Source organism: Herbaspirillum chlorophenolicum (assembly GCF_001189955.1).
GTDB lineage: Bacteria > Pseudomonadota > Gammaproteobacteria > Burkholderiales > Burkholderiaceae_D > Herbaspirillum > Herbaspirillum chlorophenolicum.
In genome coordinates, this window is the sequence record NZ_LFLT01000026.1 from 1 (window position 1) to 57,671 (window position 57,671).

45 protein-coding genes and 1 tRNA gene are annotated in these 57,671 nt (G+C 60.4%); 21 read left to right on the plus strand and 25 right to left on the minus strand.

All coding sequences use genetic code 11. The features are described 5' to 3' along the window. From AKL28_RS24860 to AKL28_RS23965, 3 genes are all read left to right on the plus strand, one after another. Nucleotides 1-652 (plus strand): hypothetical protein (locus AKL28_RS24860; protein ID WP_169801855.1); only part of this gene is annotated, 652 nt, incomplete at its 5' end. A 110-nt stretch (nucleotides 653-762) separates the two neighbouring features. Continuing rightward, nucleotides 763-2,364, plus strand: a complete 1,602-nt coding sequence (locus AKL28_RS15660) for an AAA family ATPase (protein WP_050469102.1) — start codon at nucleotides 763-765, stop codon at nucleotides 2,362-2,364. A 181-nt stretch (nucleotides 2,365-2,545) separates the two neighbouring features. Next, the gene (locus tag AKL28_RS23965; RefSeq protein WP_082221517.1) at nucleotides 2,546-2,752 is read left to right on the plus strand and encodes a tyrosine-type recombinase/integrase; all 207 of its coding nucleotides are present in this window, start codon (nucleotides 2,546-2,548) and stop codon (nucleotides 2,750-2,752) included. A 40-nt stretch (nucleotides 2,753-2,792) separates the two neighbouring features. Here the strand turns inward: AKL28_RS23965 and AKL28_RS15665 are convergent, their stop codons facing one another. From AKL28_RS15665 to rpoD, 3 genes are all read right to left on the minus strand, one after another. Then, nucleotides 2,793-3,365 (minus strand): hypothetical protein, encoded by a 573-nt coding sequence (locus AKL28_RS15665; RefSeq protein WP_050469103.1) that lies wholly within the window; start codon nucleotides 3,363-3,365, stop codon nucleotides 2,793-2,795. A 138-nt stretch (nucleotides 3,366-3,503) separates the two neighbouring features. After that, a tRNA-Ile gene (locus AKL28_RS15670) sits at nucleotides 3,504-3,582 on the minus strand. Between the two features lie 56 nt (nucleotides 3,583-3,638). After that, complete coding sequence (gene rpoD / locus AKL28_RS15675) at nucleotides 3,639-5,867, minus strand: RNA polymerase sigma factor RpoD (protein WP_231602458.1); 2,229 nt, start codon at nucleotides 5,865-5,867, stop codon at nucleotides 3,639-3,641. 112 nt (nucleotides 5,868-5,979) lie between these two features. On the opposite strand from rpoD, the gene AKL28_RS25080 reads away from it, so the two are divergent. Further along, nucleotides 5,980-6,210: a hypothetical protein gene (locus tag AKL28_RS25080; protein ID WP_231602459.1), complete on the plus strand. Its 231-nt coding sequence runs from the start codon at nucleotides 5,980-5,982 to the stop codon at nucleotides 6,208-6,210. A gap of 441 nt (nucleotides 6,211-6,651) precedes the next feature. Here the strand turns inward: AKL28_RS25080 and dnaG are convergent, their stop codons facing one another. The 8 genes from dnaG to AKL28_RS15715 all read right to left on the minus strand — a co-directional run bounded on the left by dnaG (nucleotide 6,652) and on the right by AKL28_RS15715 (nucleotide 19,875). Beyond that, nucleotides 6,652-8,445 carry a DNA primase gene (dnaG, locus tag AKL28_RS15680; RefSeq protein WP_050469105.1) on the minus strand — a complete coding sequence of 598 codons (1,794 nt, stop codon included), beginning with the start codon at nucleotides 8,443-8,445 and terminating at the stop codon, nucleotides 6,652-6,654. Nucleotides 8,446-8,482: 37 nt separating this feature from the next. After that, a complete protein-coding gene (locus AKL28_RS15685; protein ID WP_050469106.1) occupies nucleotides 8,483-8,929 on the minus strand; it encodes a GatB/YqeY domain-containing protein in 447 nt (148 codons plus the stop codon). Nucleotides 8,930-9,237: 308 nt separating this feature from the next. Continuing rightward, complete coding sequence (gene rpsU / locus AKL28_RS15690; RefSeq protein ID WP_006462949.1) at nucleotides 9,238-9,450, minus strand: 30S ribosomal protein S21; 213 nt, start codon at nucleotides 9,448-9,450, stop codon at nucleotides 9,238-9,240. Nucleotides 9,451-9,647: 197 nt separating this feature from the next. Then, nucleotides 9,648-10,847, minus strand: coding sequence for a BaiN/RdsA family NAD(P)/FAD-dependent oxidoreductase (locus AKL28_RS15695; protein ID WP_050469107.1), 1,200 nt, complete (start codon nucleotides 10,845-10,847; stop codon nucleotides 9,648-9,650). 140 nt (nucleotides 10,848-10,987) lie between these two features. Beyond that, the gene (locus tag AKL28_RS15700) at nucleotides 10,988-12,214 is read right to left on the minus strand and encodes a YbdK family carboxylate-amine ligase (RefSeq protein ID WP_050469108.1); all 1,227 of its coding nucleotides are present in this window, start codon (nucleotides 12,212-12,214) and stop codon (nucleotides 10,988-10,990) included. Then, the gene (locus AKL28_RS15705; RefSeq protein ID WP_050469109.1) at nucleotides 12,211-13,419 is read right to left on the minus strand and encodes a cation:proton antiporter; all 1,209 of its coding nucleotides are present in this window, start codon (nucleotides 13,417-13,419) and stop codon (nucleotides 12,211-12,213) included. The genes AKL28_RS15700 and AKL28_RS15705 overlap by 4 nt, the downstream gene beginning before the upstream one ends. A gap of 271 nt (nucleotides 13,420-13,690) precedes the next feature. Continuing rightward, the gene (locus AKL28_RS15710; protein ID WP_231602460.1) at nucleotides 13,691-17,122 is read right to left on the minus strand and encodes a UvrD-helicase domain-containing protein; all 3,432 of its coding nucleotides are present in this window, start codon (nucleotides 17,120-17,122) and stop codon (nucleotides 13,691-13,693) included. Next, entirely contained in the window at nucleotides 17,119-19,875 is a 2,757-nt protein-coding gene (locus AKL28_RS15715; protein ID WP_050469111.1) for a PD-(D/E)XK nuclease family protein, read from the minus strand. The genes AKL28_RS15710 and AKL28_RS15715 overlap by 4 nt, the downstream gene beginning before the upstream one ends. 429 nt (nucleotides 19,876-20,304) lie before the next feature. Between AKL28_RS15715 and trxA the strand changes: the two genes are divergently transcribed. Both trxA and rho read left to right on the plus strand, forming a co-directional pair. Then, the gene (gene trxA, locus AKL28_RS15720) at nucleotides 20,305-20,631 is read left to right on the plus strand and encodes a thioredoxin TrxA (RefSeq protein ID WP_050469112.1); all 327 of its coding nucleotides are present in this window, start codon (nucleotides 20,305-20,307) and stop codon (nucleotides 20,629-20,631) included. A gap of 129 nt (nucleotides 20,632-20,760) precedes the next feature. Further along, nucleotides 20,761-22,023 (plus strand): transcription termination factor Rho, encoded by a 1,263-nt coding sequence (gene rho / locus AKL28_RS15725; protein WP_008325783.1) that lies wholly within the window; start codon nucleotides 20,761-20,763, stop codon nucleotides 22,021-22,023. Between the two features lie 86 nt (nucleotides 22,024-22,109). Here rho and AKL28_RS15730 read toward each other — a convergent pair whose 3' ends face one another. Both AKL28_RS15730 and AKL28_RS15735 read right to left on the minus strand, forming a co-directional pair. Beyond that, on the minus strand, nucleotides 22,110-22,472 hold the full coding sequence (locus AKL28_RS15730; RefSeq protein ID WP_050469113.1) for a cupredoxin domain-containing protein: 363 nt from the start codon (nucleotides 22,470-22,472) through the stop codon (nucleotides 22,110-22,112). After that, nucleotides 22,469-23,371 (minus strand): metallophosphoesterase family protein, encoded by a 903-nt coding sequence (locus AKL28_RS15735; RefSeq protein ID WP_050469114.1) that lies wholly within the window; start codon nucleotides 23,369-23,371, stop codon nucleotides 22,469-22,471. Before AKL28_RS15735 ends, AKL28_RS15730 begins: the two co-directional genes overlap by 4 nt. Before the next feature lie 145 nt (nucleotides 23,372-23,516). Here AKL28_RS15735 and AKL28_RS15740 point away from each other — a divergent pair, with 145 nt between their 5' ends. The 5 genes from AKL28_RS15740 (at nucleotide 23,517) to AKL28_RS15760 (ending at nucleotide 29,011) form a co-directional block, all read left to right on the plus strand. Next, nucleotides 23,517-24,065 (plus strand): sigma-70 family RNA polymerase sigma factor, encoded by a 549-nt coding sequence (locus AKL28_RS15740; RefSeq protein WP_050469115.1) that lies wholly within the window; start codon nucleotides 23,517-23,519, stop codon nucleotides 24,063-24,065. Further along, nucleotides 24,065-24,829 (plus strand): anti-sigma factor family protein, encoded by a 765-nt coding sequence (locus AKL28_RS15745; RefSeq protein ID WP_050469116.1) that lies wholly within the window; start codon nucleotides 24,065-24,067, stop codon nucleotides 24,827-24,829. Before AKL28_RS15740 ends, AKL28_RS15745 begins: the two co-directional genes overlap by 1 nt. 309 nt (nucleotides 24,830-25,138) lie before the next feature. Further along, entirely contained in the window at nucleotides 25,139-25,411 is a 273-nt protein-coding gene (locus AKL28_RS15750; RefSeq protein WP_050469117.1) for a type B 50S ribosomal protein L31, read from the plus strand. A gap of 443 nt (nucleotides 25,412-25,854) precedes the next feature. Next, nucleotides 25,855-27,579, plus strand: a complete 1,725-nt coding sequence (locus AKL28_RS15755; protein ID WP_050469118.1) for an ArnT family glycosyltransferase — start codon at nucleotides 25,855-25,857, stop codon at nucleotides 27,577-27,579. Between the two features lie 31 nt (nucleotides 27,580-27,610). Further along, complete coding sequence (locus AKL28_RS15760) at nucleotides 27,611-29,011, plus strand: MATE family efflux transporter (protein ID WP_050469119.1); 1,401 nt, start codon at nucleotides 27,611-27,613, stop codon at nucleotides 29,009-29,011. 15 nt (nucleotides 29,012-29,026) lie between these two features. On the opposite strand, the gene AKL28_RS15765 is transcribed toward AKL28_RS15760, so the two are convergent. Then, the gene (locus AKL28_RS15765; protein WP_050469120.1) at nucleotides 29,027-31,144 is read right to left on the minus strand and encodes a putative bifunctional diguanylate cyclase/phosphodiesterase; all 2,118 of its coding nucleotides are present in this window, start codon (nucleotides 31,142-31,144) and stop codon (nucleotides 29,027-29,029) included. 972 nt (nucleotides 31,145-32,116) lie between these two features. Between AKL28_RS15765 and AKL28_RS15770 the strand changes: the two genes are divergently transcribed. Continuing rightward, nucleotides 32,117-32,572 carry a hypothetical protein gene (locus AKL28_RS15770; RefSeq protein WP_050469121.1) on the plus strand — a complete coding sequence of 152 codons (456 nt, stop codon included), beginning with the start codon at nucleotides 32,117-32,119 and terminating at the stop codon, nucleotides 32,570-32,572. Nucleotides 32,573-32,762: 190 nt separating this feature from the next. Here the strand turns inward: AKL28_RS15770 and ybiB are convergent, their stop codons facing one another. Continuing rightward, nucleotides 32,763-33,767: a DNA-binding protein YbiB gene (gene ybiB, locus AKL28_RS15775; RefSeq protein WP_082221519.1), complete on the minus strand. Its 1,005-nt coding sequence runs from the start codon at nucleotides 33,765-33,767 to the stop codon at nucleotides 32,763-32,765. A 135-nt stretch (nucleotides 33,768-33,902) separates the two neighbouring features. Here ybiB and tsaD point away from each other — a divergent pair, with 135 nt between their 5' ends. Beyond that, complete coding sequence (gene tsaD / locus AKL28_RS15780; protein WP_050469122.1) at nucleotides 33,903-34,940, plus strand: tRNA (adenosine(37)-N6)-threonylcarbamoyltransferase complex transferase subunit TsaD; 1,038 nt, start codon at nucleotides 33,903-33,905, stop codon at nucleotides 34,938-34,940. A 74-nt stretch (nucleotides 34,941-35,014) separates the two neighbouring features. Here the strand turns inward: tsaD and plsY are convergent, their stop codons facing one another. From plsY to AKL28_RS15800, 4 genes are all read right to left on the minus strand, one after another. Further along, nucleotides 35,015-35,632, minus strand: a complete 618-nt coding sequence (gene plsY, locus AKL28_RS15785) for a glycerol-3-phosphate 1-O-acyltransferase PlsY (RefSeq protein ID WP_050469123.1) — start codon at nucleotides 35,630-35,632, stop codon at nucleotides 35,015-35,017. Between the two features lie 56 nt (nucleotides 35,633-35,688). Next, the gene (locus AKL28_RS15790; protein ID WP_050469124.1) at nucleotides 35,689-36,183 is read right to left on the minus strand and encodes an aminoacyl-tRNA deacylase; all 495 of its coding nucleotides are present in this window, start codon (nucleotides 36,181-36,183) and stop codon (nucleotides 35,689-35,691) included. 162 nt (nucleotides 36,184-36,345) lie between these two features. Next, complete coding sequence (gene xerD / locus AKL28_RS15795; RefSeq protein ID WP_050469125.1) at nucleotides 36,346-37,269, minus strand: site-specific tyrosine recombinase XerD; 924 nt, start codon at nucleotides 37,267-37,269, stop codon at nucleotides 36,346-36,348. Nucleotides 37,270-37,282: 13 nt separating this feature from the next. Beyond that, nucleotides 37,283-37,792 carry a methylated-DNA--[protein]-cysteine S-methyltransferase gene (locus AKL28_RS15800; protein WP_050469126.1) on the minus strand — a complete coding sequence of 170 codons (510 nt, stop codon included), beginning with the start codon at nucleotides 37,790-37,792 and terminating at the stop codon, nucleotides 37,283-37,285. Between the two features lie 143 nt (nucleotides 37,793-37,935). On the opposite strand from AKL28_RS15800, the gene AKL28_RS15805 reads away from it, so the two are divergent. Further along, nucleotides 37,936-38,586: a VOC family protein gene (locus tag AKL28_RS15805; RefSeq protein WP_050469127.1), complete on the plus strand. Its 651-nt coding sequence runs from the start codon at nucleotides 37,936-37,938 to the stop codon at nucleotides 38,584-38,586. Between the two features lie 423 nt (nucleotides 38,587-39,009). On the opposite strand, the gene AKL28_RS15810 is transcribed toward AKL28_RS15805, so the two are convergent. The 3 genes from AKL28_RS15810 to AKL28_RS15820 all read right to left on the minus strand — a co-directional run bounded on the left by AKL28_RS15810 (nucleotide 39,010) and on the right by AKL28_RS15820 (nucleotide 41,982). Beyond that, on the minus strand, nucleotides 39,010-40,290 hold the full coding sequence (locus AKL28_RS15810) for a TRAP transporter large permease (RefSeq protein WP_050469128.1): 1,281 nt from the start codon (nucleotides 40,288-40,290) through the stop codon (nucleotides 39,010-39,012). Further along, a complete protein-coding gene (locus AKL28_RS15815) occupies nucleotides 40,287-40,847 on the minus strand; it encodes a TRAP transporter small permease (protein WP_050469143.1) in 561 nt (186 codons plus the stop codon). The genes AKL28_RS15810 and AKL28_RS15815 overlap by 4 nt, the downstream gene beginning before the upstream one ends. Nucleotides 40,848-40,974: 127 nt before the next feature. Further along, nucleotides 40,975-41,982, minus strand: a complete 1,008-nt coding sequence (locus AKL28_RS15820) for a TRAP transporter substrate-binding protein (protein WP_050469129.1) — start codon at nucleotides 41,980-41,982, stop codon at nucleotides 40,975-40,977. Nucleotides 41,983-42,180: 198 nt separating this feature from the next. Between AKL28_RS15820 and AKL28_RS15825 the strand changes: the two genes are divergently transcribed. The 3 genes from AKL28_RS15825 (at nucleotide 42,181) to AKL28_RS15835 (ending at nucleotide 45,911) form a co-directional block, all read left to right on the plus strand. Further along, on the plus strand, nucleotides 42,181-44,202 hold the full coding sequence (locus AKL28_RS15825; protein ID WP_050469144.1) for a PAS domain S-box protein: 2,022 nt from the start codon (nucleotides 42,181-42,183) through the stop codon (nucleotides 44,200-44,202). 54 nt (nucleotides 44,203-44,256) lie between these two features. Next, nucleotides 44,257-44,847 (plus strand): response regulator transcription factor, encoded by a 591-nt coding sequence (locus AKL28_RS15830; protein WP_050469130.1) that lies wholly within the window; start codon nucleotides 44,257-44,259, stop codon nucleotides 44,845-44,847. A 173-nt stretch (nucleotides 44,848-45,020) separates the two neighbouring features. Further along, entirely contained in the window at nucleotides 45,021-45,911 is an 891-nt protein-coding gene (locus AKL28_RS15835; protein ID WP_050469131.1) for an AEC family transporter, read from the plus strand. 24 nt (nucleotides 45,912-45,935) lie between these two features. Here the strand turns inward: AKL28_RS15835 and AKL28_RS15840 are convergent, their stop codons facing one another. Continuing rightward, the gene (locus AKL28_RS15840; protein WP_050469145.1) at nucleotides 45,936-48,332 is read right to left on the minus strand and encodes a penicillin acylase family protein; all 2,397 of its coding nucleotides are present in this window, start codon (nucleotides 48,330-48,332) and stop codon (nucleotides 45,936-45,938) included. Between the two features lie 107 nt (nucleotides 48,333-48,439). Then, the gene (queG, locus tag AKL28_RS15845) at nucleotides 48,440-49,531 is read right to left on the minus strand and encodes a tRNA epoxyqueuosine(34) reductase QueG (RefSeq protein ID WP_050469132.1); all 1,092 of its coding nucleotides are present in this window, start codon (nucleotides 49,529-49,531) and stop codon (nucleotides 48,440-48,442) included. A 196-nt stretch (nucleotides 49,532-49,727) separates the two neighbouring features. Between queG and tsaE the strand changes: the two genes are divergently transcribed. After that, complete coding sequence (tsaE, locus tag AKL28_RS15850; RefSeq protein WP_050469146.1) at nucleotides 49,728-50,204, plus strand: tRNA (adenosine(37)-N6)-threonylcarbamoyltransferase complex ATPase subunit type 1 TsaE; 477 nt, start codon at nucleotides 49,728-49,730, stop codon at nucleotides 50,202-50,204. Beyond that, nucleotides 50,168-51,520 (plus strand): N-acetylmuramoyl-L-alanine amidase, encoded by a 1,353-nt coding sequence (locus tag AKL28_RS15855; protein ID WP_050469133.1) that lies wholly within the window; start codon nucleotides 50,168-50,170, stop codon nucleotides 51,518-51,520. Before tsaE ends, AKL28_RS15855 begins: the two co-directional genes overlap by 37 nt. A 73-nt stretch (nucleotides 51,521-51,593) precedes the next feature. On the opposite strand, the gene AKL28_RS15860 is transcribed toward AKL28_RS15855, so the two are convergent. After that, complete coding sequence (locus AKL28_RS15860; protein ID WP_050469134.1) at nucleotides 51,594-52,256, minus strand: VTT domain-containing protein; 663 nt, start codon at nucleotides 52,254-52,256, stop codon at nucleotides 51,594-51,596. A gap of 375 nt (nucleotides 52,257-52,631) precedes the next feature. Between AKL28_RS15860 and AKL28_RS15865 the strand changes: the two genes are divergently transcribed. Then, a complete protein-coding gene (locus AKL28_RS15865; RefSeq protein ID WP_082221521.1) occupies nucleotides 52,632-54,377 on the plus strand; it encodes a methyl-accepting chemotaxis protein in 1,746 nt (581 codons plus the stop codon). Nucleotides 54,378-54,519: 142 nt separating this feature from the next. After that, complete coding sequence (locus AKL28_RS15870; protein WP_050469135.1) at nucleotides 54,520-57,504, plus strand: sensor domain-containing protein; 2,985 nt, start codon at nucleotides 54,520-54,522, stop codon at nucleotides 57,502-57,504. Nucleotides 57,505-57,671: the final 167 nt, after the last annotated feature.

Here is a 57,671-nt window from a genome sequence, read left to right on the forward strand (position 1 = left end):
GGCTTATGAGGAAAAAAAGAACGACGAGATCACCGCCTTGACCTCGTTCAACGTCACGTTCAGACGAGCAATTTTGGGTTTGGTTTGCATATCTTCCATTCCACTACTGATCGATATTTATCTAGTTGCCTGGAAGGCTGTCGATCTGGTGAAAGTCATTAAAGACACCCCTAATTTGCTGCTCGCCATCATGCCGTTGTATTTCCCGATCTTGTGGCTGGCGTACTCTTCCAACAAGAAGGCGAATTTGTCTAAACGCCTAATCGAGGAATACACCCATAAGTCGGTACTGGGGAAGACCTTCTCTGGGCTGTCAAATCAAATCGAAACGCTCCAGCACCAAGGAGATGTAAAGGAAGAGCTCCGAACCAAGTTGCTGTTCAATGTTCTCCAGGTCAGCGCGGAAAATCCAGGAAAATTAATCACGAACTACAGCAAATCTGACCACCCACTGATGGATGCTCTTGAGAACAGCGTGAAATTGGCCGACTCCGTGAGTGCTCTAGCAAAGATCCCGGGATTTTCTGCCCTAGCGAGCAAATTAGCAACGAAGGCAGATGATATCCTGCAGGAAAATACCAGGAAAGTTCAGGAAGGCCTTAGTGCACAAGAGGTGCTGGAGAGTACGCCAAAAGAAGCAACCAAGGCTTAACAACATCTGCATCCGGCCAGAAATGGGCTTCTTCCCGTTGAAAGCAATCATTCGAAAATTTCCCAATACCGCCTGTCCCAGGGCCAGAACTTGGAAGTCGGAACAACGCTATGAAAATAAAAAAACTACAGCTCACGAATGGCTACAAAAGATTCCATAACCTCACTATCGATTTAGGAAATAAACCGGCGAGAATCGTTGCTCTGGTAGGTCCAAACGGGTGCGGAAAGAGCAGCGTTTTAGACGGGATTTTGTATCACTTTAGTCGTTACCATAGCATTGGAAACACAGGACATCGCGGTTACGAATACCACTCGATGAAGAAGGATCCAAATTTTACGCAAGACCACATTCACATCGATTTCGAACACGGAACATTTAGTGAAGGATACGAAAAACTAAGAGCTATCGGAAGAGAAAAAACAATGTTCTCTTTCCGAAGTCCTTACCGTTACAACAGCCAGTTGAACGTGGTACAGATAAGAGCTATTGAGGAAGTACGAGAGAACAATTACGGCGCGCGCTCGGCGGCTGATATCGATTCAAAAATGGAGGAAAACTATCGAAGACTAAATGCCAAATACAATCGGTATTTGCACGACAAAGATTGCCGACCAAGTGAGGCTAAAGAAAAAATCATTGGTGATCTCAACTCTTCTATAAAGAAATGCCTGTCTATCGAAATATCAAGTTTGGGTGATGTTGAGTCGTCTCGTGGAACGATCTATTTTAAGAAGCCTGATCAGTCGGATGAATTTGATTTCAACGTTTTGTCTTCGGGAGAGAAGGAGGTTGTCGATATTTTGATGGATCTTTACCTCAGACAAGAGGAATATCAAAATACCGTATTTCTTTTAGATGAACCAGAGTTGCACATCAACACAGGGATTCAGAGAAATTTATTGCTAGAAATTGATCGCCTAGTTGGGGAGACGTGCCAAATTTGGCTAACTACTCACAGCATAGGTTTTCTCCGCTCGCTGCAGGAAGACTTGGGAGAGAAGTGCCAGATCGTAAGGTTTAGCTCTGATGCTAACTACGCATCAGAGGAACATGTGCTTTATCCAATGAAGAAATCTAGGCTAAATTGGAAAGACCTTTTTGAGGTCGCATTAGATGATTTAGCCCATTTGATATGTCCGAAGAAGATTATTTTCTGTGAAGGACGAGATCAACCTGGTGCGGGAGGGCGAGAACGAGGTTTTGATGCTCTGGTGTTTAACAATATTTTTTCTAGTGAGTATCAAGAGGTGATTTTTGTTTCAAGCGGAGGAAATACCGAGCTTGATCAACGTAGTGATATTGCATTTTCCATTCTCAGCAAGGTATTTAGTTCGCTGGAAATCTTTGTCTTAAAGGATAGAGACATGGCGTCAGGTCTTGGAACGACTGAGCGTGATCGGCAGATCTATCTTGATAATAATCCGAAAAATCACAGAGTTCTAAAGCGTTGGGAAATTGAGAACTATCTTTATGACCAAGAGGTTCTGAAGCGGTATTGTGAGAAAAATGGCCTTCAGTTTAATCAAACGCTGTATGACTCGTTAGTTACTGATATTGAAAATCAAAATCTCAAAGATCTGACTGGAAAAATTAAGAGCATCTGCGGGATAACTGGAAGTATCAGTTCCGAGGCTTTTAAACTTAATCTCTCTAAATGCATCTCTTCCGACATGCTCGTCTACAGTGAGCTTGAAAAATGTATCTTCTAAGTTTGAAGAGCTTTGTCATATTCTTCAATAGAGGGTAAGCGGTGTCGAATTGCATCCCCAAATGCCCCACTTTCTCAGGAAATTTGCATCCTGAGTTACCCATAGTTAGATCACATCTTACTCGTGACGGCGAGCGGGAGAACGAAGTAACAGATGTGTCTCTACTTGGAATTATTCGGCGCTGGTACATCCAGCGACAGCGCCTCGTGAAGACTTTCGGTTTCATGATTTGCGCCATAGCGCGGCGAGCACAATGGTTAATGATGGGGTGGATTTGTATATCGTCCATGTAGTACTCGGGCATAAAACGGCGTCAAGTACAAAGCTCCACGCGCATCTTGCGACGAGTTCGCAGCGGACATCAATCGATCGCATCGGTAGAAAGTAGTTCTTTACGTAGATGCCCGGTGCCGCCGCCGGGCTACCCCTTATGCTGCGTCAAACAACAGCAGCGCCGCCAGCTTTACCCCCCAATACAGAACCAGTCCTAGCCCGCCAAAAATCAATACCCAGAGTATCGCCATAAGCCACTTCGGCGGCTGGGCTATCGGTATGGCATTGATGATCTTGGCGTAGCCGTCATCCGACTTGGTATACGAGTTTATTTGAGTCCATACAAGCGGCGGAAAATAGAGATATGAAATCGTAATTTGCTCCTTCCGCACGATTTGAGGAAAAACAATCTCGGTCAACCCGGCCGGATTCTGCTCTACTTTGTACGCGACAGAGGCAGGAATAACGTTGACACTCTGCGGCCAAATATTGTGCCCCATTCGGACATTGAAGGCAGTTTTTTGCCCTGAATTTGCAACCACCACGCTGTGCGTATGGATTGCCATCGGGGGATTAGCTTGTATATTGAATGCGGAGGTGTGGCCAATGTAAGAAACGAGACGCGCTCGCCCTTCTGCAAAATGTTTGAAAACGGCGATTAAGATACCCGTGAGTATGGGCGCTACAATTTTTGCAACGAACTCGATTTGCGTGGAATCAACAACCATCTCGCCTCCCCCATTTTTGATTTATCAGTTTCTGAAAACTGTAGCTTAACCGAGATGAAGTCGGGAAGTTTTGGCAAAGTATTCCCCAGCAAAAGAAAAAGCGGCTTAGCGCAATAAGGCGCTAAGCCGCTTCTGTACTGGTGGCCCCCCCGTGAGTCGAACACGGCACCAACGGATTATGAGTCCGCTGCTCTAACCAAGCATGAGCTAGAGGGCCAAAAAGATAGCCGGCGATTTTAGCATCCTCGCCGGCTTTCCCTGACACCCTTCAGATCAATTCCCTTCGAGGAAGGACTTGAGCTTGTCGGAGCGCGACGGGTGGCGCAGCTTGCGCAGCGCCTTGGCTTCTATCTGGCGGATACGTTCGCGCGTCACGTCGAACTGCTTGCCGACTTCTTCCAGCGTATGGTCGGTCGACATCTCGATGCCGAAGCGCATGCGCAAGACCTTGGCTTCGCGTGGGGTCAGCGAGTCGAGGATGTCCTTGACCACGCCGCGCATCGAAGCGTGCAACGCCGCGTCGGCCGGGGCCAGCGTGTTGTTGTCTTCGATGAAGTCGCCCAGATGCGAATCGTCGTCGTCGCCGATCGGCGTTTCCATCGAGATCGGCTCCTTGGCGATCTTCATGATCTTGCGGATCTTGTCTTCCGGCATTTCCATCTTGATGGCCAGTGTGGCCGGGTCCGGCTCGGCACCGGTTTCCTGCAAGATCTGGCGCGAGATGCGGTTCATCTTGTTGATGGTTTCGATCATGTGCACCGGAATACGGATGGTGCGCGCCTGGTCGGCGATGGAACGGGTGATCGCCTGGCGGATCCACCATGTCGCATACGTCGAGAACTTGTAGCCGCGGCGGTATTCGAACTTGTCCACTGCCTTCATCAGGCCGATGTTGCCTTCCTGGATCAGGTCGAGGAACTGCAAACCGCGGTTGGTGTACTTCTTGGCGATCGAAATCACCAGACGCAGGTTGGCCTCGGTCATTTCACGCTTGGCCATGCGCGCCTTCTTCTCGCCGGCGCCCATCTTCCGGTTGATGCCGCGCAGGTCCGGCAGCGGCAGCACGACACGCGCCTGCAAGTCGATCAGCTTTTGCTGCAGCTCCTTGATGGCGGGCACGTTACGGCCCAGCACGATGCTGTAGTCATGGTTGCCGGCGACTTCGCCGTCGACCCAGTCCAGGTTCACTTCATTACCCGGGAACACCTTGATGAAGTGGGTGCGCGGCATGTTGCACTTGTTGACCGCCACATCCAGGATCTGGCGTTCGACCTGGCGCACTTCTTCCACCTGCGCGCGCAGGGTGTCGCACAGCTTCTCAACGACCTTGGCGGTGAAGCGGATGCCCAGCAGTTCGTTGGAAATGATTTCCTGCGCCTTGACGTAGGGCTTGGAGTTGTAGCCTTCCTTCTCGAAGGCCTTGCGCATGTTCTCGAACTGTTGGGCGATGACGCCGAACTTGCCCAGCGCGTCGCGCTTGAGCTGTTCCAGTTGCTCGGCCGAGAAGCCTGCGGCGCCGGCGGCAGAGCCACCGCTCTCGCCTTCGTCTTCTTCTTCGTCCTCTTCCTCGTCTTCTTCGTCGGAATCTTCTTCATCGGAAGAGGCGGCTTCGACTTGCTGCACGGATTCGTTCAGGTCGACCAGGCCATCGACGATTTCGTCGACCTTGATCTCATCCTTGGAGATGCGGTCAGCCGCGACCAGGATTTCGGCAATCGTGGTCGGGCAGGCGGAAATCGCCTGGATCATGTCCTTGAGGCCGTCTTCGATACGCTTGGCGATTTCAATTTCGCCTTCGCGGGTCAGCAGCTCTACCGAACCCATTTCACGCATGTACATGCGGACCGGATCGGTGGTGCGGCCGAAGTCGGAATCCACTGTCGACAGCGCGGCTTCAGCCGCGGCTTCGGCGTCGTCGTCGCTGGCCACGTTGGCCACGTTGTCCGACAGCAGCAGGGTTTCGGCGTCAGGGGCGTGCTCGTAGATCGAGATGCCCATGTCGGCGAAGGTGCCGATGATGCCTTCAATCGCTTCCGGATCGACGATGTTCTCAGGCAGGTGATCGTTGATTTCGGAATACGTCAGGAAGCCGCGCTCCTTACCCAGCTTGATCAGGGTCTTGAGCTTCTGGCGGCGGCGTTCGAGTTCTTCTTCGCTGGCCTCGGTATCGGACGAGAAGGCGTCCTTCAGCAAAGCCTTTTCCTTGGCCTTGCGGTCCTTGGCCTTGGCCTTGTCGACGGCCTTCAGTTCGGCGCGCTCGACGGCGTTGAGCGCGGCGATTTCGTCGCTCTCGGGCTGGAATTCCTTCGGTTTGCGGCCACGGCGGCCCGGTACCTTGACGCTCGGCAAGATGTAGCCGGATGTGTCGATGGCTGCCAGTGCAGCGGCATCAGTGGTTTGGCTTACGCTCGAGGACGCACTTGCTGCATTAGCGTCTTTGGCTTCGACCTGTGCTGCCTTGGTCGTCTTAACGGTCTTGGTTTCGGGTTTCTTGGTGGTCACGGAAGTCTTCGATTTCACGGAAACCGCTTTTTCGGCGGCTTGAGGTAACTTTTTGGCTGGCGCCGCAGTCGCTTTGGGCGCTGCTGCACGTACCGGCTTGACGGGAGCTGCCTTGGCTACCGTTTTTTTCGGCGTTGCTGCTGTCGCAGTCTTGGCCGTCGATTTCACTGCTTTGGTCACGGTCGCAGTCGCCTTGACTGCCGGCTTTGCAGCCGCCGCCCTCGGGGGTTTCGCAATAGCGGTGGATTTTACCGCCGCTGCTGCTTTCGTGCTCTTTACGGACGCTGCTGGAGTTTTTGCGGGTTTCTTCATTGCATTTGCCATAGAATCAACTGCCAATTGAGATTTACTCATTGCGCCAATCAAGTCATGCTAATGATGCAACTTCGGTACCGGCTTGAACAACCCGGTAGACTCCGGCTGCACGCGCAACGTTCCTTTTTTCCTCTTTGCCCTGCGCTTCCGGAAAACAGGCAGTTTCGTCATTCCGGGAGTCGCATTTACCGCTCCTGCAGCGCACCACCGGATGATTTCGGAGAGTGCAGTACAGGACCGCCAGGGTAAGAAGCAAGAGCCATCCGGCGGAACTAAAGCCCTATAGTATAGCAGATATGGGGCCCTTTTCCTCCTGATCAAGCCGCGAAAACCACCCATCGGACGGGCAAAAGACGATAATTTTCGCTGTTTTACCCTTCTTTGATGCTTTCTTGCATGGCCTTGAGACAATCGGCCATTTTTCCCTGCGCAGCTCTTGCCTACCTGGGCCGCGCAAGCGATGCCATGCCTAGCTCGCCACGGCCGGGCCGGCCTGGCGCTTGAGCACTTCCTTGTGCTGCATCAGCTCGCGGTAGCGATTACGCTCCTCTTCGGTACGCAGGTTCGAGCCCACCAGTACCTGCATTTCCTCTTCGATTGCGCGAATCTTGCTCATTCGTATGGCGCCGGCCATTTCCGCACGGACGACGTCGAACTCGGACTCCGACTCGGATGCGATCTCGGCGATCATCGAATCGAACTCAGGTCCGCCTTCGCGCAAATGCTCCACCAGGCTGGCGAAGCTGGCTTGCTCTCCCATACTCTGCGCCACACCGACCAGATGCTCCAGCATCTGCGCACGGTCGGGAGCGATGTTGCCGACCGCCTGCAAGGCTTCGGCATCGAGATCGGCCGCCAGTTGCGGATGCGCCACCAGCAGGCGCATGATCTGGCGCTCCAAACCGACGGGCGCGGTGCGCTTGCCTCGCGGCGGCGTCACCCTGACGCGCGCCACCGGCTTTTCCAGTTCGAACAAGGCTTCGATTTCGGCCGGGGTCGACTGCGTGACTTGCGCCACGCTGCGCACGATCTGCAAACGCAATGCCGAGGCAGGCAATGCCTGCAGCATCGGCTTGGCGGCAAACTGGGCATGCGCGCGTCCTTCGGGCGTACGCATGTCGTTTTCACCGATGATCTCGCGCAACAGGAACTGCGACAACGGCAGCGCTTCCCGAATCTGCTCCTCAAAGGCGGCAGCGCCCATTTCGCGGACATAGCTGTCCGGGTCGTGCTCGGTCGGCAAGAACAGGAACTTGATGGTCTTGTTATCCGATGCGTGCGGCAGGCAGGCTTCCAGTGCGCGGCGTGCGGCGCGGCGGCCGGCGGAATCGCCGTCGAAGCTGAAGATCACCTGGTCGGTCTGGCGCAACAGCTTTTGCACATGGATCGGCGTGCAAGCCGTTCCCAGCGTGGCTACCGCTTGCGGGAAGCCCAATTGCGCCAGCGCCACCACATCCATATAACCTTCGGTCACCAGCGCATAGCCGGCCTCGCGGATCGCCTGCCGCGCCTCGAACAGGCCGTACAGCTCGCTGCCCTTCTGGAACAGCGGCGTTTCCGGCGAGTTCAGGTACTTCGGCTCGCCGCCATCCATCACACGCCCGCCAAAGCCGATGACCTGGCCCTTGGTATTGCGGATGGGGAACATGACGCGGCCGCGGAAGCGGTCGTAGCGCTTGCGGTGGCCGCCGCCCTCTTCGCTCTTGTCGATCACCAGCCCGGACTCGACCAGGGCTTCGTTCTCATACTCGGTAAAAATCTGGCGCAGGCTATCCCATTCATCGGGCGAATAACCCAGCCCGAAACGGGCCGCGATTTCGCCGGTGAGGCCGCGCCTCTTCAAATAATCGATCGCCGGCTGTGCGGTACGCAATTGCTGGCGGTAAAAATCGTTGGCGCGCGCCATGACGTCGGATAACGCCATGCTCCTGGCCTGGTTTTCAGCGCGTTGCGCGGGTGGAATGCGGTCTTCGTTTTCCGGCAGCACCATCCCCACGTTCTGGGCCAGATCCTTGACCGCCTCGACGAAACCCATGCCTGAATATTCGATCAGGAAACTGATCGCAGTGCCATGCGCACCACAACCGAAGCAGTGGTAGAACTGCTTGGTCGGGCTGACGGTAAAGCTAGGGGATTTCTCGTTGTGGAAGGGGCACAGGCCCATGAAATTGGCGCCGCCCTTCTTCAACTGCACATACCGGCCCACCACGTCGACGATGTCGACGCGGGTCAAGAGATCCTGGATGAACGACTGTGGAATCACTTGATGAAGGCTGCGTACGAGAAATCAGAAACGGCCATCAGGACGACAGCGCAGCCTTGACCAGCGCAGACACCGCGGTCATGTCGGCACGGCCGGCCAGCTTGGGCTTGAGTACGCCCATCACCTTGCCCATGTCCTGCGGACCGGCGGCGCCAGTGGCAGCCACAGCGGCTTGCACTTCGGCCTTGATCTCGTCTTCGGACAAGCCGGCCGGCATGTAGGCGGCCAGCACAACCAGTTCGGCCTTTTCGATATCGGCCAGGTCCTGGCGGCCGCCGGCTTCGAATTGGGAGATCGAGTCCTTGCGCTGCTTGATCATCTTTTCGATGATGGCCAGCACGTGTGCATCGGTCAGTTCGACGCGCTCATCGACTTCCTTTTGCTTCATCGCGGCCGTCAGCAGGCGGATGGTGCCAAGCTTGCCCGTATCCTTGGCGCGCATGGCGGCCTTCATGTCTTCCGTGATCTGCTCTTTCAAACCCATTAGGTGCTCCGAAGATGAGGTAGATGGTTTGTTGTGCTTGCCATGACGGCGGCCTGGCGGCTGGCGGAGGCAAGGGCGCAACAGGAATGCCAATGTTGCTGATCTTTAAGATCGTAGAACATAGATGGGCTTATCGCCAGAATAAAACACCGGGCCTGGTATCTATATGCGGTCGCAATGGGAAAAACAAACCCGCTGCGCCCTCGGGACGTCCCAAACACAATCTGGCGAAAAATGCGAAAACCCGCTGCGGACCAACACCGGAGCGGGTTTGCACATCAGCCGCGCGAGCACGCGGCGAGAAATTCTTAGTACAGCTTCTTCGGCAGTTGCTGGCTGCGGATGCGCTTGTAGTGGCGCTTCACAGCAGCGGCCAGCTTGCGCTTGCGCTCTGCAGTCGGCTTTTCGTAAAACTCGCGCGCGCGCAGCTCGGTCAGCAGACCGGTCTTTTCAATGGTGCGCTTGAAGCGGCGCATCGCGACTTCGAACGGCTCGTTTTCTTTAACACGAATAGTGGTCATGTAAATTCAAACCAAAAAGGTTAGGTTGGATTAGCAAAGAAAGCGATTCTAGCAGACCGCGGCTCCGATTGGAAGGCCGGACGTGGCATTTTTTCCACCTGAAACGTAAAAATCGGATAAAAATCAATTACTTATTCCAGGCAAGCTGAGGCTGCGCATGAACTGTCCCCCACTTGTTGCCCAATAAAAATGCCGAATCAGACGGCAGATCCCGCCGCCACGCCCGAGGCCCAGGCCCACTGGAAGTTGTAGCCGCCCAACCAGCCGGTAACATCGGTGGCCTCACCAATGAAATGCAGCCCAGGCACCTTGGCCGCCATCATGCTCTGCTGCGACAGTTCGCGGGTATCGATGCCGCCCAGCGTCACTTCGGCCTTGCGATAGCCCTCCGAACCACTGGGCAGGATCACCCAGCGGTTGAGCGAATCGCCAAGCTGGCGCAGCGCCTTGTCCGGCATATCCGCGATACGGGCGCCGGTATCGAAACCATTGACCTTGAGCCATCCCTCGGCCAGCCGGCCGGGCAGCCACTGCGCCAGGATATTGCCAAGGCTCTTCTTGATCGTCCCTTTGCCCGCAATCAGCGCCTCGGCCACGTCGACCCCGGGCAGCAGGTTCAGCGTCAGCGGCGTGCTGAGCTGCCAGAAGCTGGAAATCTGCAGGATCGCCGGGCCGGACAGTCCCCGATGCGTGAACAGCAAATCCTCAAGGAAGTAGCCGCGCTCTTTCTTGGCGCCGGTCTCTACCTCCACCTGCAAGGCGATCCCGGCCAGGTCGACAAAAGGCTCCCAGCCGCGGCCATCGAAAGTCAGCGGCACCAGGCCCGGGCGCGTCTCCACCACCTTGAGGCCGAACTGCTTGGCGATACGGTAGGCGAAATCGGTAGCGCCGATCTTGGGAATGGACAGCCCGCCCGTGGCAATCACCACGCTGGAGGCGAGAATCTCGCCGGCGCTGGTGTCGATGCGAAACAGGTCCCCGCTCTTGCCCACCTGCGCCACACTGCATGGCATGCGCCAGGCGACATTGCCGGCATCGCATTCGGCCTTGAGCATGGCGATGATGTCTTCGGCAGAGTCGTCGCAAAACAGTTGCCCCTTGTGCTTCTCGTGGAAGCCGATGCGATGGCGCTTGACCAGCCCGATGAAATCCTGCGGCGTATAACGCGACAAGGCGCTGCGGCAAAAATGCGGGTTCTGGGAAAGATAATGCTGCGGACCGGCGCCGGCATTGGTGAAGTTGCAGCGGCCGCCGCCCGAGATGCGGATCTTCTCCGCCAGGCGCGTCGCATGGTCGATCAGCACCACGCTGCGCCCGCGCTGCCCCGCTACGGCGGCGCACATCATGCCTGCCGCACCGGCGCCGATCACGGCGACATCAAACTGTTGGGAACTCATCTCATCTCCGGCACACATCTCGGATGCTGCCCGAGCTTGATTCAAAACCGTGATTGTCCGCGATCCGGACATACAAAGACAAGGGGCGGACATCTTTCGATACCCGCCCCCTGCAATTGCCGCAACCGGCGCAAACCGGTTTATTGGAAATAAGGCGGCGGCGCCTCGCCCATCCACAGTTCGGACGACAACCGCATCATGTCGTTGAGCGAGCCGCGCTGCGTGAACACCTGGCGCAGCCAGCCGGCGTCGGACAGGCGGTCATGCGCCATGCGGCGCAGGCGCTGCAGCGTCTGCCGCTCGGCATCATTCTGCACATAGGGTTCGAGCAGTTGCAATTGCTGCAGCAGGTGTTCGAAGATAGGCAGCTTGCGCGACTCCGACGGCGTCGCGCCATGCAATGCCAGCATCCCGTTCAGGCCGAAGCGGCTGGCTTCGAAACGGTTGTACTGGTACAGCAGGTAGAAATCGTCGGTCACCGTGAACGGCCGCTCGGTCAGCACCCAGCGCGCCAGCAGCTGCGCATACGCGCCCAGGTGGGCGGCATGCTCGATGGTCAATGGCGTATCGCAGACCCGGATTTCCACGGTGCCGTATTCGGGCTTGGGACGGATGTCCCAGTAGAAATCCTTCATGCTGGCGATGATGCCCATCCGCATGAGCTCGTCGTAATACGTCTCGAACTCGGCCCACTTGGTATGCACCGGCGCCGTCCCCGACAACGGGAAGGCACGCACCACGTTGCTGCGCGAGGAATCGAAGCGGGTATCGGCGCCCTGGTAGAACGGCGAGGCGGCCGACAGTGCGATGAAGTGCGGCACATAGCGCGAGAAAGCGTGCGTCAGGTAAAGCGCGTCATCGCCGGTAGGCACGCCAATGTGGATATGCTGGCCGAACACGGTAAAGGTCTTGGCCAGGTAGCCGTACTTTTCGTGCAGATGATGGAAGCGCTCGCTGGGCGTAATGCGCTGCTCGTTCCAGTGCTGGAACGGGTGCGCGCCGCCGCCGGAGACGTCAATGTTGAGATAGCGCGCGCCATTGTTGAGCGCGGCGCGCAAGCCTTTCAACTCCTCGACCAGCTCATCGACGCGGGTGTGGATGTTCGAATTGAGCTCGATCATCCCCTGCGTCATTTCCAGCTTGATCTGCTTTTGCAGTTCGCGCGGCGCAATCCAGTTCAGCAGGTCGACCGCATCGCTGGCCAGGTTGTAGTTGCGGCGGTTGACCAGTTGCAGTTCCAGTTCGATGCCCATCGTGAATGGCGTCGACGAACTGAACGGCAGGATACCCGCGCTGCCTTGCGGATGCTCGGTTTGTGCGCCGGCATCGAAGCCGGGCTCGTTTCGGGTCAGTGTCTCGGTATTCATTCGCGTCCACTTTCACCAGATTTGATCAGCGCAAACTGCGTCGCGACCGGCCCCAGGAATTCCAGCGCAATCAATGAACCTGCCAGCAGCGGCAGCACATTGGCCGTGGTATGCGGGTACAGCGACGACACGGTTTGCATCAGCCCTACCCCGACTTCCGTCATGGGCAAGGTCCCTAAAGTCAGCAACCCGGCCTGGCGCCAGTTCATGCGCGCAAAACGCGCGAACAGGAAGATGCCGCACCCCATCGCCAGGAAACGCGCGGCAATCAGGATCAGCACGGAGAAGCCGAGTATCGACAGGTCCGACAGGCGCATCGATGCGCCCACGGTGACGAACAGCATCACCACGAACAGTTCGTTGGCAACGCCGAATTCAAGTTCCATCAGGTCGAACTGGCGATCCAGGTTCTTCGACAGGATGGCGAAGATCAGCATGGTCAGCATCACCGGCAGATGCAGCGCATGCGCCACGCCGATGGCCAGCGCAATCACCGAGATCACCAGCACGAACTGCGAGCTGCCTTCCCGGCCAAGCAGGCGCGCCAGCGGCATCATCAGCCAGTAAGTCAAATAGGCCAGCAGCGCCGAACCGAACAACGAATACAGCGTGTGCTGGATCAGCGTGGAGACCGGCGTGCCGGCCTCATGCGCAATCACCGGCAACAAGGCGTAAGCCGCCAGCACCGCCACGAAATTGTTCAACGCAGTCATCGCCGCCAGGCGGCGCGTGACCTGGCCTTCGGCCTTGAGGTCGCGCAGCACCACCAGCACCACGGCCGGCGCGGTGGCGATCGCCATCACGCCGCCCAACAGCGCCATCACCGGATCGGAACCGAACCAGATGAGCGCGACGCTGACAAAAACGAAGCACAGCACCGCGGAAGTCCCGACGGTAATCAGCAGCCATTTCTCGCGGCGCAGCCAGCCGATATCGACATACCGTCCCAGCTGGTAGAGCACCAGCGCCACGGCAATATCGGCGAACACGTTGGTGACCTTGAGTACTTCACCCGACAACAGGTTGAGACCACCGGCGCCGAGAACGAAGCCGACCAGCAGATAACCGGTAATGCGCGGCACCCACGGTGACTTGGAAACTACGTAGCCCGCGATCAGCCCAAACAACAGCAAGCCGCCGAATACCAGCAAGGCATTCCATTGCAGCGTCTGTGCGAGGGTGAAAGACGGAAGAGCCCACTCCATATCTCCTCCTGACAATGATTCGGATTGTTGAAACCGCATGATGCACAACGTACATCATGCAGATCGCATGAGCGTCGGCAAGCTGTCCGGCATGTCGAAGGATGCTTGCGTGATGGTGACAGTGCCGGTTATATGAGCCGACCAATGATGCTGCTCGTCGCGATGATCTTTTTTATATTACAACGGAATAATTGATTTTCTTCGTTTGATATTTTTCGTCGGGAATTTATCCGCAACGTATTCGAGTCCGGAGACAATCATTTGAGGTATCTCATTGTTCCCAAAAACGGCCATCGGCAGTAATCAGAGCAGACCTGATTCGTTTGTCAGAAAACACCGACATCAGCGCGCCGCGATAGCGCGCCAGTTGCGCCGCATAATCGGCGCGTTCGCTGTCCAGCAGGCGCCGCTTGTAATCGAGAATCCACACTTCGTCGTCAAACATGACCACGCGGTCGCAGCGCAGCACACCGGCGGGTGTGACGATTTCCATCTCATTACGCGCCGCGCGGTGCAGCGCAGGATTGAAGAAGCGCTCCAGCTCCGGCTGCGCGAACACATGCCGCGCCTGCGCATGCACCACCTGCGCCAGCTCCGCCGAAATGCCCAGCCAGCGCACCAGCACAGGCGCGGACGGTACCTGCGGCGGCCAGTGCGCCGAATACGTCAGGCGTTCCAGCAATGCATGCAGTGCGACACCTTCGTCGATGGCGGCATTGCCGACCAAAGTGCCATCTTCACCGATGGCCGGCGGCGCACTCCCCTCTTCATCAGCCGACATGCCGAACAGCGAAGGCGGCATCGGACGCGGATCGAACAACGCGATCTCAACATCCAATGCGACATCGATCGCCTCAGCGCCCGCCACCGCCTCGGTGGCGATATCGCGCACCGGCGCTTCGGCGGCGAACAAGCGCTGGTACCAGCTGCCTTCCTGCAGCCCCCCTTCACTTGCGCCACGGGTGCCGGCCACGCCGGAAACCAGCAGCAATTGCTTGGCGCGCGTGATGGCGACGTACAGCAGGTTCCAGTCTTCCTGCAGGCGGAAAGATTCCTCGGCGGCGAACAGATGCTCGCGCGCGCGGCCACGCTCGCTGCGGCGGCCGAATGCGGAAAAATGCGTGGGTGCGTCCCGGTCTTGCGGCCAGTCGCACAGGATGCCGACGTTGTCATCCACCGAGTCGCTGTGGTTGGCATCCAGCAGCGCCACCACCGGCGCCTCCAGCCCTTTGGCGCTGTGCACGGTGAGGATACGTACGGCATCGGCGGCAGCATCGACACTGGCCTCATCGGGCGCATCGCCGCCGGAACTGCGTTGCAGCACGCGCAAGGCGTCGATGAATTTGGGCAGGCTGGGATAACGCCCGGCATCCATGTTCAGCGACAGTTCAACGAAGGCCGCGATATTGCCTAAGGTCTGGCTGCGCGTGAGCGGCGAGGCGTTCTGCGCATAACGCGCCACCAGTTGCCCCTGGTGCAGGATCCGGTCCAGCAGGTCATGCACCGGCAAATGGGGCGCGGCTTGCAGCCAGCGCTCCAGCAGGTTGACCGCGCGCACGATCTCCGACGAAGCGCTGCCGTCGCGCTGCATGGCCTGCATGCGCTGCCACCAGTGGCCGCCATCGGCGTCGCCGCCCGATTTTCCACGAATCGCGATCTGGATCAGGTCGTGGTCGGACGCGCCGATGATCGGGCTCTTGAGCACATGCGCCAGCGCGCGCGTGTCGTTGGGCGTGATCAGGAAAGTCAGCAACGCAATCAGGTCGGCAATCTCCAGCGATTCCAGCAGGCCGCCGCGCCGGTCGGACACGAATGGGATGCCGGCCGAGCGCAACGCGCTTTCATAGGCCGCCAGGTGGGTGCGCTTGCGCACCAGCAGCATGATGTCGCCCCAGCGCATCGACCGCTCCGACTTGCCATCAGTCACCGGCACTTCGCGGCAAGCCTTGAGCAAGGCCTGGGCCAGCGCCTCGCCTTCCAGGCGGCGGCGCGCGTCTTCTTCCTCTTCGCGCGGCGTGATCAGCGGATTGCGCCAGGCGATGACGTGCTCTTGCTCTTCCTGCGGCGCCTGTTCTTGCGTTTCAACCGGTTTCGCCAAAGGCAGGCGCCATACTTCACCACCATCGATGCCCAATGTGGTCTGCTGCGCGAACAGCGGATTGCCGCCTCGCATGAAAGACTGGTTCAGCACCGCCACCACCGCACTGGCATTGCGCCGCGTCTGGTTGGCGCGCAGAATGGCGGCGCCTTGCTCACGCAGCAGTTCGCGCGCCGCCACAAATACACGCGGCTCGGCACGGCGGAAACGGTAAATCGATTGCTTGGGGTCGCCCACCACGAACACGCTGGGCTGCTCCACATCGCCGCCATACGCGCGCAGCCAGGAACGCACGATGCTCCACTGCAGCGGGTTGGTGTCCTGGAATTCGTCCAGCAGGATGTGCTTGTAGCGCGCATCCAGGCGCGTCTGCAGGTAGGCGGCGCTGGCCTCGTCGTTGAGCAGGCGGTAGGCTTGCCATTCGAGGTCGGCAAAGTCGAACACGCGCTGCTCGGATTTCACTTCCTGATAAAAATCGAGGTAGGCGCGCCCGGCAGTGAAGAGCGCCCGGTTCAGTTGCAAGACTGTCTTTTCCTTGCTGCGTTGCTGCAGCGCCCTGATTTCCTCGCCGACTGCATTGAACTCTTTTTCGAAAGCCTCCAGCGCCCCCTCTTCCTCGGCGCCGTAATGCTTGACCAACGCGGCAAGGAAGGCTTTCACCTTGCCGTTCTTGCGAGGCTTGTCCTTGTCGTCATAGAACTGGCTGGACAAAGCCTCAAAGTTTTCCAGTGCAGCGCCTGCTGTCATCGCAGTCTCGATCGCGACCGCGCGCGTCTTGTTGGCCGCCGATCCCTGCCCCAGCAAAACCGCCAGTTGGCCGATACGGCCGCGCAAGCTGCCGTCGTCCCACAAGGTCAGCCGCGCGTCGAGGCGTGCGTCGCTGCCGCACAGTTGCTCCAGCCACAGGAGTGGTGTCGGCTCGGTGGCATCATCGGCATCCTGCTGGGTCGACGCCCACCATTCCGCGCGCTTGTCGAGAAAGGCATCCAGCAAGTTGCGCGCATTGAAGTCGCCGGCCAGTTCGTACAGCTCCAGCAAGGCTGCCTTGATTGCGCCCTCCTTGGGCGAGCGCAGGCTTTGCATGAAGCGGCGATAAGCCTCGTCCAGCAGCTCGCCGTTCTTCTCGGTCAGCGTGTAGCCATGCGGCACACCGGCCGCCAGCGGCGCGATCTGCAGCAGGCGGGCGAACCAGCTGTGGAAGGTGTCGATGGACAGGCTCTGCTCGCTCGACAAGATACGTTCATAAAGGCCGCGCGCCGCCGGCATCAGGCGTTCAAGATCGGCTTTGGCCACGCCGCGTTCACACAGCAGGGCGGCGGCTTCCTTGTCATCGGCCAGCGCCAGTTGGTGCAACAGCTCCATCAGGCGCTCGCGCATTTCCTGCGCGGCCTTGCGCGTGAAGGTGATGGCCAGCAGTTCGGAAGCCTGGGCGCCGGCCAGCAACAGGCGCAGCATGCGCGCCACCAGCAGCCAGGTCTTGCCACTGCCGGCGCAGGCCTCGACTACCACCGAGTGCCGCGGGTCGCAAGCCGCACGCGTGAAAGTGCCAGCATCGACGGCGACACCGTCGACTTCATAGGCGGCCGGTTTTTCCTGAGCGCTCACAGCCACGCCCCCTTGCGGCACAAGCCACGCATGTCGCAATACTGGCAGACGGATTCGATGCCGTTGGCGGGCAAGGCGGCGCCGTGCGCCACCGCTTGCATGGTGGCAGCGATCTGTTGCTTGAGCATCTGCTGCCTTTGCGGGAAATCCGGGGCGGCGGCATCGCCGGTCTTCTTGTCCGCGCCCAGCTCCAGGGCGACGTAATGCGCGGCGTCGATGCGCCGGTCATCCAGCAGGCCGTAAAAGGCCAACTGGTGATCATCTTCGTCCTTGACCTTTTGCCGCAGGCTGGCCAGCGGCCGCGTCTTGTAATCCAGCAGCGCGCGCTCGCCCTGCCCGTTCTCGTCGACGCGGTCGAGGCGCCCGTAGAGTTCGATGGAACCATCTTCCCAGGCCAGCGTGTGCGATAAGGCTTCCTCGCCCATAACGAAATGCCAGCCCTGCGCTTCGCGCTCACCGGCCCACAACAGGTAAGCCGGGATCACCTTCTGCCAGCGCGCGTAATACGCCAGCGCGGCCGGATGCTGGTTCAGCGCGCGGTTGAAGATCTCGGCCGAGATCGCTTCCAGCAAAGGCGCGCGCGCCGATGATGGTGTCTGCTCGTCGCGCACCGTCTCGTGGTAGCGCGTCAGTATCTCGTGCAGCCAGCTGCCGTAGTCGCGCTTCTCGGGCATGTCGGAGAGTTCGTCCATCACCGCCACGCGCAGCATGCGCGATGCGAAGAACTGGTAGGGACAAGCCAGGAAACTGCCATACGAACTCGAAGACAATTTCAGCGGCAGCAATTCCGGAGCAACCGGCGCGGGCATGGCGGACGCTTGCACCGGCAAGGTCTTTTGCGGCGGCGGCAACTGGATCTCTGCCAGCGCGGGCAAGCCTTCCTGCGCAAGCTTCAATGCCAGACGCTGTATCCAGGGACTGACCGGATTCGGCTCGCCATCCTGCTGCGTCTGCCAGCACAGCACCACCTCATCGTTCACGCACAGCAATTCGGCCAGGTCGCGCAATTGCTGGCGCTGGCGGGAGGCGCGCGTGGCCAGTCCCAATTCGCGCCGCACCGCATTGGAAAAGAACAGGGTCTCCTGCGGCGGCGACGGCAGGTGGGCGGCATCGGCGCCGATTACCAGCACCGCGTCGAAACGGCGCAGGCGCGCGCCGTTCAACGGCAGCATGACGACGCGGCGGTCGGCGATGGGCGGCATGTAGGAGGTCGCATCCAGCCGCAGGTTGAGCAAGGCACGCCATTCGGCGAAGGAGAACTCGTCCTGCAGCGGCGAACCGTATTGTTCCGCGGCGATCTCGTCGAGCAGCAGCAGGCATTGCTCGCCGGCCACATCCTGGCGCAGCGCGGCGGCCATGCCGAGCGCATCGATCATCGCACGCTCGGCCCGGCACCACGCGGCCAATGTCTTGCGTCCGGTGAATTGCGAAGCCTGGCGCGCCAGCGTTGCCACGCATTCCTGGTCTGCACCATCGGCGGTATCGGCCAATGCGCCCTGCACCGCTTGCCATTCACCGGCGATGTTGTAGCGCCGCAGGCGGGCCTCGATACGCATGACGCAGTCGGCCTTGGCCTCGTCATCGGGAAAGACGAAGGGGGATTTCAGCAAGTCCAGCAATGCGCTGGTTTCACCGCGCGCGGCGACCACGTCGTTCCAGGCTGCCAGCACGGCGGCGGCGCGGGTGGTGGAAAGTTTCCAGCCGGTCTCGTCGGCCACGGCCACTTGCGCGCGCTCAAGCAAGGCGCGCAGGCGACGTGCGGTAACGCGGTCTTGCGCCACCACCGCAATCTCCTGCTTGCCTTGCGCCAGCCAGCGCAGCACGATCTGCGCGCTTTGCACGGCGGCGTCTTCCAGATCGCCGGCGGGGCACAGCGTGGGCAGCACAGGCGGCGGCAGGTCGCCGGCATCGGAGGGCGGGTATGCGCCCTCCTCGTCCTCAGCCAGTTCGGACCAGGCGTCCATATATAAAGGATGGCGCTGCGCGATGGCCGGCCGGCTCCAGTCCAGCGTCACCACGCGCACCGTTTCGCGTTCGGCATAGGCGTTCAGGAAAGCGGCGTCCAGTGGTTCAGGTGCAGTCGGGCTGATCCAGACCAGCGGCATGGAGGCGCGCCCGGCCAGCGCCAGCATCGCCGAAAAGCGTTGGGCAATGCGGTCGCTGGCATCGAGTTGCCCCTTCCAGACCTGCCACACCAGTTGCGCCTCGTCGGACAGCATGCCGTGCGCCGATGGGGCCAGCGGCTCCAGCAACTGCGCCAGCGCCTGCCGCCAACGGTTGTCGGCGACATCGGTGGCGCCGGCATTGGCGCGGATCTCGGGCAAGAGCGCCAGCGTCAATTCATCGGAGAGCGACAACAGCGTATGCGCCAGCGGCAGCAGGTCGGCGTTGCGCCGCGCGGAAAACATTTTCTTCAGCCAGCCATGCTCGCGCAGCTGCGCATAGAGCTGCATGAGGCGTTCGCTTTCCGGAGGCACGGCCTGCTCATCGGGCGGCAGCATCGCCAGCCAGCCGGACATGGTATTGATGCGCGGCGCCAGATAAGACCGCCCGAGTTCGCGCGTCAATGCGCTTTTGAAATTCTGCGCATGCGAGAACGCCGGGACCAGCAATTGGCAGGAGGAAAAATCGAGTGCGCCCCCGCCTTGCGACTGCAAGGCGTCGCCCAGCGGCTGGCCGGCCATGAGCAACAGGCGCACGGCCTGCTGCCAGAAATCGGCGGAAGGCGGGATCGGTATCGTTGCTAAAGGCATGCGTGGTCGGTAAAGGGGCGCGGGCGATTGTATTTTTCTCTCGGCCCGACAGTTTTTATCAATCACAGGGCGTCAACACGCGCCAAATCTGCTGCGCATTGTATGCCAGCGGCGGGGGCGTTTCAGGCCTTTTTCGGCCAATCTGCCCGCAAATCCGCTGCGGGCGGGGAGCCGGGCCAGCCCGACCCGCTGATGGCGGCTGACAACAACGCCGATGGCGCTGTCCACACTTTTGCAAAAAATCGGTTATGATTGTTTCCGTACCCCGCCGAATACCCCTGCCGCGCTTCAAAAACAACTTGAATTGGCGCGCAACGACTCCACGTAGACTCTGCAATTCCGGAAGCGTTGATGGCTGACGCCAGGCAAAATGGTATTTATCCACGGCGCTATTTGACTACTTATACTCCCTCATACCGAGGACATGCCATGAGCGAAAACATCAAACATATCTCTGACGCCTCTTTCGAAGCCGATGTGCTGAAGTCCGACAAACCCGTCCTGGTCGATTTCTGGGCCGAATGGTGCGGCCCCTGCAAGGCGATCGCCCCGATTCTGGAAGAAGTCGCCAAGGAATACGACGGCAAGCTGCAGATCGCCAAGCTGGATGTCGATTCCAACCAGGCCATTCCCGCCAAGTTCGGCATCCGCGGCATTCCGACGCTGATCCTGTTCAAGAACGGCGCAGCCGCTGCCCAGAAGGTCGGCGCACTGGCCAAGGGCCAGCTGACTTCCTTCATCGACAGCAACATCTGATCATGTTCCAGACGGTGGCGCGCCCGCGCCACCGTTCGCTTGATGCAGGTTCCCGCACCAAGCACATTCTTTGACTCACACCACGCAACTCCCTCCCCCACCTTTATTTTTCCCGTCCCGGGACATCATATGCACTTATCAGAACTAAAAGCGATGCACGTCTCTGCGTTGCTGGAAATGGCAATCAGCCTGGACATCGAGAATGCTGCGCGCCTGCGCAAACAGGAACTGATGTTCGCGATCCTGAAGAAACGCGCGAAATCAGGAGAACAGATTTTCGGCGATGGCGCCCTTGAAGTGTTGCCTGACGGCTTCGGCTTCCTGCGCTCGCCCGACGCCAGCTACATGGCGTCCACCGACGACATTTACATTTCGCCCTCGCAGATCCGCCGCTTCAACCTGCACACCGGCGATTCCATCGAAGGCGAAGTCCGCACCCCCAAGGATGGCGAGCGCTATTTCGCGCTGGTCAAGGTCGACAAGGTCAACGGCGAACCGCCGGAAGCCTCCAAACACCGCATCCTGTTTGAAAACCTCACGCCGCTGCACCCCAACAAGCTGCTGCAGCTCGAGCGCGACATGCGCGGCGAGGAAAACATCACTGGCCGCATCATCGACCTGATCGCCCCGGTCGGCCGCGGCCAGCGCGGCCTACTGGTGGCCTCGCCCAAGTCCGGCAAATCGGTGATGCTGCAGCACATCGCGCACGCCATCACCACCAACCACCCCGACACCGTGATGATCGTCCTGCTGATCGACGAACGTCCGGAAGAAGTGACCGAAATGCAGCGCTCGGTGCGCGGCGAAGTCGTGGCATCGACTTTCGACGAACCGGCCACGCGCCACGTGCAGGTCGCTGAAATGGTGCTGGAAAAAGCCAAGCGCCTGGTCGAAATGAAGAAGGATGTGGTGATCCTGCTGGACTCCATCACCCGCCTGGCGCGCGCCTACAACACCGTGATCCCGGCCTCCGGCAAGGTGCTGACCGGCGGCGTGGACGCCAACGCCCTGCAACGCCCGAAGCGCTTCTTCGGTGCTGCCCGTAACGTCGAAGAAGGCGGCTCGCTGACCATCATCGCCACTGCGCTGATCGAAACCGGTTCGCGCATGGACGACGTGATCTACGAAGAATTCAAGGGCACCGGCAACATGGAAGTGCACCTGGAGCGCCGCCTGGCCGAGAAGCGCGTCTACCCGGCCATCAACCTGTCCAAGTCCGGCACCCGCCGTGAAGAGCTGTTGATCAAGCCGGACCAGTTGCAAAAGATCTGGGTGCTGCGCAAGCTGATGTACGACATGGACGAGATCGAGGCGATGGAATTCATCCTGGACAAGATGAAATCCACCAAGAACAACGCCGAGTTCTTCGATATGATGCGCCGGGGCAACTAAGTCCTTTCCCCATCCGGTCGCTGCCGCCCTGGCAGCGACCGCGTCCCACAGAATCCTCCCCCTTCGGCAGGAAAACGTTTTTTGCGTCAGGTAACGACGATGGTGCCGGACATGTTTTCATGGCCCGAACCGCAAAAGATGTCGCAATAGAATGTAAATTCCCCAGCCTTGTCCGGGACGACCCGCACCCGTGATACCGCGCCCGGCACAATGTCGGTACGTACCCCGAAGTCCGGCGCATTGAACCCCATCGTCAGGTCGAGACTGGTGAACTCCAATACCGCCGGCACGCCTTTCTGCAGCTTGATGATATTGGGCGTGAAGTCGAACTTCTTTGCCGTCACCTTGATGACGCGTTCCTTAGCCCGCCCGAACGCGACGGCCAGGGTGCCAAGCCCGGCCGCGGCCCCTCCGAGCAGCAATACGCGCCGTGTTTTATCGATGCTCATGATTTCACCGCTCCGATGGCAAGTTCGGTCATCGCATATTCCGCATTGCGCGGCTCGGATCTGACCGTCCGCACGCCCAGCCCCTGGTAGGGATGCGCGTCATCCCAGGGCAAAGGCGTGCGCTTGGGCTGCGAACCCGGCGCCGGCAAGGAGAAAATCAGCGACTTGGCGGAGTGGTGCGCGATATGCCCGGTCATGTGGTGGTTTTCCTGGTGGATATGGCCGTAGAAGACGGTGACGTTGGCGTGCGGCATCAGCAGTTCAACCGCCTTGGCGCCGTCGCGCGTGGCCCAATCCCATTGCGGATACAAGTCGAACAACGGACGATGCGCAAATACGACGATCCTGGCATCAGGCGGCAACCGCTGCAGATCGGCGGCCAGCCAGGCGAGCTGCTCGTCGCCAATCTTCGCAGCCGGATCGGAGACATTGTCCAGCACGATGAAATGGACGCCCTTGTGCTCGAAGGTGTAATGCGTCTTGCCGAAAAATTCCTGGTAGGCAGCGCCGTTATCCAGCGCAGCATCGTGCTCTCCGGGCATGAAGTACACTGTCTTCACCCTGAGCGCGGATACGATGTCCTTGAATTCGGCCAGCCGCTGCCGGCGTTCTTTCGGGTCGTCCGTGGTGTGCGTCAGGTCGCCCGTGAATACGATGAAATCCGGCAACTGCTCCAGGCTGTTTACCGTCGCCACGGCTTTTTTGAGCGTCCCTCTCGCATCCGGATTGGGGGCCCCTTCAAAACCCCAATGGGAATCCGACAGTTGCACAAAGAAGAAATCCTCGGCCGCGGCGCCGGCATCCGCCGCCGCAGCCCATCCGCTCAATCCAGAGGCATAAATGACCCCGCCCAGCCCGGCCAAGCGAAGAAACTTGCGCCTGTTCATCTCATTGTCCATCACGACCTCCACGGTTGGATCGATCACACGATCGATACCCCCATGAACCGCCGCCGTTAACAATTTATTCCCGCCATTGCCGCCGATTCGGGAATAAATTTACCGTGATGCCAGTCTTGTGGTGATACCCCATGGAAACGCGAGCATGATCGACTCAACAAGGAATGGACGATTCCAAATGCTGGTGATGCCGCATCTGAACTCGGCATTCAACCTGGCCTGCTGGCTGACGCGCAGCCGCCACGATGCGGAAGACCTGGTGCAAGAAGCCTGCTTGCGCGCTTTCAGGTTTTTTGACGGTTTCCATGGCGAGGATGCCCGTGCGTGGCTGCTCACCATCGTGCGCAACACTTTTTACTCCTGGTACCAGGAGCGCCACGCGCAACCGCAGAACACGCCATTCGACGAAGAATTCCATAGCCTCGACATGGCGGGCGCCATCGGTATGCCGGAGCGCGACAACAATCCTGAAAAACTGCTGATGCGCAAGGACTGCGAACGCCAGTTGCAACGAGGGCTCGCTGCCTTGCCGCTGGAATTTCGCGAGGTCATGGTCCTGCGGGAGCTGGAGGATCTGTCGTACAAGCAAATCGCCGGCATCGTCGGCATCCCGATCGGCACGGTCATGTCCCGGCTCGGACGCGGCCGCAAGCTCCTGGCAACCATTCTGGCCCCGGGCAATCAGGAGGAATAATGGACCATAGCGAAATCATCGAACTGTTGCCCGCTTATGCCGATCAGGAACTTGGCATTGCCGAGACGCTGGCCGTGCAGCGCCATCTTGATGCTTGCCCGGAATGCCGGCGCGAATATGAAGCGCAGGCAGCGTTCGGCAAGCGGATCCGCAAAGAAGCCATCTACTTCAATGCGCCCGCAGACCTTGCCGCGCGTATCGGCGGCGCATTGCCGCAAGACAAGCCGCGCCGCCCTGATCGCGCCAAGAGATGGAATTTCAGCTGGCTGCAGGCCGGCGCCGCCATGGCCACATTGCTGGTCGCCGTCTGGAGCGTCGGCCTGTATGTCAGCCTGCCGTCGGCGCAGGAACGCATGGCCGACGAAATCATTTCCAGCCACGTCCGCTCGCTGCAGGCGGATCACCTGACCGATGTCGCCTCCACCGACCAGCATACGGTGAAGCCATGGTTCAACGGCAAGCTGAATTTTTCGCCGCCGGTCGTCGATCTTGCGGCGCAAGGATTTGTCCTGGAAGGCGGGAGGCTGGACTATCTGGACGGCCATCCGGTGGCGGCGCTCATCTATCGCCGCCAGAAGCATCCGATTAATCTGTATATCTGGCCAGCCGCGACCAAAGATGCCGGGCCACAGGTGGAAACCGGCCGCGGTTACCACCTGGTGCACTGGACGGCGGATGACATGAATTACTGGGCGGTCTCCGACGTGGCTGAAAACGAATTGCTGAGATTTTCAGGCATATTGCGCCTGGCGACGCACCAGTAGGCATGAGCGCAAAAACGGCGGCCGGCAGCGCCCCTGCAAAGGCAAAACATTTCCTATTGAACAACTGCGCAGCTACTTGCATGGGGAATGGATATGTTGCGCCGGCCCCGGGTGGACGGCGATCCGTTGAGGAATGTTGCGGAAAACAACAGGGGCATGGATTGGGGGCATGACAGGATTTGACGCAAATACATGATTTCATTGTATAATTTCGGACTTTTCCAAACCGGCAAGTGATCGACAATCGGGTCAAGAAGCAGTGCGACCGACGAAGTGGTGATTGGCTACCAAACTACCCTGAGGCAGAAAATGAAAGAAGGCATCCACCCGGATTACCGCGAAGTCCTGTTCCACGACGTGTCGAACGACTTCAAGTTCATCACCCGTTCGACCATCGGCACCCGCGAAACCGCAGAATTCGAAGGCAAGCAATACCCGCTGGTGAAGATCGAAGTGTCGGCAGAATCGCACCCGTTCTACACCGGCAAGCACAAGATCGTCGACACCGCTGGCCGCGTCGAGAAGTTCCGTCAGAAGTTCGGTTCGGTTGGCTCGAAGACTGCAGTCTCGAAGTCGGCTTAATCCGCGCTTTCTCCGAAAAAGGCAGCTCCGGCTGCCTTTTTTGTTTGCGCGTTCGGGATCTCATGCCATGTTGTTGAACGCTCCCGAATGAGATTGGGAACAGCTTCCTCGTGCACCGTTGTCTGCGCACCGCAACAGCAAACCCAAATGCCTTGCCGGCAAACCGCTGTGTAGCAGTCAGAAACAACTATTTACGGGGAATTGCTGCACAATAACGGCTGCGTAAAATTGTCCCGGCGAACAACGTTCAAATATCCGGGATGCCAGCTGCGGCACAGATGAAAATGCCGGTGCGCAGCCAGCCCGCCGCGCTACCGCGGCCGCAAAAATAATGGCCCAGGCGCGCAAATGAGGCGCACCGCACCGGCCGCAATGTTGCCCGCGCCGTATCGGCGCCGGGTCCGAACCGATCAGCACGACAAGACAAGAGCAATAACATCTTGATGAAGCCAGTCCGTCTTCCAGCATCAGCCACCAACGCGCTTCCACGCATGGTGCTGCTCGCACTCGCCCTTTTGTACATCCTGCCCGGCCTGATCGGCCGCGACCCATGGAAAAACGAAGATGCCACCAGCTTCGGCATCATGTGGACCATGGCGCACGGCACGCTGGCCGACTGGCTCACCCCCAACGTCGCAGGCCTCGCCTTGCCCGCCGAAAGCCCGCTGGCTTACTGGTTCGGCGCCATCTGCATCAAACTGTTCGGCTGGCTGCTGGGCGATCCGCTGGCCTCGCGCGTGTCGACCATCGGCTGCTTCCTGGTCGGCTCCCTCTCGATCTGGTACACCACCTATCTGCTGGGCCGCCGCCCCGAAGCACAACCGCTGAAACTGGCTTTCGGCGGCCAGCCTGAACCCAAGGACTTCGGCCGCACGCTGGCCGACGGCGCCTTCCTGATCTATCTCGGTTTCCTCGGCCTGCTGCTGCACAGCCACGAAACCAGCCCCAAGACCCTGCAGATCGCGCTGGTTGCCTACGCCATGTATGGCGCCGCCCGCGTGTTCGATTTGCACAAGCGGCGCCATGCGCTCTGGCTGGGCGCCGCGCTGGGCATGCTGATCCTGACTTATGGCTGGCTGTTGCCGGCCGGTGCGCTGATCGGCTTGCTGGTGCTGGCCGCGGTGCGCAAGGATGCCGCAGCCGCCCGGCTGATCCTGGGCATATCGCTGCCGGTCGCCGCACTGATTTGCGCGCTGTGGGTGTTCGCCATCCGTACCCTGCTGCCGGCAGAGGCCGCCGGCCAGTTCGATATCTGGATGAGCTGGAACATCTACCAACTCAACGGCCCGACACTGGCCACGCTGGCCTTCTTCCTCAAATACGGCGTGTGGTTCGCCTGGCCGGCCTGGCCTTTTGCCGGTTGGGCCGTCTACGCCTGGCGCCGCCAGTTGCGCTCGCTGCACATCGCCCTGCCGCTGGCCTTCTTCATTCCCCTGACCTTGCTGGTGCTGGTCAACGTCCACAGCGAAGAAGGCATGCTGTTGCCGCTGCTGCCGGCGCTGGCGATCCTGGCCGCCTTCGGCCTGCCGACCATGAAGCGCGGCGCCATCAATGCAGTGGACTGGTTCTCGGTGATGACGCTGACCACCTCGGCTGCGTTCATCTGGATCGGCTGGATCGCCAAGGAAACCGGCTGGCCGGCGCAGATCGCGCGCAATGCCTACAAGCTGGCGCCGGGTTTCAAGCCCGGTTTCGAATGGATTTCCCTGGCCATTGCGATTGCCGCTTCGGTTGCCTGGATCATGGTGGTGCACTGGCGAATCTCGCGCCGCCCTTCGGTGCTGTGGCGCGCGGTGGTCTTGTCGTCCGGCGGCGTGATCCTGTGCTGGGTGCTGCTGATGACGCTGTGGCTGCCCTGGGTCAACTACGGCAAGAGCTACGCGGGCGTGGCCCAGCAGATTGAATCCAGGCTGACCTCGGTCAAGCAATGCGTGCAAAGCAACGTGGGGACTGCCCAGCGCGCATCCTTCGCCTATTTCGGCAACGTGCGCTTTGCCGACGAACGCGACCAGCGCTGCGACTACCTGCTGCTGCAGGATGACATCAGCAACCAGGATGCTTCGCCGATGCTGCGCCAGTATCCAGGTTCCTGGCAGATCGTATGGGAAGGCCGCCGTCCGTCCGACCGCGACGAGCGCTTCCGTCTCTACCGGCGTACCGGCCAGTGATGCCTGCCGCGCCTTTTTCCACTACCTCAATTTGAATTCAGACACACCACCTCTTTCCTCGCGCATCCACGTCGGGCGCATCGCACGCCTGGCATGGCCGCTGCTGGTCGGCCAGCTGGCGCTGATCGCCAACGGCGTGATCGATACCGTGATGGTGTCGCGCTTCTCGGCGCTCGACCTGGCCGCACTGGCGCTGGGCGTGTCCATCTACGTCAGCGTGTTCGTCGGATTGTCCGGCGTGCTGCAAGCCTTGCAGCCGACGATCGGCCAACTGTTCGGCGCCGGCCGCCACGGCGACATCGGCAACGAAGTCAAACAAGGGCTGTGGCTGGCGCTGCTGCTGAGCATCTTCGGCTGCCTGGTGCTGGCCTTCTCGCCGTTTTTCCTGTCCTTCGCCAAGGCCTCGCCGGAGCTGGTCGAAAAAGCCACGCTCTACCTGCGCATCGAAGCGCTGGCCCTGCCGGCCACGCTGGCGTTCCGCGTCTATGCCTCGCTCAATACCGCCATGTCGCGGCCCAAGATGGTGATGGCGATCCAGGTCTGCGGCCTGCTGCTGAAGCTGCCGCTGAACGCGCTGCTGATCTTCGGCGGCCTTGGCCTGCCGGCCTTTGGCGGCCCCGGCTGCGCGATCGCCACTACGCTGATCGCCTGGCTGATGGTCATCGTGGCCTGGCTGCTGGTGGCGAAGCTGCCCGATTACCGTCCGCTGAAATTGTTCGGCACCGGCTTCGTGGCGCCCTCCTGGAAGATTCTGCGCACGCTGCTTCGCCTGGGCATTCCGATCGGCTTGTCCTATTTCATCGAAGTCACCGCATTCACGCTGATGGCGGTGTTCATTGCCCGCCTTGGCGCGATACCGGTGGCCGGGCACCAGATCACCGCCAATGTCGGCACGGTGCTGTACATGCTGCCGCTGTCGATTGCCAGCGCCACCAGCACACTGGTGGCGCAAGCCATCGGCGCCAACGAATGGAAGACCGCCAAGAAGATCGGTTATGCCGGCATCCGCCTGTCGATGACGCTGTCGGTGCTGATCGGCATCGTGGTCTGGTTCACGCGCGCGCACATCATCCGCGCCTATACCCCCGATCCCACCATTATCGGCGCAGCGCTGCCGCTGTTCCTGTTCATCGCCTTCTACCAGTTGTTCGACTCGCTGCAGGTCACCACGGCCTTCGTACTGCGCGCCTACAAGGTAGCAGTGATCCCGACCGTGATCTATGCGGTGACGCTGTGGGGTGTGGGATTAGGCGGCGGCTACCTGCTCGGTTTCGATACGCTGGGCGTCACGCCGGCCAGCCTGCAAGGCGCACCGGGCTTCTGGCTGGCCAACAGCGTCAGCCTGGGACTGGTGGGCGCCGGCCTGCTGGCCTATTTGCGCAACATCCTGCGCCGTGCCGGCGCCGCCGGTTCCGCGGCATTCAGGGCCTGACGCACAGGACTCGCTTCAAATGGCCGGGCCATTACGGAGCATGGCGCCGAACAAGTCATCATTGCTGGCCTCCAGCAAACCTTGGGTCTTGGCGGCCTCGGCCGGCCGTCCCAGCAGGAACCCCTGCACCTGATCGCAATGCAGCGCCTGCAGTTCGCGCAGCTGCTCTTCCGTTTCCACGCCTTCGGCCACCACCTCCATCTGCAGCGCATGCGCCAGCGCGATGATGGCCGACACAATCGCCCGCCCCGAATGGTCGCTGGCATCCAGGCGTGAAGTGAAGAAACGGTCGATCTTGATCTGGCGGCAATGAAATTGGGCCAGATAGGCCAGGCTGGAATAGCCGGTACCGAAATCGTCGATCGCGATATCGAAACCCAGCGCCTGCAGATCATTGATGACACGGGTGCTGCGTTCGACATCTTTCATCGCCGCCGTTTCGGTAATCTCGAACATCAGCCGCTGCGGTGCGATGCCCGCCTCGCCGACGATGCTGGTGATGCTGTTGACAAGATCCGTGCGCATCTGCAGCGGCGACAGGTTCAGCGCCACCTTGACCGGTTTGACGCCCACCATGTCCCAGTGCCTGATCTGGCTGCACACTGCGCGCAGCACCCAATCGCCGATCGGGATGATCTGGCCGGAGCGTTCGGCAATGGGAATGAATTCAGACGGCGACATCTCGCCCAGTTCGGGATGAGTCCAGCGCAACAAGGCTTCGACACCGGTCAGCTGGTGGCTGCCGCCCCGGTACTTGGGCTGGAAATGCAGCGAGAACTGCTCTTGCTCGATGGCTTGCTGCAGCGCCTGGCGCACCATCAGGTGGCGCATCGCGCTGGCATGCATGGCCGGCTCAAAAAAGCGGTAAGTGTTGCGGCCGCTCTGTTTGGCCTCGTACATGGCGGCATCCGCATTTCGCATCAAGGCGTCGACCGAATCGCCGCTGTTCGGATAGACGGCAATGCCGATGCTTGATGTCACACGCAGGGTGGCATCCTCGATCTCGACATCCTGACGCAACACTGACAAGATGTTTTCGCTCAGATGCTCCACCACTTCCGGCGACGAGAGATTGCTCATCACCACCACGAACTCGTCGCCGCCGATGCGCGCCACCATATCCTCGCCGCGGATGCAGCCGCGAATGCGCTGCGACACCGACACCAGCAAACCATCGCCCACCGCATGCCCAAGCGAATCGTTGATTCCCGTGAATCCATCCAGGTCCATGAACAGCACCGCAAAAGGCCGTCCGTTGCGACGCGCGACCTGGATCGCGTGCTGGATGCGGTCGGAGAGCAGCACCCGGTTCGGCAGGCCGGTCAGCACATCGTGCGTCGCAAAATGCAGCAGCTTGTCGTTGGTGCGGCCGACGATTTTCTTGAGCACCCGGTTGCGCTGCGCGCCGCTGATGACCAGCGCCAGCGTCATCGCGAAGAAAGCGCCGAACACAATGCCGTTGACCAGATGCTCGCGCGTGATGCTGCGCAGAGCATGGCTTTGCGCATCGGGCATGATCGCCACGGCGCGCAGGCCGGCGCAGGCGCTCGCCACCAAGCCAGCACCCACCAGTATCGAAGCCAGTACGCGCCGGGTCTGCTGCGAATTGAGCGAACCCACAGAATTGGCGCTGGCCTTGCGTGTATTGGTAGAGGAAAACAAGGCGACGGCGAACACCGCCGTCAATTCAGTCGCCAGCACTGCCAGCAGCAGCAGGGATTTCTGGTACTTCAATTCCGGCACCAGCATCATCGCCTTGAGCGCCATATGGAACACAGCGTTCAGCGCAGCGCCAATGGCCACCCCGCCGACCAGCAACCGCGCCGCATGCGGCCGCCGCAATCCGGCCAAGTGCATCAGGTAAAACGCACTGCCCACCGTCAGCAGCAGCGACAATACCCCCAGCCGCGCCTCGAAACCGACCGCCATCGGCAGACGCAGCGCCGCCACGCACAAAAACAGCGCAGCCCAGATGCCAAGGCCGAACACGCCGGCGCCCAGGGTCAGCCACAACCTGCGGTACTGCGCCTCCTGGGTGGAAATGCGCTCAGATACTTCCAGCGCCGCATACGCCGACAAGCTGGCAACCAGCAGTGCGAACGCCAATAGCAGAAAGTTGTACGAACCAGGCATAGATTTGAACCCGCGTTCCTTGGCAGCCTCGGCATGGGCAATCGCTGGAAGCCCATGTGAAACGGCTCTTGCTCAGTATCGCGGCCGTGCCGACTTCACGCGTCTTGCCGCACGCATGCGCGGCAGCAAGAAGCGGAAGGCGTCAGTCGATCTTCCGCTGCATGCCAACGGGTCGCCGCGCTCCATTCGAACTTCGCCCAATATCATCCGGCGAGAATCGCATGCGCAAATGCATGCGTCCGCGACGACGCCTGGGAGATGTCGGAAATTCAAAAAAGTTACGTAACTAAAAAGATACTGCGAAGGTGCTGCCGATTACTTTGATTATTCGATTTGTTTCATCCAGCCTGGACCTTGCAGCAGGAAAGTCCGCCAACCCCATTCACGAACCGGCTTCGACCTACTTCCTGCAGGGAAGAGTGAAGCCTTGGTGATGCTGCGCCGCCATCGTAGCGGCACCTCCCGGCGGCCTTTATTTTAGCCGCTCTGCACAACACTGACTGCTGCCGGACGGCGTGTGGAAAGCCATCAAAAATGTCTCGCGTCCGACACAAGAAATTAAATATTTATTAGTAATAATCTGACAATTTTCTGAAACTGGACTATAACTGTATTAACAGTTTGTGATCGAAAGATTCTCTGTCATGGTGATCGTGCGCACCATGTTCAGTCGTTATTATCAACAACGCACTCTATACGCCAAGTAGACTGATGACATGACATGTGCAATGCATGCCGCTTGCCGGGAAACGCCGCAAGCATCATCGGCGATCCCCTTCGGAGACAGGCACATGGCGCTCTTCCGGCCTTCTGGAAACGCATCCCGCAACAGACTGGGAAGAGCCGTAGCTTGTCGACGACGATACCGGGACATGCCCCATCAGGGCAGTGATTATAAATCACGTTTGCTGCGTAACTCATTCGAAATGCAAACGTACCCCGGAAAACGCTGCGCCAAAGTAACTTCGAATCATGGAAACCTCCAATCAAAAATTCGCCAAACGCTTGCGTGCCTCGATGGAGCAAGCAGGATACGAACCCAAGCCCGCCGTCCTGGAAAGGGAATTCAATTTGCGATACTGGGGCAAGCCGATGACGCTGCATGGCGTGCGTCGCTGGCTGCTCGGAGAATCGATGCCCAAGCAGGACAAACTGGAGACGCTGGCCGAATGGCTGATCGTGACGCCCCAGCATCTGCGCTTCGGCGAAGAGATCGGCAAGCGCATCGACAAACGCCGTGCCCGCTGGGAAGAAGCCATTGGCTACCGCGAGCGCGAAGCCTTTGAAGCTTTCATCAACTTGCCGGCGCCGCAGCGCAAAATCGTCAAAGAAGTGATATTTGCATTTTCTCAGGCGGTGGCCAATAACGCCCCCGACAAAGAAGTAGCCCCCGTGAAAACGGGAACCAGGCGTCGCACCCAAAGCTGACCAAACCTGACTTCGACGCTATCCCTCTCGTTCATCATCATCAGATCTCGGCTGACACAGGGATCACTTCAAATTTCCCCTTCCTGCTTCGCCGCACTGTCGGCACTTCTTTTTCTTTTTTCTGAAACGCCTTGTCGCGTCACTATACCAGGCCACTCAATTCCCATTACACGGGACATCTTGTGGTGAATTATCCACGCTGCCTGATCTCGGATGCGACATGCACGCAATGATCCACTTGCTCCGAAATCGATTCAGGCACCGGACGCTGTCCATCCAGTACCGAAGCAATCCAGGCGGCAGTCGTCTCGGCATCCCGTCCCTCAGGCAAGTCGGGCAACTCTTCAGCCACGCTCTGCTTTTCCACCAGCACCGTCCTCACTCCGCGACTGAACCAGTCGATACGTTGTGCACGGCGCGCGTTGGCAACGGTCTCGCCTTCGGTGCCGCGCATCAGAAAGGCATCGCCGCGCTCATGCGGTGCGGCATGGCCGAAGTAATCGGACAACATGTCCAGATACTCGGGATGGGTGTAGGAAGTCAGACGCAATGCAGGCGCCGCAAACGGCTGCATGATCTTCACCAGCGTATGCGTCGAATTGCGCACACCGAGGATACGGCGCATATCCAGCAAGCGGGAAATCTTCGGCGCCAGCGCCTGGATGGGAATGAAAGCCGGCTTGCCGGCCGCCATCAAGGCCTCCGCTTCCGCAGCCGACGCCGCATGGTCGATACCCAGGGCGCTGATGATTTCGGCGCTGGTCACCCGCAGCGGGTCGTGCGTGACGCCATGCATCAGCACCGGTACGCCGCGCCGTACCAGCAACATGCATAACAGCGGCGTCAGGTTGGCCATCTTGCGCGAACCGTTATAACTGGGCAGCACCACCGGCGCATAGTCGGCCGATGGTGCTATCAGCGGCTGGAACGATGCTTCGGCCGCATCGAGAAAACCGCCGATCTCTTCCACCGCCTCTCCCTTGACGCGCATGGCCAACAGGATCGCACCCAGTTCCAGATCGGATACGCGGCCATCGAGCATGGCTTCATACATCAGGCGCGCATCGTCGCGCGACAAGCTGCGTGCGCCATCCTTGCCACGGCCGATTTCCTTGATGAAACGGGCTGCGGCCAACGGCGGTTGGAGTTGTCCGCCGGCCGATCCGGCGGAAGTGGAAATCTGTTCGTTTTGCATGGCCGAAGGGTACACCAAAACCTCGCCCGGCCGCTGCCACTGCAGTGCAAGAGCACATCCGCAAGGGCTTTCCATTACAATATCGTCTTTCCCGCACGCCCTTGCGAATGCGGGCGGCAACTCCATCTTCCATCCATGATTGTTCTCGGCGTCGAATCCTCTTGTGACGAAACCGGCCTCGCTCTGTACGACACCGAGCGAGGCCTGCTGGCGCATGCCCTGCACTCGCAGATCGCCATGCACCAGGAGTATGGCGGCGTGGTGCCGGAGCTTGCCTCGCGCGACCACATCCGCCGCGCCATCCCGTTGCTGAAACAAACACTGGCCGATGCCGCCGTATCGGCGCACGACATCGATGCCATCGCCTACACCCAGGGACCGGGCCTGGCCGGTGCGCTGCTGGTCGGCGCGTCGGTCGCCTGCGGCCTGGGGTTGGCGCTGGACAAGCCGGTGCTGGGTATCCACCATCTCGAAGGCCACCTGCTGTCGCCGCTGCTGGCCAGCAAACCGCCGCAGTTTCCATTTGTCGCCCTGCTGGTCTCGGGCGGCCATACCCAGCTCATGCGAGTGGATGGCGTGGGCCAATATGAACTGCTGGGCGAGACGCTGGACGACGCGGCCGGCGAAGCTTTCGACAAATCGGCCAAATTGCTCGGTCTGGGTTACCCGGGCGGTCCGGCAATTTCGCGCATGGCTGAATTCGGCGATCCGGCGGCTTACCAGTTGCCGCGCCCGATGCTGCATTCCAAGAACCTGGACTTCAGTTTTTCCGGCCTGAAAACGGCGGTGCTGACCGTGGTCAAACGGCACAACACCAATATCTGCGAACAAGACAAAGCCAACATCGCGCGCGCCTTCGTCGATGCCATTGTCGAAGTGCTGGTGGCCAAGTGCATGTCGGCCCTGAAGGAAACCAGGCTCAAACGCCTGGTGATCGCCGGCGGCGTCGGCGCCAACCGGCAACTGCGCGAAGCGCTCAACGCTGCGGCCGCCAAGCGCCGTTATGAGGTGTTCTATCCCGAGCTGCAGTTCTGCACCGACAACGGCGCCATGATCGCCTTCGCCGGCGCCATGCGCCTGCGCGAGCAGCCGGATTCGGCCAAGCGGGAATACGGTTTCAGCGTGCGTCCGCGCTGGCCGCTGGATGAATTGCGCGCGCCGCAAGCCGCCTGACCTGCCACGCCGCACCATGAAAAAAGGGCCGTTTTCACGGCCCTTTCCATTTGATTCGCGCTATCGCCTGCGGACTACTTCGTGGCTTTCTTCTTCTCGCCGATCCTGCTTTCCTTGCCCGCCAGCAGGTTGCCGATATTCTTGCGATGGCGGTAGATCAGCAGTGCGCTCATCGCCACCACCGCCAGCAGGATGCCGTCGGTACTGCCGAACAACAGGCCGTAGTAGAACGGCGCGAACAGCGCCGCCACCAGCGCCGCCAGCGAGGAATAGCGGAACGCATAGGCAATCACCAGCCAGGTCACCAGCGTAGCCAGCCCCAGCCATACATTCAGCGCCAGCAGGATACCCAACGCGGTAGCCACGCCCTTGCCGCCGACGAAGCGGAAGAACACCGGCCACAGGTGGCCGAGGAACACAGCCAGCGTCACCAGCGCCAGACCGGTATCGTCGACACCGAATTGCGGACCGAACTTTTGCGCCAGCCATACCGCCAGCCAACCCTTGAAGCCATCGCCAATCAATGTCAGCGCCGCCGCCTTCTTGTTGCCGCTGCGCAGCACGTTGGTGGCGCCGGGATTCTTGGAGCCGTAGGTACGCGGGTCGGCCAGGCCAAACAGCTTGGAGACGACCACCGCGAAGGAAAGCGAACCGATGAGGTAGGCTGCAATGGCGAAAAGGATGTTGTACATGGATGAAAAGTCTTTCAGATAGATCTTGTCGTTATCGGTTTTTGAATGTGGATACGCTAGTCCGGCAACGCGCACTGCACCGGCTTGGCGGGCAGCACCTTGAGGAGCGCAGCCGGATCGATGCCGACCAGGAAACCGCGCCGTCCGCCGTTGATGTAGATCTTGCCGAGTTCGAGGATGCTCGACTCGACATACACCGGCATCGCCTTGCGGGTACCGAAGGGGGAAGTGCCGCCGATCAGGAAGCCCGAATGGCGGTTGGCCACCTCCGGCTTGCAAGGCTCGACCGATTTGCAGCCGATCTGGCGCGCCAGGTTCTTGGTGGAAACCTTGCAGTCGCCATGCATCAGCACCAGCAGCGGCTTGGCAGCTTCGTCCTGCATCACCAGCGTCTTGACCACGGCATGCTCCTCCACGCCCAGTGCACGCGAAGACACGGCCGTGCCGCCATGCTCTTCATAGTCGTAAGGATGCTCGCTGAACGCCACGCCGCTCTTGCGCAGGAACTGCGTCGCCGGGGTTTCGGAGATATGTTCTTTTTTGGAACTCATGGGATTGTATAAATCGTCACGGCGTCGTCGTGCAAAGACACTCCAGCAACGCCGCCATGGGCGCACATTATGCCGCAAGAACGGCATAATACGCGCCTCCATCCTTGCGACCAAGCAAGCCCGCAATGCAACAAAGCCCTGATCCGACAAGTTGCCCTGCAATCATCCCCGTGGATGATGCTGCGCATGCAACTGCTTGAGGCGCTCACGCGCCACATGGGTATAGATCTGTGTGGTGGAAATATCGGCATGGCCCAGCAGCAATTGCACCACCCGCAGGTCGGCGCCATGGTTGAGCAAATGGGTGGCGAAGGCATGGCGCAGCGTGTGCGGCGACAGGCGTGCGGTAATGCCTGCCTGCAGCGAATATTTCTTGATCATGGTCCAGAACATCTGGCGCGTCATCGGGCCACCGCGCGCGGTGACGAACAGCGCATCATCGACCTGCCCGCTCAGGATCTGCGGCCGGCCTTCGGCCAGGTAACGCGCGATCCATGCGCCGGCCTCCTCGCCGAACGGCACCAGGCGCGTCTTGCTGCCTTTGCCGGTCACGCGCAGCACTCCCTCGTTCATGCCGACTTCGATACTCTTCAACAGCACCAGTTCGGAGACGCGCAGGCCGCTGGCATACATCAATTCGATCATGGTGCGGTCGCGCAATCCCAATGGCGTCGACACGTCGGGCGCCGCCAGCAGCGCCTCCACCTGGCCTTCCGACATGGTCTTGGGAAACCGCTGCGGCTGCTTCGCCGAACGCAGCTTGAGGCAGGGATCGGCGCTGATGCGGTTCTGCCGCAGCGCCAGCTGGAAGAAGCGCTTGAGCACTGCCAGCCTGCGGTTGGATGAACTGGCCTTGGTCTCGGCGTGGCGCGCGGCGAAATAGGCGTTGAGGTCGTCCGGCTGGGTGGCATACAGCGACTTGGCGCGCTCCAGGCCCAGCCAGTGCGCGTACAGAGTCATATCGCGCCGGTACGCATCCAGCGTGTTCTTCGACAAGCCATCCTCCAGCCACAGGCTGTCGCAAAACTCATCGATTGCCTCGCGGCTCTCTGGCGGCGCCTCGATCTTGGGGGTCATACGTCCCATCGTGTGCGGGTCCTCAGTATCCTGTCACGCCTTCGTGCTTGAGCAGCCAGCGCTTGACGTTCAGATAAAAGCCATCGACATCGTCGTGATGCGAAAAACCACCCAGCCCACCCGCCGCCGTCACACGGTGGCAAGGCACGATCAACGGATACCAATTGGCGCCGCAAGCCTGCCCGACGGCGCGCGGGGCCGACTTGATGCGGCGCGCGATATCGCCATAGGTCAGCACCTGCCCACTGGGAATTTCCGAGATGGCATGCCAGACGCGCTTCTGGAATTCGCTGCCGGCATCGGCCACCGGCAGCTTGAAGCGGAATTCCGGATCCTTCAGGTAACGCGCGATCTGCTTGGCGGCCTTGGCTGCCAGCGGATCGGTAGCTTCCTTCTCGGCGAAATGGCGCGGCAAATAAACCATCTCGCGCACCACACCCGCTTCGGTGCGAATGCCCATGCCGCCGAACGGCGTGTGGACAACGGCGGCGAACAAGTCGGCGAGCTGGGTGGCTGGAGTAGATGTCTTCATGATGGAAGTCGGTCGGCAACGATGCTGCGCTATTTTAGAACTCATTTCATCAATCGGCATGGACGCCTGCCACGCCATTTCCGGCGGCGCTTGATACCATCGCCGTTTCTGCCGGTCCAACAACACACCAACGGAGCTCCACGATGACGACAAGCGCCCTGCGCACCGAACCCGACCACCTGGTAGTGACTGCCGCCTCGCTGGCGCAGGGCATGGCCTGGGTAGAACAAAAGCTGGGCCTGAGCATGGCGCCGCGCATCGGCGGCGAACACGTGCGACTGGGAACACATAATGCGCTGATGTCGCTGGGGCCGGGGTTCTATCTCGAAGTGATCGCGGTCGATCCGCTGGCGCCGGCGCCGTCGCGTCCTCGCTGGTTCGGCCTCGACACGCAGGAAGACCATGCTTTCCCACGCCTGGCGCACTGGGTGGCACGCACCAGTGACATCCATGCAGCAGTGCAAGCCTCGCCGCTCAAACCCGGCATCGTCGAAGAAATGAGCCGGGGCGCACTGCACTGGCTGATCACGATCGCCGCCGACGGCCGCCTGCAATGCGACGGCCTGCTGCCGTCCCTGATCCAGTGGCAAAGCCAGCCGCATCCGGCGACCGCATTGCCTGACCTCGGTTGCCGCTTGGTGACGCTGGAAGGCCGCCACCCGCAGGCAGGCGCATTGTCGGCTTCGCTGCACGCCATCGGGCTGGACGACCAAAGGATTGCCCTGCATGAGGCCAAGGTGGCGGCATTGTCCGCCACCATCATGACGCCTCATGGAATTCGCGTGCTGGGCTAGCAAACAGGGCCACAAAAAGAAAAAGGCGCATCAACGATGCGCCTTCAAAAACTCCTGATGCATTCCCGGCTGTTTAGACAGCTCAATCGAATGCACGTCTCCTCAGTTTCCTCGGTATCTATACCGTTTGTTATGCACCACCCGCTTACATTCGGCCGGCCCCGGCGCCGCTTTCCGATGCGTCGGAAAAGCTGGCCTCGCGAGGCGTTGTACATCACAACAAAAACATCAACAAAGACTGACAGATTCGATTGCCGCGCCGGAAAGTGCAGCATGCCGGTTCAGCAAAGCACGCACTTTAACAGTACTTAAGACACTTTTCAAAGTACTTTTTGAGAGAATCTCACACATACTTCCTGGCAACTTAACAGACATCTGACGAAGGCGGCACCACCTTCCGGCGGCGCCCTCGTCATGCCTGCATCAGTTAAATACCAGATTAGGCAGCCACAGCGACAGTGCCGGCCAGTACGTCACCAGCGCCAGGAATCCCAGCATGGTCAAGAGCCACGGCATGACCGCGATGGTCAGTTCGGTGATGCCCATCTTGGTGATGCCCGAGGCGACATACAAATTCAGGCCCACCGGCGGGTGGCACATACCGACTTCCATGTTGACCACGATCAGGATGCCGAAATGCACCGGGTCGATCCCCAGCTTCATCGCCACCGGGAACAGGATCGGCGCCATGATCAGCACGATCGACGAAGGCTCCATCACGTTACCGGCCAACAGCAGCAAGATATTCACCACCAGCAGGAAGGTGATCGGCCCCAGGCCGGAGTCGGTGATCCAGGCTGCCATCGATTGCGGGATGTTCTCGCTGGTGACCAGGAAGGAGAACAGCACGGCATTGGTGATGATGTAGAGCAGCATGGCCGACATCGAGGCTGAGTCCAGCAGCACCTTGGGCACTTGCTTGAGGCTCATGTCCTTGTAGACGAACACGGCAATGATGAAGGCATACACCGCAGCCATCGCAGCCGCTTCGGTCGGCGTGAACACGCCGGTATAAATGCCCCCCATCACGATCACGATCAGGAACAGCCCCCAGCCGCTTTTACGGAACGCGACAAAGCGCTCTTTCCAGCTCGCCTTGGGCAAGCGCGGGTAATTGTTCTTGCGCGCCAGGAACCAGGTCGTCAATCCAAGCAGGAAGGCCAGCAGCAAGCCCGGTACCACGCCGGCCATGAACAGCTTGCCCACCGAGGTATTGGTCGAGACCGAATACATCACCATCACGATGGATGGCGGGATCAGGATGCCCAACGCGCCCGAAGTCGTAATCACGCCGGCGCCGAACCGGTTCGGGAAGCCCTGTCTGACCATCGCCGGCAAGATGATGGAACCGATCGCCACCACGGTGGCCGGCGACGAACCCGATACTGCCGCGAACAGCGCGCAAGCCATCACGCCGGCCAGCGCCAGGCCTCCATGCCAGTGCCCGACCATCGATGTGGCGAAGTTGATCATGCGCCGGGCCACACCGCCATGCGTAAGGAAATTACCTGCCAGGATGAAGAACGGGATCGCCATGATCTCGAACTTCTCGATGCCGGTGAACAGTTTCAACGCGACCGACTGGATCGGCACGTCGGTCATGGCGAACAGGAACGTGAGAACGGTCAGGCCGAGTGAAATCGAGATCGGCATGCCGGTCAGCATCAAGCCGAACAGCAGGACGAAGATGATGAGGGCGTTCATGCTTTTTCTCCTTTGACTTCTTCATCCAGGCCTTCGACAAAGGCGTGGTCATGCTTGGGCAGTTCGCCCGTCTTGGAGAAATTCCATGCCACCTGCAAGAAGCGGAAACACATCAGATAGGAACCCAGCGGCACCGCCAGATAAACGATCCACATCGGCACTTCCATCACTTCAGAGGTACTGTCATGCTGGCCGATGTTATAGACGAACTCGGCCCCGAAGGTGCCGACGATACCGGTAAACAGCGCGCCGGCGAGCAGGCCGAGAATCACGAACTTGTTGCGCCATGGCGTGTTCAGGCGATTGATCAGCACGTCGACGCCGACGTGGATGCCGGTGCGCACGCCATAGGCGGCGCCGAATTTGGCCATCCACACGAACATGTAGATGCACAGCTCCTGAGCCCAGCTCATGTTGATCTGGATCAGTTGATCCTGCAGCCAGGGAATGTCGAGGCCTGATGCATAACGATGCACCACAGCCACGAAGATGATGACGGTCGCAGCCGCCATCAGGAAGGCGATCAGCCATTCCTCGAGATGGTCGAGAAACTTCATGGTATCTCCTGCTCCGATGTTGCCGGTGCACTGTGGCGCGCCGGCCATCGAGCGTAGGTTGGATTTCTTCTTGTGAGTGAGCGGGCGTCCGCCTGAACGGCGGACGCCCGGTTACCGGTGACGGGAATTACTTCTGGCCCAATGCTGCCGCTTCTTTGTTGACGGCTGCGATCAGGTCCTTGTCAATACGGATTTCCATTTGCTTTTGCACCGGCACGAGGACCTTGCGCCATTCCGCCTTTTCCTTGTCGCTCAGGCGGTAGACGGTGGTCTTGCCGGTCTTCTCGACAGCCAGCAATGCGGCATCGTTTTCTTGTTGCGCAATGGCGTTGGCATACTTGGTTGCATCCTTCATCGCGCCTTCCAGCTGGGTGCGGATGTCGGACGGCAAGCCATCCCAGAACTTCTTGTTGACGATCACCGCGTAGCCCAGGTAGCCGTGGTCCGACACCGTCACGTGCTTCTGCACTTCATGCATCTTCTGGGTGTAGAGATTCGAAGGCGGATTCTCGGTGCCATCCACCACGCCGGTCTGCAGCGCCTGATAGACCTCGGAGAAGGCCAGCACCTGCGGGTTGGCGCCCAGCGCGCGCATCTGCGCGTCCAGCACCTTGGACGACTGGATACGCATCTTCAGGCCGCGGAAATCGGACGGGGTGTGCAGCGGCTTGTTGGCCGACATCACCTTGAAGCCGTTGTCCCAGTAAGCCAGGCCGGTAATGCCCTTGGGCTCCAGTTTCTTGAACAGGTCGCGGCCGATCGGCCCTTCTGTCACCCGGTACAGCACTTCCTTGCTCGGGAAGATGTAGGGCAAGTCGAACACTTCGAATTCCTTGACGCCCAGCGGGCCGAACTTGGCCAGCGACGGCGCCAGCATCTGCACCGCGCCCAGTTGCAGCGCTTCCAGCTCTTCCTTGTCCTTGTACAGCGTGCTGTTCGGATAGACCTCGACCTTCACGCGGCCCTTGGTGGCCTTCTCGGCCAGTTCCTTGAAGCGCTCGGCGCCCTTGCCCTTGGGCGTATCGTTAGCCACCACGTGGCTGAACTTGATGATGATAGGCTGCTGCTGTGCGAAGGCGCTGCCGGTGACGATGGCTGCTGCGGACAACGCGAACAGCAAGGATTTAAGCTTCATTGTGTCTCCCCTGATATGTAGAAATTAAGATTTTTTTATAGTTTTTTGGCGCATAGTCCAACTGGCTTGCGGATTTTCCATAGCTCAACGAAACAGGGCAACTGTGGATAACCACAATAAGGTTTGTCCATTGCCACGCCTACGCTGCACCGCACAATGCTGGCGCCCGGCAGCGCCCACGGCTACACTGGCGGCGTCATGAAACCGCCGCCACCCACGTCTACCCAACCCACGCCCGCGTCGCTGCTGCTGGAACCCAGCCGCAAGACCACCATGCGCTGGCTGATCCCGATCTTGCTGGTCTTCCTGTTCCTGACCACGCTGATCTGGCTGCCGCGCCAGGCGCAACAGATGGAAGCCAGCGAACGGCTGGAGCAGCTGATTGCCGACTCGCTGTGGGTGGAACAGGCGATCCGTTTCCAGTTGAGCCGCGACGACGAAAGCATGCGCATCATCGCGCGCGAGATCAGCAACAACCACCTGCGCCAGGACCATTTTCGCAGCCGCCTCAACGCCCTGCTGCGCAATAACCGCGAGTTCTACCGCGTCACCTGGTTCGGCCCGGACGGCAAACCGGTGGCTTCCACCGATGACTTCCCCATTACCCGCGAGGACCTTTCCGACTCCTCGCGCATGACCAGCGAACGCGCGCGCCAGATCCGCCGGCCGCTGTACAGCCCGCCGGCCGTGCCGCCCGGCATCGCCGAACCGGCGCTGATGGATTACCACGTGCCGATGTTCCGCAACGACCACTACATCGGCAGCCTGGTTGCCAGCTACGCGGTGGCGCGCATCCTCAACGAAATGGTGCCGTGGTGGTTCGCCCAGGACAATGAAATCTCCCTCACCGACACCGACGACAACGTGGTGGCGCGCCGCACCGCCGGCGGCCAGGGCCTGAACGTCTACACCCACCGGCGCGAACTGGAGCTGCCCGGCCTGACGCTGGTGCTGCACACCAACAGCACCAAGAGCGCCCCCAAACTCCTGCCCAACCTGCTGGTGGGCTCGGTGATCGTGCTCTCGCTGGGATTGCTGTGGAGCCTGTGGGCGCTGTGGCGCGACGTCAACCGCCGCACCAAGGCCGAGGGCGCGCTGCTCAATGAAGCGACCTTCCGCGCCGCGATGGAAAACTCGCTGGTCACCGGCATGCGGGCACGCGACCTGGAAGGGCGCATCACCTACGTCAATCCGGCCTTCTGCAAGATGGTCGGCATCCCGGCCGAGGAGCTGGTGGGCAAGATCCCGCCCATGCCCTACTGGGCGCCGGAGGCCATGGACGAATACCAGGAGCGCTTTTCCAACGTGCTGGCCGGGCGCATCACGCCGCAGTTCGAAACCATCTTCCAGCGCAAGGACGGCGAACGCTTTCCGGTGCTGATCTTCGAATCGCCGCTGGTGGACCAGAACGGCAAGCAGACCGGCTGGATGGGCTCCATCCTCGATGTTTCCGAGCGCAAGCGCGCCGAAGACCTGAACCGCACGCAGGAAGAAAAGCTGCAAGCCAGCGCGCGCCTGGCCAGCATGGGCGAGATCGCCTCCACGCTGGCGCACGAATTGAACCAGCCGCTGGCGGCCATTTCCAGCTTCACCACCGGCGCGCTCAACATGATGCAGCAAGGCAACGCCGATCCCCGGGCGCTGCAGCCGGCACTGGAAAAGATCCACGCACAGGCACAGCGGGCCGGCCACGTAATCCGCAGCGTGCACCAGTTCGTCAAGAAACGGGAACCGGCCCGCCAGCGGCTGCGGATCGGCCAGTTGGTCGACAACGTGACGCCGCTGGTGGAATTGCAGGCGCAGCAATTTTTCGTGGTGCTGCAAACCCATGTGCCCCCCAACCTGCCCGCGGTATTGGGCGACCAGGTGCTGCTGGAACAGGTGATCCTGAACCTGACGCGCAACGGCATCCAGGCCATGGCAGGGGCGCCGCCGGAGCGCCGTATCCTGCGCATCGTGGCCGAAATCGACCGCAGCCCGGCCACCGCGGAGTCGGTGGTGGTGTCGGTGATCGACCAGGGCCACGGTATCCCGGAAGATGTTGCAGCGCGCCTGTTTTCGCCGTTTTTCTCGACCAAGGCCGAAGGCATGGGCATGGGCCTGAACATCTGCCGCACCACCATCGAATTCCACGGCGGCACGCTGACGTACACCAACAACCCGACAGGCGGTACAATCTTCCGGTTTTCGCTGCCCGCGCAAGGCGGGACCTACTACTAAAAAATCAGAGAAGAGACAAACGGAAACGTGCCTGCCACGCTCCGTTGCACACCGATGCTGCATATAGTCGACGACGAAGAAATCATCCGCGACTCGCTGGCCTGGCTGGCGCGCTCGCGCAATATTGCCGCCGCCAGCTACGAGAGCGCGCAAGCACTGTTGTCGGCGCTGGAGAGCGCCGCCGGTTTCGATCCTGATGGCGAATGCATCCTGCTCGACATACGCATGCCCGACATGAGCGGCGTGGCGCTGTTCAACGAACTGGCCGCCAAGGGCCTGGCGCGGCGGCGTCCGGTGATCGTCCTGACCGGCCACGGCGATGTGCCGATGGCGGTCGACATGCTCAAGAACGGCGCCTTCGACTTCTTCGAAAAACCCTTCAACGACAACCAGTTGATGGACCGCGTACTGCAAGCGCTGGAAAGCTCGTGCGCAGCCGGTGAGGAAGAGGCGATACAAACCCGCCTGGCCGGTCTGTCGATGCGCGAACGCGAAGTCCTCCACCTGATCCTGGCCGGCAAGATGAACAAGGTCATCGCCGATGAATTGGGCATCAGCATGCGCACGGTGGAAGTGCACCGCGCCCATATTTTCGACAAGATGAACGTCAAGACTGCGGTCGAACTGGCGCGCCTGCTGAAGTAGCCGCGCTAGTGTCCTGAGTTGTTAGCTTGTTGCATCAGGAAATTTGGCTAAATGAGAGTCAGGCTAGGCGCAAACCGCAGCGATAGTGGGACTATCGCGAGGATTTGCAACGACGCATGGCGCTCATTTAGCCAAATTTCCGCAACGAGCTAACAACTCAGGACACTAGACCCATGGATATCCTCAACCTCCTGCTGCCGGACTTCAGCCTGATCGCGCTGGGCGTACTGGTCTACCGCCTCACCAACTGGGGCGACAACTTTTGGGCCGGGCTGGAAAAGCTGGTTTACTTCCTGCTGTTCCCCGCCCTGCTGTTTTATTCCACCGCGCGCCTGAAGCTGGACCTGTCGGTCACCGGCGGCCTGCTGCAGACCGGCATGCTGGCGCTGCTGCTGGGCATCGTGCTGACCTGGCTGGGCAAGCCTTTCATCAAGACCACGCCGATGACCTACGAGTCCGGCATGCAGACCGCCTATCGCTTCAATTCCTACATCGCCTTGGCCCTGGCCACCCGCATGGCAGGAGAAGAAGGCGCGGGGCTGATGGCCATGCTGCTGGGTTTCGGCGTACCGCTGTGCAATGCGGCGGCGGTGCATGCTCTGGCGCACAAGAGTGGCAACCTGCTGCGCGAACTGTCGCGCAATCCGCTACTGATCGCCACTGCCGCCGGGTTGCTGTTTTCCGCTGCCGGGCTGCATCTGCCTGAAGTGGCCGGCGTGGTGCTGTCGCGCCTGGGCAGCGCGTCGATCGCACTGGGGCTGCTGATGGTAGGTGCGGGACTCAGGCTATCGGGACTGAAGGAGAGCAAACTGATGGTGGCCTGGTTTATCGCCATCAAACTGCTGGCGGTGCCGGCGGCAGCCTTCTTCATCGGACGCCAATTGCAGCTGCCCGTACTGCAATGGCAGATCGTGGTGCTGTTCTGTGCGCTGCCGACCGCTTCCAGCGCCTACATCCTGGCTACCCGCATGGGCGGCAACGGGCCGGCCACCGCCTTCCTGATTTCCTTCGGTACGCTGGTGTCGGCGCTGACCATCCCGTTCTGGCTGGCACTGGTCCACTGACCGGCGCCAGCCATCGCTTCCGCCCTACCGCACTGGCGTCACCACGATCCTGCGTTCTGTCTCCCGGACGATGGCCGCGCGCGAATACAGCAGCGGGAAATATTCGCCCTTGAGCCACTTGCCGGCCAGGTCGCGGTAATGCGGACTGTCCGGATCACCCGACTGCCCTGGCGAATTGACGGCCCAGGAGTTGTCCCAGCGCCCCACATCCACCACCACGCGGAACGACGGCCCATTGGTCTGGCGGAAGTCGCTCACACGGTAAGTAGACTGGTTCGGCGAATAGGCGCCGCCATGCTTGGGCAAAGGCCCCACATTCAATTTGGCGCGCGTGGCATCGTCCACCACGCCGGCCAGCGGATGCTCCATCAAGTTGTGGTGCAGCTTGCCCCATTGCCATTGCGCGGCATCGCTGCCCTGCAACTTGGCCATTTCCGCATAAGCCTCGCCCAGGCTGGAGAGCAATACCTGGTCGCGCCTGGCGCGCGCCTCGTTTTCCGTGGCGCCGAAAGCCGGCGCCGGATGCTCCAGCGTATCAAGCAGCACCGCCGTATCGGGTGCGCCCATTGCATCGGCGGCGGCCTTGCTCAGCACGGCGTACTTGAACGCTTTACCCAGATGGCGCGACAGCCAGACTTCGTACAAGGCCGGCTGGGCAGCGTCACTGCGCTCGACATCATCCCAATTGGCCAGCAAAGCCAGCGCCGCCCTGGTGTTGGCATCCTCGGACGATAACGGCTTGAGCAAAGCCCCCAGCCGGCGCGCCGGAATCGCCAGGTCGTCGTTCTGCAGCTTCATCGAGTCCTGCAGCGACACCTTGGGCAAACCGGCCAGTACCTCGCTGATGCGGGTAAAGCGCGAGTTGTTGGTCCACTCGAAGCCGAGCTTGCGTTCCTGGTAAGGATAGTCGTCCGGCAGGTTCATCTGGTTGGCCGAGGCGAACCAGCCCTGCTTCGGGTTGTAGGTCGACGGCAACTGGTCGCCGCGCCAGAAGCCGGCCCATTCATAGCGGCCGTCGCCCGGCACCGGCAGCAGTCCGTCCCAATTGGGACGCTTGGGCGCCAGCCCGCCCGGCACCCAACCGATGTTGCCCTTGACGTCGGCATACACCTGGTTCTCGGTAGGCGCGCCCCAGTTCAGCATCGAGCGCTTGAAGCCGGCAAAATCGCGCGCACGCATGTAGTCGATGCTGCCGAAATAAGGCGACATGCCCAGCTCCAGCCAACCCGAGCGCACCGCATAGGCCCGGTTCTTTTCCTTATCGACGTAGATCACCGGGCCATGCCGCGTAAACATCAGATCGGCGACGGACGGCGCGCCGTTCTTCACCCTCACCGGTTCATGCAGCACCCTGAATGGTTCCCAGCCGCCCTGGTACTTGTACTCGTTGGGATTGGCCGGGTTGAGCTCGTACACGTAGAGGTCTTCCTGGTCGATGTTGAAGATGGTCAGGCCAAAGGCGATAGTGCCGTTGTGGCCGATCGAGATACCCGGCAGCGCCGGCTCGCCAGCGCCGATCACATCCATCCCGGGCGCATGCAGATGGGCAATGTAGCGCAGCGACGGCGCGGAATACGCGCGGTGCGGATCGTTGGCCATGATGGCGCGGCCGGTCGCCGACTTGGATGGCGCCACCACCCAGTTGTTGCTGCCTTCGGTGGTTTCTTCCGGATTGGCCGCCAATGCCAACCGCACCAGCCGGCCATCATCGGCATTGGATGCGCTCAGGCTTTCCTTCGTGATTTTCACGCCTTGCGTCGCCAGCGTGAACACCTTCAGCAAATCCTTGGGCAGGCAAGGATCGAGCCCCTCCGGCATCTGCGCAGTCCACTTCGGCGTCAGCCCGAAACGCACCTCGTCGGACTTGAGGTCGGCCGCGCAAGCAACCTTGGCGCGCGCCACTTCGCTCAGCAGATTGCGCGTCAAGCCGTGGCTGCGGATACGCACCACATCTTCGGCTTGCCACTTGGCCGGCGAATAACCGAGCTGGCGGAACTCATAAGGCAGCTTGTCCGGATGCTGGCCAACGTAGTCGATATAGGCGTTGATGCCTTCGACAAAAGCCTGCGCCACCTGCTCCGAATCCTTGCCGTAGGATGCCCATTCGCGCCGCATGTCGCCGCGGTAGAGGAACAGGCGGGTGGCCTTGTCCTGCGCCAGATAGGCCGGACCGAACACTTCCGACAATTGGCCCAGCCCGCGCCGGCGCCACAAGTCGATCTGGAACAGGCGATCACGTGCGGCGTTGAAGCCCTGCATGAAGAAGGCATCGCGCTGGCTGGCGGCGAAGATGTGCGGCACGCCCCAGCGATCGACCAGGATCTCGGCCTTTTGCTGCAGGCCGGGAATGGCCAGGGTTTCGGTGGAAGCGGAAGAAGGGAGTTTGGCGGATTGCGCGTCGCGGGCCTGCGACGCCGGCATGAATGCGAGGGGGATGGAACAGCCCAATGCGGCGGCGATGATGCCCGCCCGATGTTTCAATCTTGGCATCTCTGGTCTCCATTATCTGTTTTTATGGAGAACTCACTTTACAGGAAATGCCTTTCCAAAGCCCATTCCACATGCTCGCGCACCAGTGCCGACGGATGAGCCTGGCGCGCCTGCAGCGCGGCGACGATGCCCGCATCGCCTTTGGAGGCGGGCGATGCTGCGGCATTGCCCAAGCCAACGGCAAGATTGCGCAGCCAGCGTTCATGGCCGATACGGCGGATCGCGCTGCCTTCGGTATTTTTCAGGAATTCTTCCTCACTCCAGGCGAACAGTTCGACCAGGGCGGCCCGGTCGAGGCCGTGGCGTGGGTCGAAATCGGGCAGGCTGGCGCGCTGGGCAAACTTGTTCCAGGGGCAGTAGAGCTGGCAGTCGTCGCAACCGTAGATGCGGTTGCCGATCAGGGGCCGCAGCTCCAGCGGGATGCTGCCCTTGAGTTCGATGGTGAGGTAAGAGATGCAGCGCCGCGCATCCAGTTCATACGGCGCGACGATAGCCTGGGTCGGGCAGACATCGATGCAGGAGGTGCACTGGCCGCAGTGCGGCGTGACAGATTCGTCCACCGGCAGCGGCAAATCGGTCAGCATCTCGCCAAGGAAGAACATGGAACCGGCCTCCCGATGCAGCAGCAGCGTATGCTTGCCCCGCCATCCGAGCCCGGCCTTCTCGGCCAGCGCCACTTCCATGACCGGCGCCGAATCGGTGAACACGCGATAGCCGAAGGCCCCGATCTCGCCTTCGATCCGGGTGGCCAGCTGCTGCAGGCGCGAACGCAAGACCTTGTGGTAGTCGCGTCCGCGGGCATAGATGGAGACCTGCGCCGCCGCCGGATCGGCGCTGCGGGCCTCTTCGCCGGCCCGCCAGTCTTCGCCTTGCCCTGGCGCCGGCGACGGCAGGTAAGGCATGCGCACGCTGACCACCCGCACCGTACCCGGCACCAATTCGGCCGGACGGGCGCGCTTCATGCCGTGGCTTGCCATATAATCCATCTCGCCGTGATAGCCCTTGTCCAGCCAGGCCTGGAAGCCGGCTTCGCGATGCGAGAGATCGACGTCGGCGATGCGCACCTCGGCAAACCCGAGTTCGCGGCCCCAGGCTTTGATGGCAATGGCAAGTGCGGCTAGATCGGTCATGTACCATGAGAGTCTGTTTATGGTCTCGCTCGGGGCCGCTCAAATGCCCTTTCAGGCGGTCTGCGGCGTTGCAAAGCCTCGCCGGGCCAACCGGCCCGGCTACGTTTTGCGCCTTGCATCCCATCCTGAAATGACATTTGATCAGCTCCCAGCGAGACCATAAACAGACTCTAAAAATCGGAAATCAAGTTTGAGCATGCAACTCCACCTCCCCGACGAAGCCGCCACCGCCAGACTGGGCGCCGACCTGGCCCATGTGCTGGTACCCGGCCTGGCGCTGTACCTGCATGGCGACCTGGGCGTCGGCAAGACGGCGCTGACGCGCGCGCTGCTGCATGCTGCGGGCCACCAGGGACGGGTAAAGAGCCCCACCTATACGCTGGCAGAACCTTATGAGGTCAAGATTGCAGAGCGCATGGTAACAGTCATCCACTTCGATCTCTACCGGATGGCCAGCCCGGAGGAGTTCCTGGATGCGGGATTTCGTGAACATTTCAACGAAAATACCGTCTGTATCGTCGAATGGCCCGAGAAAGGCGAAACAGTGTTGCCGCCGCCGGACATTCACATCAGCCTGATGCTCGCACAGCACGGGCGTGATGTAGAATTACGTGCGTTGTCTGACAAGGGTCATCAATGCCTCGCTCGACTGAAATTCGCTCCGAACCTGTAAAGTCCAAAAGCCGCCGCACCATCCTCAAAGCTGGCGGTGTCCTCTTCGTCTCCGTCGTCACCCCGCTGCCCGCCTGCGCTTCGCAGATCCTGGCCGTGCGCGTGTGGCCGTCCGACGATTACACCCGCGTAACGCTGGAGAACGACAGCGACCTCAAGGTCACCCACTTCGTGGTGAAGGATCCGGAACGCCTGGTGGTCGATATCGAAGGCATCGACTTGAACAGCACCCTGAAGGACCTGGTCGCCAAGATCCAGCCCAATGATCCGTATATCAAGCAGGTGCGCGTGGGCCAGAACCGTCCGAGCGTGGTGCGCCTGGTGTTCGACCTGAAGGATGAAATCAAGCCGCAGGTGTTCACGCTGGCGCCGGTGGGCGAATACAAATACCGTTTCGTGATCGATCTCTATCCGGCCAACCCGCCGGACCCGATCGCGGCGCTGATCCAGAAAGGCGACTGGTTCAAGGAAGCCCCGCGCGACCCCGCGCAAGCCCAGATACCGGCGCAACCCGAGCCGGCCCCACTGGCAGAAGCCAAGCCGCTGCCCGAGGAAAAGCCGGACAAGAATCCCAAGGTGGCGCAAGACGAGCCGCGCATGCAGCTCACGCGCATGATCACCATCGCGCTCGACCCCGGCCACGGCGGCGAAGACCCCGGCGCCACCGGCGCGCGCGGCAACCGCGAGAAGGACGTGGTGCTGTCCATCGCCAAGCGCCTCAAACGCAAGATCGAGCAATACCCCAACATGCGCGTGATGTTGACGCGCGACGCCGACTTCTTCGTGCCGCTGGGCCAGCGCGTGGTCAAGGCGCGCAAGGTGCAGGCCGACCTGTTCGTCTCGATCCACGCCGATGCCTTCGTACAGCCCACCGCACGCGGCTCCTCGGTGTTCGCGCTGTCCGAAAAGGGCGCCAGCTCCACCGCAGCGCGCTGGCTGGCCAACAAGGAAAACTCGGCCGACCTGATCGGCGGCGTCAACATCAAGACCCATGACCGGCAACTGGCCAGCGTGCTGCTGGACTTGTCGACCACGGCCCAGATCAACGACAGCCTGCGCGTGGGCAATGCGGTGCTCAAGGAAATCGGCGGCATCAATCGCCTGCACAAGGGCGCGGTGGAACAGGCCGGCTTCGCCGTGCTGAAGGCGCCTGACATCCCCAGTATCCTGATCGAAACGGCTTTCATCTCCAACCCTGAAGAAGAAGCCAAGCTGACCGACGAGCGTTACCAGGACCAGATGGCCGACGCCATCCTGACGGGCATCCGCAAGTATTTCGCCAAGAACCCGCCACTGGCCAAGAACAAGCTGACCTGATCCGGCGCCATCAATCAAAAGCCCCGGGCTGCATTGCAGTACCGGGGCTTTTTGTATGCCGAAGCGGGAGCCGTCAGGCGTTGCTGACCTTGCGCTTGCCGCGCAGCTTGCGCCACACCTGCCAAAGGGCGCCCAGCACGATGGGGATGATGGCGCCGACGATGCCGATGATGACCAAGCAATTCAGGTTCTCCTGCACCAGCGGGATATTGCCAAACAAATAACCCAACACGACCAGGCTGACCACCCACAAGAAGGCGCCCAGGATGTTGAACAACTGGAATTTGGCGAAGGTCATGGCCGAAACGCCGGCAATGAATGGGGCGAAAGTGCGGACGATAGGAGTGAAGCGGGCGATCACGATGGTCTTGCCGCCGTGTTTCTCGTAGAAGGAGTGGGTCTTTTTCAGCGCCTCGGGATTGAGCCACCGGTAATGATGGGTATAGACCCGGTGGCCTACCAGCGAACCTATCCAGTAATTGAGAGTGTTGCCGGAAATGGCCGCCACGATCAGCAACACCATCAGAACCCAGATATTCATGGCGCCGGTGGCACAGAACGTACCGGCGATGAACAACAGCGAATCTCCTGGCAGGAATGGCAACACCACCAGGCCGGTCTCGCAGAAGACGATCAGAAAAAGCACTGCATAAATCAGGGGACCGTACTGCTCAATCAGAACACCAAGGTATTTATCGACGTGGACCAGCACGTCCAGCAACTGCAGATAATCCATAAGCCTAATCGTCCCGATTACATCGCCAGTCGGCGTCCCGTGCCGTACGGCCAAGGGACTGCTCACATTTCCCTGATGACAACACTACCCGATGGCGAGTAATAACCTCATCACGACGGGCCATCATACACCATCGTTTCCCCTGTTTTTGGACTACATTGAATCGGAACCGGCAAGCGCCGCCGACAGCGCTTTGGTGTCCCTTTGCGTCGCCCGTTCACAACGCTGCCCGGGCAAAAATAGTGCGCATAACGCACCCTATTTCACAAATTACCGTACGAACTCTTCAGAACGGTCGTACGTCGACCGATAACAAGCATGGCATTCATGTATAGGAGCTAACTGTCACGACATAAAACAAGGGGGAAGACAAAAATGAACATCAGTTTAAAAAATACGAAGATCGGCATCCGTCTCGCCATGGGCTTCGCCGTCATGGTGGTACTACTGGTGGGTATCGGCACGCTGTGCCTGTCGCGCATGGCCGATCTCAATCGCCAGATGCATAACGTGACGCAAGGGGCCTATCCCAAAACGGTCCTGGCCAACGACATCATCCTGCAAGAAAACATCATCCTCCGCTCCACGCGCAACCTGCTCCTGATGACCGACCAGGAACAGTTGAAACAGCAACAGGAAGCGATTTTCGCTTCGATCAAAAAGATCGCCAGCGACATGGATGGCCTGGACAAAACCATCTCCAGCGCCAAAGGCCGCACCCTGTTTACTGCCATCCAGCAGGTACGCGCCGCCTATATCGCCGGCAGCGACAAAGTGACGCAACTGATCAAGGACGGCAAGCGCGAAGAAGCCATCGCCGCCATGTATGCGCCGGCCGAACAAAGCCTGCGCCTGAGTTATCTGGGCAAGGTCGCCGAACTGGTTCTCTATCAGGACCAGCTCATGCGCGACGCCGCCGATGCCGTGAGTGCGCAATATGAACAGGCGCGCGACCTGACCCTGGGCCTGGCGGCGATGGCCATCCTGTTCGCCGTGGCGGTGGCATACAGGCTCACCCGCAGCATCACCCGGCCGCTCAACCACGCGGTGCAACTGGCGCGCACTGTCGCCGACGGCGACCTGACCAGCCATATCGAAGCAACCAGCCGCGACGAGACCGGCCAGTTGCTGCAAGCGCTGCACACCATGAACGGCAACCTGCAGAAAATCGTCGCACAGGCCAGGCAAGCCACCGACACCATCCATACCGCCTCCGGAGAAATCGCCACCGGCAATCTCGACCTTTCCTCTCGCACCGAGGAGCAGGCCGGATCGCTGGAAGAAACCGCCTCGGCCATGGAAGAACTGACCTCGACGGTGCGCCAGAATGCCGACAATGCGCGCCAGGCCAACCAGTTGGCCGCTTCCGCTTCCGAGGTCGCGCGGCAGGGCGGCAGCGTGGTCGGTGAAGTGGTGCAGACCATGAACTCGATCAATGCGTCGTCGAAGAAGATCGTCGACATCATCAGCGTGATCGATGGCATCGCCTTCCAGACCAATATCCTGGCGCTGAACGCCGCCGTCGAAGCCGCGCGCGCCGGGGAACAAGGCCGCGGTTTTGCCGTAGTGGCGTCCGAAGTGCGTTCGCTGGCCCAGCGCAGCGCATCGGCGGCCAAGGAAATCAAGGCGCTCATCGACGATTCCGTCGACAAGGTGAGCAATGGCAGCAAGCTGGTCGAACAGGCGGGCGTCACCATGAGCGAAGTCGTGACCAGCGTGCAGCGGGTCACCGACGTGGTGGTGGAAATTTCCGCCGCCAGCCAGGAGCAAAGCGCCGGTATCGAACAAATCAACCATGCCATCACGCAGATGGACCAGACCACCCAGCAAAACGCGGCGCTGGTCGAACAAGCTGCCGCCGCAGCCCAGGCGTTGCAGGATCAGGCCCACCGCCTGACCGAGGTGGTCAGCGTGTTCAAGATCGAAGGCATGGCGACCGGCATCTCCACCCTGCCCGTCGCACGGCCCATTCCTTCCAGGGCACCGGTACGCGCGCTGGCGCAAGCCCGGCCGGTGCCCGCCAGGCCTCAGGCCGTGAAACTGGAAAAAACCTCCCAAAAACCACCGCTCCCGACAACGAACATAGCGTCCGGCGACGACGGCAACTGGGAACAATTCTGACAGGAAACTACCGGCCGGCCGCAACCGGCCGGCAACAAAAGCATTCAACAGGACAGGCCAGAAAAAACGGCATATGATCAAGCACAACAGCGCACAACCGGGGCCCGCGTCGTTTCCGCCATACCAAAGGGGGATAGATAGGATGCATAACCATGAGCCGTTCATCGGGGAACTGAACCGCAGACATTTGTCGGGAGACGAGCGGGACGCGCTGCTGGCCGCTCTTTCGCGTTCGATGGCGATGCTCGAATTCGCCGCCGACGGCACATTGCTCGACGCCAACGACAACTTCCTGCGCCTGCTGGGCTACCGGCGGGATGAACTGGTCGGCCAGCATCACAGCATGCTGTGCGACGCCACCTACACCACCACCGGGCACTACCAGCAATTCTGGCAACACCTGCGCTCCGGGGAGATCATTTCCGGCACGCTGCAGCGCATTCGCGCCGACGGCTCCACACTTTGGCTGGAAGCGATCTGCAGCCCCATCCTGGACGACAACGGCCAGTTGCAGAAAGTGATTTCGGTAGCGGCCGACATCACCGCCCATATCGATGACTCGCGCCAGACCCACAGCGTGCTCAATGCGCTGAACCGGTCGCTGAGCGTGGTCGAACTGTCGGCCGAGGGCATCATCCTCAATGCCAACAGCAATTACCTCAAGACCATGGAATACCTTGCCGACGAACTGATCGGCAAGCCGCACAGCACCCTGTGCTATGACGACTACGCCAACAGCCCGGAATATGCCGCCTTCTGGCGCGACGTCTGCAACGGCCGCTTCTTCTCCGGCCGCTTCCTGCGGCGCGCGCGCAACGGCCGCGCGGTATGGTGGGAGGCCACTTACTCGCTGGTGCTCGACGCCCACGGCAACCCCGAGAAAGTCATCTGCATCGGCACCGACGTCACCTACCGGGTCACGCGCGAAGTCAGCGACCGCGAGCACCTCCACCTGCTCTCGCTGGGCATCAACGAAACCGACAACGCCGTCATCATCACCGACGACCAGAACCGCATCGTGTTCCACAACATCGGCTTCACCCGCATGCTCGGTTTCCAGGCAAGGCAAGTGATCGGGGAAAGGCCGCACGAACTGTTCGCCGACCATCCCAGCTTTGTGCGTTCGATCGAGCGCTGCCACGACGAACTCCTGCAAGGACGCAGTTTCCATACCGAAGAACTGATCCACGACATGCACGACCAGCCGCTATGGATGTCGGCGGTGGTCAACCCGATCCTCGACGCATCGGGAAAACTGATCAACGCGGTATGCGTGATGACCGACATCACCAACACCAAGGTGCACGAGGTGCTGCAATACCGCGTACTCAACGCCATGGCGCGCGACTCTTCGCTGACCGAGCAGATGAACCTGCTATGCGAAGAAGTGGAGCGGGTGGCGCCGGAAGTGGTCGCCTCCATCCTGCGGGTAGACGAGCAAGGCAAGCTGCATACCCTGGCCGGCCCCAGCCTGCCTGACTTTTATAACCGCGCGCTGGACGGCATCCCGGCCGGCCCCAGTGTCGGCGCTTGCGGCACCGCCGCGTTCCTGGGCGAGCCGGTCGTGTGCTCCGATATCGAGAACGATCCGCGCTGGGCCGACTACAAGCACCTGGCCCTGCCCAATGGGCTGCGCGCCTGCTGGTCGACGCCGGTCAAATCATCCGATGGCAAGGTCATCGGGACCTTCGCCTTCTACTTCCGCGAACCCCGTACGCCCAGCGCCTTCCACCAACTGCTGGTGGATGCCGGCCTGCACCTGTGCGCACTGGCCATCGAGCGTGAAGCCTCGCGCGCGCGCATCCACCAGTTGGCCTTCTACGATTCGCTGACCGGCCTGCCCAACCGCAGCCTGCTGCTGGTCCAGGCCGGGCAGGCAATCGCCGCCGCCGAACGCAGCCGCGGTACGGTGGCAGTGATGTTTATCGACCTGGACCGTTTCAAACAAGTCAACGATTCGCTCGGCCACCAGGCCGGCGACGAACTGTTGCGCACGGTCGCCACCCGGCTGCAGTCGCAAGCGCGGCGTTCCGACATCGTCGGCCGGCTGTCCGGCGACGAGTTCGTGGTGGTGTTTACGCAATATGACAGCAACCACCTGGCCGAAGTCGTCAAACGCGTCCAGGAAAAATTGTCCCAGCCCTGCCATATCAACGGCACGCTGCTTAATCCATCCGCCAGCATCGGGGTGGCGATGTTCCCCGACAACGGCAACGACATCGAGACCCTGCTGCATCGCGCCGACATTGCGATGTACCAGGCCAAAGCCGTCAATCGCGGCCGCCACAGCTTTTTCAGCGACGAGATGAACAGCCTGGCGCAAGAACGCCTGGCGCTGGAAAGCGCCTTGCGGGATGCCTTGCGCGGCGGCGACTTCGAACTGCATTACCAACCGCAGATCCACCTGCAAGACAACCACCTGCACGGCGTGGAAGCGCTGGCGCGCTGGCAGCATCCGCAACTGGGCAACGTCTCGCCGGGCCGCTTCATTCCGATTGCCGAGGAATGCGGCCTGATCGGCGAACTGGGCAAATGGGCGCTGGAGGAAGCCTGCTTCCAGCTCTCCGACTGGCGCCGGCGCGGCATCAAGGTGCCATCGGTCTCGGTCAACCTCTCCGCCACCAATTTCCATGACCTGGAGTTGCCGCAATTCCTGACCAGCCTCTTGCAGCGCTACTCGCTGTCGCCGTCCGACCTCACCATCGAGATCACGGAAACCGTGCTGATGGACACCAACCCCAGCACCAACCAGACCATCGCTGCGGTGGATGCGCTGGGCGTGCCGCTGGCCATGGACGACTTCGGCACCGGTTATTCCAGCCTGGGCTACCTGCGCAAGCTGCCGGTTTCCGAACTGAAGCTGGACCAGAGCTTCGTGCGCGACATGGCCAAGGATGCCGCCGTGAGCGCGCTCACCAACGCCGTCATCCGCATCGGCGAAAGCCTGAAGCTGACCGTGGTGGCAGAAGGGGTGGAAGACATCGACCAGTATGAATTACTAATCCAGCAAGGCTGCGATGTGGCCCAAGGCTATTATTTTTCGCGCCCGTTGTCCGCTGACGACCTGGAGAACTGGATCCGCGATTTCATGGCGGGCAAGAGCAGCTACTACAGCGGGAAATCGTAATCGGCCGCGGCAAACCCGCCGCACCTGACTGACACAGAACGGCAACTTTCAGCCGCGCAAAAAAATATTGCGCGAGCTCATGCGCGATAAGAAAAAGATTGAATTTGATATTCAATCCAATATGCATTGAAGAAGAAAGTGATCAATTCTTCACTATCGATGACAAT

What these genes read in the sequence shown, in the direction of transcription:
- AKL28_RS15835 (WP_050469131.1), top strand. Translation starts at nt 45,021, where the DNA reads ATGGATATCCTCAACCTCCTGCTGCCGGACTTCAGCCTGATCGCGCTG.
- AKL28_RS15820 (WP_050469129.1), bottom strand. Translation starts at nt 41,982, where the DNA reads ATGAAGCTTAAATCCTTGCTGTTCGCGTTGTCCGCAGCAGCCATCGTC.
- AKL28_RS15805 (WP_050469127.1), top strand. Translation starts at nt 37,936, where the DNA reads ATGACGACAAGCGCCCTGCGCACCGAACCCGACCACCTGGTAGTGACT.
- xerD (WP_050469125.1), bottom strand. Translation starts at nt 37,269, where the DNA reads ATGGGACGTATGACCCCCAAGATCGAGGCGCCGCCAGAGAGCCGCGAG.
- AKL28_RS15865 (WP_082221521.1), top strand. Translation starts at nt 52,632, where the DNA reads ATGAACATCAGTTTAAAAAATACGAAGATCGGCATCCGTCTCGCCATG.
- AKL28_RS15855 (WP_050469133.1), top strand. Translation starts at nt 50,168, where the DNA reads ATGCCTCGCTCGACTGAAATTCGCTCCGAACCTGTAAAGTCCAAAAGC.
- AKL28_RS15810 (WP_050469128.1), bottom strand. Translation starts at nt 40,290, where the DNA reads ATGAACGCCCTCATCATCTTCGTCCTGCTGTTCGGCTTGATGCTGACC.
- AKL28_RS15700 (WP_050469108.1), bottom strand. Translation starts at nt 12,214, where the DNA reads ATGAATACCGAGACACTGACCCGAAACGAGCCCGGCTTCGATGCCGGC.
- AKL28_RS15790 (WP_050469124.1), bottom strand. Translation starts at nt 36,183, where the DNA reads ATGAGTTCCAAAAAAGAACATATCTCCGAAACCCCGGCGACGCAGTTC.
- AKL28_RS15745 (WP_050469116.1), top strand. Translation starts at nt 24,065, where the DNA reads ATGGACCATAGCGAAATCATCGAACTGTTGCCCGCTTATGCCGATCAG.
- AKL28_RS15815 (WP_050469143.1), bottom strand. Translation starts at nt 40,847, where the DNA reads ATGAAGTTTCTCGACCATCTCGAGGAATGGCTGATCGCCTTCCTGATG.
- AKL28_RS15860 (WP_050469134.1), bottom strand. Translation starts at nt 52,256, where the DNA reads ATGGATTATCTGCAGTTGCTGGACGTGCTGGTCCACGTCGATAAATAC.
- AKL28_RS15765 (WP_050469120.1), bottom strand. Translation starts at nt 31,144, where the DNA reads ATGCCTGGTTCGTACAACTTTCTGCTATTGGCGTTCGCACTGCTGGTT.
- ybiB (WP_082221519.1), bottom strand. Translation starts at nt 33,767, where the DNA reads ATGCAAAACGAACAGATTTCCACTTCCGCCGGATCGGCCGGCGGACAA.
- AKL28_RS15685 (WP_050469106.1), bottom strand. Translation starts at nt 8,929, where the DNA reads ATGGGTTTGAAAGAGCAGATCACGGAAGACATGAAGGCCGCCATGCGC.
- AKL28_RS15695 (WP_050469107.1), bottom strand. Translation starts at nt 10,847, where the DNA reads ATGAGTTCCCAACAGTTTGATGTCGCCGTGATCGGCGCCGGTGCGGCA.
- AKL28_RS15665 (WP_050469103.1), bottom strand. Translation starts at nt 3,365, where the DNA reads ATGGTTGTTGATTCCACGCAAATCGAGTTCGTTGCAAAAATTGTAGCG.
- AKL28_RS15840 (WP_050469145.1), bottom strand. Translation starts at nt 48,332, where the DNA reads ATGCCGGCGTCGCAGGCCCGCGACGCGCAATCCGCCAAACTCCCTTCT.
- AKL28_RS15730 (WP_050469113.1), bottom strand. Translation starts at nt 22,472, where the DNA reads ATGAGCATCGATAAAACACGGCGCGTATTGCTGCTCGGAGGGGCCGCG.
- AKL28_RS15740 (WP_050469115.1), top strand. Translation starts at nt 23,517, where the DNA reads ATGATCGACTCAACAAGGAATGGACGATTCCAAATGCTGGTGATGCCG.
- AKL28_RS15715 (WP_050469111.1), bottom strand. Translation starts at nt 19,875, where the DNA reads ATGCCTTTAGCAACGATACCGATCCCGCCTTCCGCCGATTTCTGGCAG.
- rho (WP_008325783.1), top strand. Translation starts at nt 20,761, where the DNA reads ATGCACTTATCAGAACTAAAAGCGATGCACGTCTCTGCGTTGCTGGAA.
- AKL28_RS15870 (WP_050469135.1), top strand. Translation starts at nt 54,520, where the DNA reads ATGCATAACCATGAGCCGTTCATCGGGGAACTGAACCGCAGACATTTG.
- AKL28_RS15750 (WP_050469117.1), top strand. Translation starts at nt 25,139, where the DNA reads ATGAAAGAAGGCATCCACCCGGATTACCGCGAAGTCCTGTTCCACGAC.
- rpsU (WP_006462949.1), bottom strand. Translation starts at nt 9,450, where the DNA reads ATGACCACTATTCGTGTTAAAGAAAACGAGCCGTTCGAAGTCGCGATG.
- tsaE (WP_050469146.1), top strand. Translation starts at nt 49,728, where the DNA reads ATGCAACTCCACCTCCCCGACGAAGCCGCCACCGCCAGACTGGGCGCC.
- AKL28_RS15705 (WP_050469109.1), bottom strand. Translation starts at nt 13,419, where the DNA reads ATGGAGTGGGCTCTTCCGTCTTTCACCCTCGCACAGACGCTGCAATGG.
- AKL28_RS15660 (WP_050469102.1), top strand. Translation starts at nt 763, where the DNA reads ATGAAAATAAAAAAACTACAGCTCACGAATGGCTACAAAAGATTCCAT.
- tsaD (WP_050469122.1), top strand. Translation starts at nt 33,903, where the DNA reads ATGATTGTTCTCGGCGTCGAATCCTCTTGTGACGAAACCGGCCTCGCT.
- plsY (WP_050469123.1), bottom strand. Translation starts at nt 35,632, where the DNA reads ATGTACAACATCCTTTTCGCCATTGCAGCCTACCTCATCGGTTCGCTT.
- trxA (WP_050469112.1), top strand. Translation starts at nt 20,305, where the DNA reads ATGAGCGAAAACATCAAACATATCTCTGACGCCTCTTTCGAAGCCGAT.
- AKL28_RS15735 (WP_050469114.1), bottom strand. Translation starts at nt 23,371, where the DNA reads ATGGACAATGAGATGAACAGGCGCAAGTTTCTTCGCTTGGCCGGGCTG.
- AKL28_RS15830 (WP_050469130.1), top strand. Translation starts at nt 44,257, where the DNA reads ATGCTGCATATAGTCGACGACGAAGAAATCATCCGCGACTCGCTGGCC.
- AKL28_RS15770 (WP_050469121.1), top strand. Translation starts at nt 32,117, where the DNA reads ATGGAAACCTCCAATCAAAAATTCGCCAAACGCTTGCGTGCCTCGATG.
- queG (WP_050469132.1), bottom strand. Translation starts at nt 49,531, where the DNA reads ATGACCGATCTAGCCGCACTTGCCATTGCCATCAAAGCCTGGGGCCGC.
- AKL28_RS15755 (WP_050469118.1), top strand. Translation starts at nt 25,855, where the DNA reads ATGAAGCCAGTCCGTCTTCCAGCATCAGCCACCAACGCGCTTCCACGC.
- AKL28_RS15825 (WP_050469144.1), top strand. Translation starts at nt 42,181, where the DNA reads ATGAAACCGCCGCCACCCACGTCTACCCAACCCACGCCCGCGTCGCTG.
- AKL28_RS15800 (WP_050469126.1), bottom strand. Translation starts at nt 37,792, where the DNA reads ATGAAGACATCTACTCCAGCCACCCAGCTCGCCGACTTGTTCGCCGCC.